The sequence below is a fragment of the Algoriphagus antarcticus genome (genome assembly GCF_002150685.1).
Classification (GTDB): Bacteria; Bacteroidota; Bacteroidia; order Cytophagales; family Cyclobacteriaceae; genus Algoriphagus; species Algoriphagus antarcticus.
Window position 1 is genome coordinate 57,672 of record NZ_MSSW01000003.1, and the last position, 57,671, is coordinate 115,342.

At 39.6% G+C, this 57,671-nt stretch carries 38 protein-coding genes and 2 CRISPR repeat arrays (2 of these 40 cut by a window edge); of the genes, 22 read left to right on the forward strand and 16 right to left on the reverse strand.

Annotation, left to right across the window (positions count from 1 at the left end; all coding sequences use genetic code 11):
- Positions 1-242 carry the 5' portion of an ADP-forming succinate--CoA ligase subunit beta gene (gene sucC, locus BVH04_RS02445; protein WP_086539741.1) on the reverse strand. It extends 973 nt beyond the left edge of the window, so 242 of the gene's 1,215 nt are visible here — the first part of the coding sequence; it begins with the start codon at positions 240-242; its stop codon lies beyond the left edge, outside the window.
- A gap of 141 nt (positions 243-383) precedes the next feature.
- Here sucC and BVH04_RS02450 point away from each other — a divergent pair, with 141 nt between their 5' ends.
- Positions 384-1,034 (forward strand): ABC transporter ATP-binding protein, encoded by a 651-nt coding sequence (locus BVH04_RS02450; RefSeq protein ID WP_086539742.1) that lies wholly within the window; start codon positions 384-386, stop codon positions 1,032-1,034.
- Between the two features lie 291 nt (positions 1,035-1,325).
- Here BVH04_RS02450 and BVH04_RS02455 read toward each other — a convergent pair whose 3' ends face one another.
- A complete protein-coding gene (locus tag BVH04_RS02455; RefSeq protein ID WP_086539743.1) occupies positions 1,326-1,775 on the reverse strand; it encodes a peroxiredoxin in 450 nt (149 codons plus the stop codon).
- 408 nt (positions 1,776-2,183) lie between these two features.
- Between BVH04_RS02455 and BVH04_RS02460 the strand changes: the two genes are divergently transcribed.
- The 3 genes from BVH04_RS02460 (at position 2,184) to BVH04_RS02470 (ending at position 5,201) form a co-directional block, all read left to right on the forward strand.
- Positions 2,184-3,050, forward strand: coding sequence for a carboxypeptidase-like regulatory domain-containing protein (locus BVH04_RS02460; protein ID WP_086539744.1), 867 nt, complete (start codon positions 2,184-2,186; stop codon positions 3,048-3,050).
- Between the two features lie 6 nt (positions 3,051-3,056).
- Positions 3,057-4,049, forward strand: coding sequence for a hypothetical protein (locus BVH04_RS02465; RefSeq protein ID WP_086539745.1), 993 nt, complete (start codon positions 3,057-3,059; stop codon positions 4,047-4,049).
- Positions 4,050-4,163: 114 nt separating this feature from the next.
- The gene (locus BVH04_RS02470; RefSeq protein WP_086539746.1) at positions 4,164-5,201 is read left to right on the forward strand and encodes an IPT/TIG domain-containing protein; all 1,038 of its coding nucleotides are present in this window, start codon (positions 4,164-4,166) and stop codon (positions 5,199-5,201) included.
- Between the two features lies 1 nt (position 5,202).
- Here BVH04_RS02470 and BVH04_RS02475 read toward each other — a convergent pair whose 3' ends face one another.
- Positions 5,203-6,150, reverse strand: a complete 948-nt coding sequence (locus BVH04_RS02475; RefSeq protein ID WP_086539747.1) for a transporter family protein — start codon at positions 6,148-6,150, stop codon at positions 5,203-5,205.
- Between the two features lie 780 nt (positions 6,151-6,930).
- Between BVH04_RS02475 and BVH04_RS02480 the strand changes: the two genes are divergently transcribed.
- The 5 genes from BVH04_RS02480 to BVH04_RS02500 all read left to right on the forward strand — a co-directional run bounded on the left by BVH04_RS02480 (position 6,931) and on the right by BVH04_RS02500 (position 11,389).
- A complete protein-coding gene (locus tag BVH04_RS02480) occupies positions 6,931-7,743 on the forward strand; it encodes a DMT family transporter (RefSeq protein ID WP_086539748.1) in 813 nt (270 codons plus the stop codon).
- A gap of 55 nt (positions 7,744-7,798) precedes the next feature.
- Positions 7,799-9,295, forward strand: coding sequence for a nicotinate phosphoribosyltransferase (locus BVH04_RS02485; RefSeq protein WP_086539749.1), 1,497 nt, complete (start codon positions 7,799-7,801; stop codon positions 9,293-9,295).
- A complete protein-coding gene (pncA, locus tag BVH04_RS02490) occupies positions 9,273-9,908 on the forward strand; it encodes a bifunctional nicotinamidase/pyrazinamidase (protein WP_086539750.1) in 636 nt (211 codons plus the stop codon). Before BVH04_RS02485 ends, pncA begins: the two co-directional genes overlap by 23 nt.
- 2 nt (positions 9,909-9,910) lie before the next feature.
- Complete coding sequence (locus BVH04_RS02495; protein ID WP_086539751.1) at positions 9,911-10,426, forward strand: acyl-CoA thioesterase; 516 nt, start codon at positions 9,911-9,913, stop codon at positions 10,424-10,426.
- Positions 10,427-10,801: 375 nt separating this feature from the next.
- The gene (locus BVH04_RS02500; RefSeq protein ID WP_086539752.1) at positions 10,802-11,389 is read left to right on the forward strand and encodes a hypothetical protein; all 588 of its coding nucleotides are present in this window, start codon (positions 10,802-10,804) and stop codon (positions 11,387-11,389) included.
- Between the two features lie 567 nt (positions 11,390-11,956).
- On the opposite strand, the gene BVH04_RS02505 is transcribed toward BVH04_RS02500, so the two are convergent.
- Both BVH04_RS02505 and BVH04_RS02510 read right to left on the reverse strand, forming a co-directional pair.
- Complete coding sequence (locus BVH04_RS02505) at positions 11,957-13,201, reverse strand: ADP-ribosylglycohydrolase family protein (RefSeq protein WP_086539753.1); 1,245 nt, start codon at positions 13,199-13,201, stop codon at positions 11,957-11,959.
- Positions 13,198-14,163 (reverse strand): phosphotransferase, encoded by a 966-nt coding sequence (locus BVH04_RS02510; RefSeq protein ID WP_086539754.1) that lies wholly within the window; start codon positions 14,161-14,163, stop codon positions 13,198-13,200. The genes BVH04_RS02505 and BVH04_RS02510 overlap by 4 nt, the downstream gene beginning before the upstream one ends.
- Before the next feature lie 171 nt (positions 14,164-14,334).
- Here BVH04_RS02510 and BVH04_RS02515 point away from each other — a divergent pair, with 171 nt between their 5' ends.
- The 8 genes from BVH04_RS02515 to BVH04_RS02570 all read left to right on the forward strand — a co-directional run bounded on the left by BVH04_RS02515 (position 14,335) and on the right by BVH04_RS02570 (position 30,727).
- On the forward strand, positions 14,335-15,492 hold the full coding sequence (locus tag BVH04_RS02515; protein ID WP_086539755.1) for an acyl-CoA dehydrogenase family protein: 1,158 nt from the start codon (positions 14,335-14,337) through the stop codon (positions 15,490-15,492).
- 76 nt (positions 15,493-15,568) lie between these two features.
- On the forward strand, positions 15,569-17,251 hold the full coding sequence (locus BVH04_RS02520) for an AMP-binding protein (protein WP_086539756.1): 1,683 nt from the start codon (positions 15,569-15,571) through the stop codon (positions 17,249-17,251).
- A 284-nt stretch (positions 17,252-17,535) separates the two neighbouring features.
- On the forward strand, positions 17,536-21,825 hold the full coding sequence (cas9, locus tag BVH04_RS02525; RefSeq protein WP_086539757.1) for a type II CRISPR RNA-guided endonuclease Cas9: 4,290 nt from the start codon (positions 17,536-17,538) through the stop codon (positions 21,823-21,825).
- A 16-nt stretch (positions 21,826-21,841) separates the two neighbouring features.
- Positions 21,842-22,441 carry a transposase gene (locus BVH04_RS02530; protein ID WP_086539758.1) on the forward strand — a complete coding sequence of 200 codons (600 nt, stop codon included), beginning with the start codon at positions 21,842-21,844 and terminating at the stop codon, positions 22,439-22,441.
- A gap of 63 nt (positions 22,442-22,504) precedes the next feature.
- The gene (gene cas1 / locus BVH04_RS02535; RefSeq protein ID WP_086539759.1) at positions 22,505-23,398 is read left to right on the forward strand and encodes a type II CRISPR-associated endonuclease Cas1; all 894 of its coding nucleotides are present in this window, start codon (positions 22,505-22,507) and stop codon (positions 23,396-23,398) included.
- A gap of 34 nt (positions 23,399-23,432) precedes the next feature.
- A complete protein-coding gene (cas2, locus tag BVH04_RS02540; RefSeq protein WP_240510809.1) occupies positions 23,433-23,738 on the forward strand; it encodes a CRISPR-associated endonuclease Cas2 in 306 nt (101 codons plus the stop codon).
- 147 nt (positions 23,739-23,885) lie between these two features.
- Positions 23,886-27,875: a CRISPR direct-repeat array (repeat unit 46 nt; unit sequence GCTGTGATTTCCACTGGAAAGATACATTTTGAAAGCAATTCACAAC).
- Positions 27,876-27,969: 94 nt separating this feature from the next.
- Positions 27,970-29,136, forward strand: coding sequence for a hypothetical protein (locus BVH04_RS02565; RefSeq protein WP_140160505.1), 1,167 nt, complete (start codon positions 27,970-27,972; stop codon positions 29,134-29,136).
- Between the two features lies 1 nt (position 29,137).
- Positions 29,138-30,727 carry a toll/interleukin-1 receptor domain-containing protein gene (locus tag BVH04_RS02570; RefSeq protein WP_169714343.1) on the forward strand — a complete coding sequence of 530 codons (1,590 nt, stop codon included), beginning with the start codon at positions 29,138-29,140 and terminating at the stop codon, positions 30,725-30,727.
- 205 nt (positions 30,728-30,932) lie between these two features.
- On the opposite strand, the gene BVH04_RS02575 is transcribed toward BVH04_RS02570, so the two are convergent.
- Together BVH04_RS02575 and BVH04_RS02580 are read right to left on the reverse strand one after the other, a co-directional pair.
- Positions 30,933-31,160, reverse strand: coding sequence for a hypothetical protein (locus tag BVH04_RS02575; RefSeq protein WP_240510810.1), 228 nt, complete (start codon positions 31,158-31,160; stop codon positions 30,933-30,935).
- A 94-nt stretch (positions 31,161-31,254) separates the two neighbouring features.
- A CRISPR array of direct repeats spans positions 31,255-32,362; the repeat unit is 46 nt; unit sequence GCTGTGATTTCCACTGGAAAGATACATTTTGAAAGCAATTCACAAC.
- A gap of 230 nt (positions 32,363-32,592) precedes the next feature.
- Complete coding sequence (locus tag BVH04_RS02580; protein ID WP_240510811.1) at positions 32,593-33,903, reverse strand: APC family permease; 1,311 nt, start codon at positions 33,901-33,903, stop codon at positions 32,593-32,595.
- 369 nt (positions 33,904-34,272) lie between these two features.
- On the opposite strand from BVH04_RS02580, the gene BVH04_RS02585 reads away from it, so the two are divergent.
- The 4 genes from BVH04_RS02585 (at position 34,273) to BVH04_RS02600 (ending at position 40,486) form a co-directional block, all read left to right on the forward strand.
- Positions 34,273-35,841 (forward strand): sulfatase, encoded by a 1,569-nt coding sequence (locus BVH04_RS02585; protein WP_086539768.1) that lies wholly within the window; start codon positions 34,273-34,275, stop codon positions 35,839-35,841.
- A gap of 275 nt (positions 35,842-36,116) precedes the next feature.
- Positions 36,117-38,120, forward strand: coding sequence for a tetratricopeptide repeat-containing sensor histidine kinase (locus BVH04_RS02590; protein WP_086539769.1), 2,004 nt, complete (start codon positions 36,117-36,119; stop codon positions 38,118-38,120).
- 2 nt (positions 38,121-38,122) lie between these two features.
- Positions 38,123-38,875 carry a LytR/AlgR family response regulator transcription factor gene (locus tag BVH04_RS02595; RefSeq protein ID WP_086539770.1) on the forward strand — a complete coding sequence of 251 codons (753 nt, stop codon included), beginning with the start codon at positions 38,123-38,125 and terminating at the stop codon, positions 38,873-38,875.
- A gap of 414 nt (positions 38,876-39,289) precedes the next feature.
- A complete protein-coding gene (locus BVH04_RS02600; protein ID WP_086539771.1) occupies positions 39,290-40,486 on the forward strand; it encodes a hypothetical protein in 1,197 nt (398 codons plus the stop codon).
- A gap of 303 nt (positions 40,487-40,789) precedes the next feature.
- Here BVH04_RS02600 and BVH04_RS02605 read toward each other — a convergent pair whose 3' ends face one another.
- The 5 genes from BVH04_RS02605 to uxaC form a co-directional block, all read right to left on the reverse strand.
- Positions 40,790-41,722: a UDP-glucuronic acid decarboxylase family protein gene (locus BVH04_RS02605; protein WP_086539772.1), complete on the reverse strand. Its 933-nt coding sequence runs from the start codon at positions 41,720-41,722 to the stop codon at positions 40,790-40,792.
- Positions 41,723-41,822: 100 nt separating this feature from the next.
- Complete coding sequence (locus tag BVH04_RS02610; protein ID WP_086539773.1) at positions 41,823-42,377, reverse strand: sugar O-acetyltransferase; 555 nt, start codon at positions 42,375-42,377, stop codon at positions 41,823-41,825.
- Positions 42,374-43,549 (reverse strand): mannonate dehydratase, encoded by a 1,176-nt coding sequence (uxuA, locus tag BVH04_RS02615; protein WP_086539774.1) that lies wholly within the window; start codon positions 43,547-43,549, stop codon positions 42,374-42,376. The genes BVH04_RS02610 and uxuA overlap by 4 nt, the downstream gene beginning before the upstream one ends.
- Before the next feature lie 727 nt (positions 43,550-44,276).
- Entirely contained in the window at positions 44,277-45,095 is an 819-nt protein-coding gene (locus BVH04_RS02620) for an SDR family oxidoreductase (RefSeq protein ID WP_086539775.1), read from the reverse strand.
- A gap of 2 nt (positions 45,096-45,097) precedes the next feature.
- Positions 45,098-46,537, reverse strand: a complete 1,440-nt coding sequence (uxaC, locus tag BVH04_RS02625) for a glucuronate isomerase (RefSeq protein ID WP_086539776.1) — start codon at positions 46,535-46,537, stop codon at positions 45,098-45,100.
- Between the two features lie 176 nt (positions 46,538-46,713).
- On the opposite strand from uxaC, the gene BVH04_RS02630 reads away from it, so the two are divergent.
- Positions 46,714-47,736 carry a LacI family DNA-binding transcriptional regulator gene (locus BVH04_RS02630; protein ID WP_086539777.1) on the forward strand — a complete coding sequence of 341 codons (1,023 nt, stop codon included), beginning with the start codon at positions 46,714-46,716 and terminating at the stop codon, positions 47,734-47,736.
- A 174-nt stretch (positions 47,737-47,910) separates the two neighbouring features.
- Here BVH04_RS02630 and BVH04_RS02635 read toward each other — a convergent pair whose 3' ends face one another.
- The 4 genes from BVH04_RS02635 to BVH04_RS02650 form a co-directional block, all read right to left on the reverse strand.
- On the reverse strand, positions 47,911-49,746 hold the full coding sequence (locus BVH04_RS02635; RefSeq protein ID WP_086539778.1) for a RagB/SusD family nutrient uptake outer membrane protein: 1,836 nt from the start codon (positions 49,744-49,746) through the stop codon (positions 47,911-47,913).
- Positions 49,747-49,764: 18 nt separating this feature from the next.
- Positions 49,765-52,836 (reverse strand): SusC/RagA family TonB-linked outer membrane protein, encoded by a 3,072-nt coding sequence (locus BVH04_RS02640; RefSeq protein WP_086539779.1) that lies wholly within the window; start codon positions 52,834-52,836, stop codon positions 49,765-49,767.
- A gap of 367 nt (positions 52,837-53,203) precedes the next feature.
- Positions 53,204-54,877 carry a RagB/SusD family nutrient uptake outer membrane protein gene (locus BVH04_RS02645; protein ID WP_086539780.1) on the reverse strand — a complete coding sequence of 558 codons (1,674 nt, stop codon included), beginning with the start codon at positions 54,875-54,877 and terminating at the stop codon, positions 53,204-53,206.
- 19 nt (positions 54,878-54,896) lie between these two features.
- Positions 54,897-57,671 carry the 3' portion of a SusC/RagA family TonB-linked outer membrane protein gene (locus BVH04_RS02650; RefSeq protein ID WP_086539781.1) on the reverse strand. 246 nt of this gene lie beyond the right edge of the window, so 2,775 of the gene's 3,021 nt are visible here — the last part of the coding sequence; its start codon lies beyond the right edge, outside the window; its stop codon occupies positions 54,897-54,899.

Genomic DNA, 57,671 nt, shown 5'->3' on the forward strand with positions numbered 1-57,671 from the left:
GCGACGTCTTCTAATTTCTTAGCAAGTACAACTCCATTAGAACCAGTTTCATTGACTTTGCCTTTTCCACGACCGCCTGCGTGAATCTGAGCTTTGATCACAAACCAGCTCGTACCGGTTTGCTCCTTCAACTTAACGGCTGCTTCATGAGCTGCTTCAGGTGTTTCGGCGACTATACCTTCCTGAATACGGACTCCGTAACCTTTTAATACTTCTTTAGCCTGATATTCGTGAATATTCATCCTTTGGAAATTTTTGCCCGAAGTTAAGCCCTAAGACTCGATAAATCAAACGCGGCTTTTTCCTTTTTCAGCAAAAAAAGCCGTTAATTCCCGACCGGGATAAGCAATTGTCCTATTTTTGAATCAATAAAAAATGTTAGCATGCTGAAAGCCAATGGAATCCATAAATCCTATGGAAGCCTACAAGTATTAAAAGGAGTAGATCTCGAAATTTTAACTTCTGAAATTGTTTCCATAGTCGGTTCCTCAGGAGCAGGAAAAAGTACACTTCTACATATTCTTGGGACTTTGGATCATCCGGACCAAGGCACTCTCGAGATGGATGGGAAAATGCTCCTCAATCTAAAAGGGGAGGAGTTGGCAAAATTCAGAAATGAACGAATTGGCTTTATTTTTCAATTTCATAATCTTCTTCCGGAGTTCACAGCCCAGGAAAATATTATCATTCCGGGACTGATCGGCCAAACTTCTCCCGCGAAATTGAATAAGAAATCAGGAGAACTAGCCGAATTGCTTGGTATCTCTCATCGGTTGGATCACAAGCCATCTACACTTTCGGGCGGAGAGCAGCAGCGAGTGGCCGTGGCTCGAGCTTTAATAAACAGCCCTGCGGTGGTGTTTGCAGATGAGCCAAGCGGCAACTTGGACACTCAAAATGCCAAAGGACTGCATGAGTTGTTTTTCAAGCTCCGCAAAGAACTCGGCCAAGCTTTCGTGATCGTCACGCATAACGAAGAGCTGGCCGCGATGGCAGATCGAAAGGTTGTGATGCAGGATGGGTTGATTCTTTGAGAATAAATGCCCGATGCCTGATGACGGATGAGCGAATCCTAGGTTGCTTTAAACATTCGTAACTACACGATTCTAGAAGAGAGATTGCGGATTTGGAGACACCTTCTTAATTAAAAAAAAACGCTTCATTAAATATAATTGCACCTTTGCGCCCTACCGGGAGAACAAATATTCTTTCTGATTTGTAAAATTTATTGACTTTAGAAGGTAAAAACCGCTGAGGTCAAAAAAAGACCTCAACCGTTAAAAACGTTGCGCCGGCGCGCCGTGGCGAGAGATTTTTTTGCAATCTTATTTCTGCAGACTCTTCAACATACTCTGGATATGTCCCTTCGACTCGAACATGTCTGAAAACACAGCTTCTACTTTATATTCTTTATTTATTAGATAGGTAACCCGCTTTGGCATTTTGATCAGTGGAATGAGCGCATCGTAGGACTTGCAAACTTCCCCACTTGGATCGGAAAGCAAATCAAAAGGAAGCCTATGTTCTTTTTTGAATCGCTCGTGAGAAGTGATCGTATCTTTACTGATCCCAAAAACAGGGATATCCAAATTTCGAAAAGCTTCAAACTGATCTCTGAATTCACAGGCTTCTGCAGTGCATCCTTTCGTGAAGTCTTTAGGATAAAAATAAAGTATAAATGCTTTTCCCTTGAGATCTTTTGATGAATCAACTGATTTAGCTCCTGTGGATTTCAGAATAAATTGCGGTGCAATACTTCCTTTTTTCAATGCCATAAATTGTAAAACCCAAGTTGGAAAGAATGGTTCGGATGTTTGTGAAATTGTCTATTGCTAATCAAAGCAATAGCTAAAATTGCCTGTTCAAAAACTCGGGTAAAACCAACTTTGGTCATTTGACCGGGTTCAAAGGCAGATTATCCTCGTCTCGAAAGTTTAATTAAGTATGCCCAGAAAAATCCGGAGATTTTAAAATACTCTAATTAAGTGCAACTATTTAGTTATGAATAGATTGAAACTTTTATTATGTATATTGTGATGAATAAGTCAAGGCGCTCAATCGTGAGATGACTATTTATTTGAGATTCAAATTTTTTTAAGCGAATCAATAAAATAGCTTTTTTTTAGGCATAGTCCAAGTACAATCCTTTACAGTTAATTAAGACTCAACTTTAGGCAAGCCATATGAAGTCAGATGATCAAAATCAAAAAATGACTGTAAGTCAGAAGAGGTGGATAACAGTAAGCGCAATAGCATTTTTTATTTCGCTCTCAGCATCTTTTTTATTGATCGTATTCGGAAACAGGTTAAGCGATTTTGGAATTACAAACAAAATCTATTTCTTAATATTAATTCCATTAGGTTTTAGTTCTGCTGCTTTTTTATCAGGTGCGATGAAATCCTACGCGTCTTATACATCAGATGGAAAAGGATTACCGGGAAAACTTGAATTAACCGGACCAATCGTTATTTTTTTGCTTGTGGTCATTGGAGGATTTTATATTCCCAAATTAATGGAGGAAAGTCAAACTTTTGATTTAAAGGTAAGGATTCTAAGCGAAGATCAGGAAACAAGCCAGTTTGACGATGGGAGCATGCGATTGTACTTGGATGATAAAACCTATACTGGAAATATCAGGGAAGGAGAGGTTGTCTTTTCGACGATTCCCAATGAATTTCAAAATAAAAATGTTAGGATAGAATTACTGGTGGAAGGTTACCAATTGGTCAGTCCAGAGGGCATAAGAATTTCTAAGGACAAGCGAGCTCTTGACCTTCAGGTGAAAAAGAAGGAAGCTTACAAGTCAACTGTGGTTAGGGGTAGCGTAACCGATGAAAAAGGGTATCCTATACCCAATGCGATATTGAATTTCAGCTCAGGTCTAGCCACGGGTTCCACCAATGAAATTGGAGACTTTAATATCCAAGTGCCTATCGAACAGGGAAGGAAAATACCTCTTAAGATTTTATTGCAAGGTAAAATCGTGTTCAATGAAAATGTGACTTTAGATTCGCAGTCACCACTGAGCTTTAAAATTGTGGCAAATTGAAGAGCTATGAAAGTATATATAACAAATTCGTTTCTCTTTTTATTGGTATTCATGCAGTCAATATTATGTTTGGCTCAGCAAACCCAAATATTTCGAGGAAGGTTAGTGCATATAAATGGGTTGGACTCGCTTGTTCAAAATATTCAAATTAGGCTTTTAGATTTAGGGACAGGTACATCTGGTACAGACGGTGTTTTTGCGATTGCAATACCTAAGGATATTAATGAAGTTACTGTAGAATTGGTGAATAACGAGTCAACTATTATTTATCCCAGAGAAGGGAAGATAAGTGTTCCTAAGAATGTGGATATATTGGTAGAAGTTATCATTGGGGAGTCCACTATGAATATTCTAACAAAGGCAATAGCAAGAAGTAACAACGAAATAAAGGCGAATTTAGAGCAAATTGGAATAAATCAAGGAGATATAGAAGAGACTTTAAATGCTTTCAGGAATGATATACAATCCTTAACAGATATTAAAATATCAGATTTAAAAAAGGAAATAGATCTAGAAGATAAACAATCTTCATTTTATCAAGAAATGTCCATTACCTTATTAAATTATATTAATGAAGCAAAAGATATCAAAGATGCCTTCAAGTTTGTAAGCAGACATGCTTTTGATGACCAACAAGCATTGTTGTTACTCACAGATGCGGTTAATAATTATAATGTTGCATATGAAGAGTTGAATAAAGAGCATAGTACCTATGAAGTAGAGATACAGAAACTTTGGCAAAGTGAGAGAAGGACTTCAGAAGCCCGAGAAGTTTTTAACTATGCATTGGGTGAGCTTCATAGCTCTAATATTTTTGTATTAAATTTGAAATTGGAAGATATAAATAATTACTTTCATGGTAAAATTAAAAGTTCGGAGAAAAAACAAATTAAAGAATCTATACTAAGAGAAATAGATCAAACCGAATTTCAATTGGATAGAAGATTAGCTGAGTTGGATAAAAGAGCGCTGGTTTTATTAGCCAACTTAAGGAACTGAATATGGTTTAAATTAATTGTAATAATAGTTAATTTGTTTATTCATTTATAATAGTAATTATATGAAAGACTCTCTCATAAACCAAAGAACTTGATATAATAAATTTTTAAAGACATGATGATGAAACTATTTTCCCTTATCGAGATCGGCCAAAAACTCATATTGAGTTTGTTCGTCGTAATTGTAATAGTGGGTTGTGAATCAAAAGAGGTTCCTGTTCCCATTCTTGACTCTATATCACCTTCAAAAGGGTATATAGGAGACCCAGTGCTTTTAACTGGCCAGAATTTAAATAATCCAAGCAAAATTTTATTCAACCAGACGGAGTCTGAATATGCATTAGGTACTAAAAATAGTATCACAATTGTGGTCCCTCCTGGAGCAGATCTGGGTGTTAACTCTATTACTCTTGTAAACAAGGGGGGTAATTCCAATATCATGACCTTTGAAGTACTAGAAGATACTAGAGTGGTGGATTCTGGGCCGCCTAAACTCGTGAGTTTGTATCCTTCTAATAATTTCATAAAGTATCCTTTATTGATTTATGGTGAGAATTTGTCAGCTTCACGGGTCACTTTCAATGGCGTTCCTTCTCCAGTATATACAAATAATAGAAATGTGGTGACAACTACCATCCCTGATGGCTTACCTTCTGGAATAGTTAAATTAAAAATAATAACACCAAAAGGCGAATCAAATACATTTGATTTTACAGTATCTGGCCCTCCTCCAGCTGGAGTGCCTGTGGTTAACTTTTCCATAGTTGCAGTTCCTCCTCCAGCCTACGTTCCCACTATTTCTAATAACTGGTCATGTGGTTTATTTAACATAAAGACTGTTAATCAAACTGTAGTAAATGGCACAATTGAAATAAAAGGAACATTTGACGATCTTAACCTAATCGATGCTAATGGAAATTCATTTATAGAAGGATATTACGAGTTTAGCTATGATAAGGGGAAGAAATATAACTCCTTAAACTATGTGCAAATTAAAAACAAAAATACTGGCGAAATCTGGGCAGGTCAATTTTCATCAGAATATGTTAACCCATGTATTCTCAAAATGATACTAGTATCATCAGTTTCAGGGGAGGTTTTCGAATGTGATTTCGATAGGAGAGTCAATGGGGTGGATAATTGTGATAACTGATTTAATCTATTAACACTCTTATACTTAAAGAAATGTTGTCATAAGAGTAATAGTTTTTACCTCCAACTTCTTTTGCATAATAAACGTTGAGTGCATAATTCTTAGAATGCTGATATTGCGTGCCAAGGCCAAGTTGAGTTGTTCCTGCATTCTTGAAAATACTCTCATTTGATCGGATTTGCACGTGATTGCCAAACCCGAAGAAAATTACTTTTTGAGTTGCCAGATAACTTAGAAAAAGCGAAAATGGGAATATGTAAATATTGGAGCTTTTCTTATTATTAATCCCATATTGCATACCGATCTGAGAAAACAAGAATAGTTTTTTGGTGATTGGTTGATTATAAAATATTTGAGCATTAGCGTAGACTTGTTCCAACCCAAACAGATAACTATAGTCAGATTTTCCATAGGTAGGAAACCAAGTGCTCACTTGTATGACAAGATTATAATTCTTCAGGAAAGGCCTCCATCTCATTCTTGGGCCAATAGAAGTAACAGTTAAGCCAGTGGAAATGTCAGGGTACTCTTTTTTGCGGAAAATAGAAGATGGAAAATTATTTGCATTGTTGTCTATATCAACCAATCCTGTATTAATATCTAATCCAAGATTCAGTCGATCACTTTTAATTCCATAAGTGGCTTGAAGGCCATTTTGTAAATACGTTTGTAGAAAAGGTAAATCATCATTATTCCCAAGGTCATTTCTAAAGCTGCCAGCATATGCCAGTGAACTAAAGAAAACAATTTCGATTTCGCCACTATTAATTACAATCGAAGAAACAGCAGGGATTAGTTGTCTATATTTGGCTATGGAATCTTTTAATACGCTGTATTTTTGTTCAATCTTATCGGAATCCTTTGCGGAATCCAATAAGATTTTATCCTGACCAAAACTAGTAAGGATAATGAAACAATAAATGATGGACAATAGACCTAAATGTTTCATAAAATAATGAATAAAAATTTCTATTTGGTTAGACTTATTAAGCTCATGATTTAGTATATTCAGAAAAGTACTTAGTTTTCATTCAGCTAAAGTTCATTCATTTTGATGCAATTTTGGGGACTAACTAGTATTGAACTTTAGCTCATATTCCCTACCAACAATTTTATTATTTAAAGGATTATGTGTGCCATAAAGAATTGATACTAAAGGCGTAAGTACTTGAAAGTCAAAGCATTTTTATCGGCCGAACCAACTAACGGCTAACCAAAACAACTATTCTCTAACAAAGAGTAATACTGACTGATTTAATGTTAAGAAATTTACTGATATGAATTTAATTTTTTTTACTGAAAAAAGTATATTCATATTCGGATATCTTCAAATAATCAAATGGAAATAATGGTTCAAATGGTTTGTGAAGTTGGCATACTTAAGTATTAGAGACCTATACCATGAGATTGTGGAGCTTTTGCTCAAGTTTTTCTTTAGAATTTATCTGCGAGATTAGCTATAACTATACCTGAAGAAGATCTGCATAGATCTAAAAACTGCAAGAATTTTACTAAACCCTATGAATTTATTGAAAGAGTTTAGGTGAGTCTTCGTCCTACTCCACTAAGTTGTTATGATTTATTCTTTAAGTCGAGGTGCTTATCCAATATGATATTTGGTGAAAGTGAGATCAATTTGTTAGAATTTTTGAACTATTGCTCCGACAAATTCCTTAAAAAAGGATCACTCTGAAAAGCTACTATTTTGAAGATTAACAGTGTCCAGTCCATGCTTTTGGCTGGAATTTTTTTCGCTCTGATGAATGTCTCTGTCAAGTACATTCCGCATATTCCCGCCATAGAAATTATAGTTTTCAGATCTATTTTCTCATTGGTTTTTAGCTATTTGGTTTTGAAAAAGCAAAAGGTGAATGTCTTTGGCAACAATAAGAAATGGCTGATTATCCGTGGGGTTGTAGGATCTATAGGTCTGATTTCATTCTTCTACACGCTTCAAAATATTCCTCTGGCAAGTGCGGTCACTATTCAATATTTGTCTCCGGTCTTTACCACTATCTTCGGAATTTACATTCTGAAGGAAAAAGTAAAGCCTATTCAATTCTTATTCTTTGCTATTTCCTTTGTAGGTGTGATCGTCATTCAGGGGGTTGATGCTCGGGTAGATACATTCTGGGCAGTAGTTGGGATTATCTCCGCGATCTTCTCTGGCTTGGCCTATAATGTCATCCGCAAGCTTAAGAACACAGAGCATCCTTTGGTCATCATTTTCTATTTCCCTCTTGTGACGCTCCCATTTGCATTAATTGTCTCAGCTTTTGGTTGGGTGAATCCAGTCGGATGGGATTGGGGGATTTTGCTTTTTATAGGTATTTGCACCCAGACTGCGCAGTATTTCTTGACTATTGCCTATCAGAATGCCAACGTTTCAAAGGTGGCAAGTCTTACCTATATAGGAATAGTGTACGCGTTGATATTTGGGTTCTTCTTTTTCGGAGAGACGTTCAATGCCTTAGCTTATGTGGGAATGGGGCTTGTTTTGTTGGGGATTCTACTGAATATGCGGGTGAAGCAAGTTTCGTAAATGAATTGGACAGGAAATTAAAGGAGGTTATTTTTGAGTTAAGCTAAAACGAAAAATGAAAATCACGAAAGATCTATATCAAGGCTCACTTGCGCTTCTGACAGATTTTTATCAGCTGACCATGGCTTATGCTTATTGGAAGTCAGGAAAAGCTGAGCAGGAAGCTGTGTTCAATCTTTTCTTTCGAAAGCATCCTTTTCACGGCGGATTTACCATTGCTGCTGGGTTGGATTATATAGTGGACTATTGCAAAAATTTCCAATTTAGCGAGGAAGATTTGAGTTATCTGGCTACGATGAAAGGCAAGGGTGATCAGGTGTTATTTGAAAGTGGATTTTTGGATTACCTCCGGGAAATGAAATTCAGCTGTGATATCGATGCAGTGGAAGAAGGAACGGTTGTATTTCCCAATTCACCTTTGGTGCGCGTGAAAGGCCCACTGATCCAATGTCAATTACTAGAAACGCCACTTTTGAACATTATCAATTTCCAAACTTTGATCGCCACCAAGGCTGCAAGAATTAATCTGGCTGCGCAAGGAGAACCAGTTTTGGAATTTGGTCTACGCCGTGCTCAAGGAATTGACGGTGGTTTGGCTGCTTCGAGAGCAGCGTATATAGGCGGTTGTACTTCCACGAGTAATGTGATGGCAGGAAAGCTTTTTGGAATACCGGTATCCGGTACGCATGCACATAGCTGGATCATGTCTTTCGAAACCGAAATGGAAGCATTTGAAGCCTATGCTGATGCTTTTCCAGATCAATCTATTTTCCTAGTCGATACCTATGACACAGTAAATGGAATCAAGAATGCCATCAAAGTTGGAAATGCTTTGCGAAGCAAAGGCAAAGAAATGGTCGGTATCCGGATCGATTCCGGTGACTTGGCCTATTTCAGTAACGTGGCAAGAGAAATGCTCGATGAAGCAGGTTTTCCTGAGGCGAAAATAGTCGCTTCCAATGATCTCGACGAAAGTATCATTACTTCTCTGAAAGGACAGGAAGCTTCTATCAATGTATGGGGAGTAGGGACGAAATTGGTGACCGCTTTTGATCAGCCAGCATTGGGTGGAGTTTATAAATTGTCTGCGATCAAAGATAAAAATGGTACTTGGGTTCCCAAAATCAAGCTTTCGCAGCAATCGATAAAAATCAATATTCCCGGATTACATACGGTAAAGCGTTTTTTTTCCAAGGGAAAAGCAGTTGCAGATATGATCTATCTGGAGTCTCAGGAACTTGACCCGCAGGCAGCTTTAATTATTGATCCAAATGATCCTACGAAAAGAAAGCGAATGATGCCCGCCTATTATCAGGAGGAAATATTATTGAAGCCAATATTTACTAAAGGCAAGCTGATTTACAAGCTGCCGACAATCAATCAGATCAGAGATAGGGTTCAAGATCAGCTGAATTTTTTGGACAAGACACATAAGAGATTGGTAAACCCGCATTTGTATCCGATCGGTTTAGAAGAAAATCTGCATCAATTGCGTATGGATTTGGTATTGAAAGCAAAACAAATTGATAATGGCAATGAATCTGAAAAATAGCGTACTACTGATTGTGGATGTACAAAATGACTTTTTGCCGGGAGGCAAATTGGCAGTTAATAGTGGAGGTGAGGTCGTTCCAGTCATCAATGCACTGCAGGAGCAATTCGATTTCATAGTCGCCACACAGGATTTCCATCCGGCAAATCATGGAAGCTTTGCTGCAAATCATATGGGTAAAAGCGAGGGAGAGCTGATCGACTTAAATGGTTTACCGCAGATTCTCTGGCCAGTTCACTGCGTGCAGGGAACTGAAGGAGCCGAGTTTCATGAGGAGTTGAACCCAATCAAGTGGAAGGCTATTTTCCAAAAAGGCAAAAATCCCGAAGTTGATTCTTACTCAGGATTCTTTGACAATGCCCAAAGAGAAGATACCGGACTTGGGGATTTTCTGCAAAACGAAGGAATAATGACTGTTTTTGTGACGGGACTTGCACAGGATTATTGCGTGAAATTCACTGCGTTGGATTCAGTCAGTTTGGGATTCAAAACTTATCTGATCACAGATGCGACCAGAGCAGTAAACCTCTCACCTGAAGATGGAGGTAAGGCTTTGGATGAAATGAAAAAAGCAGGAGTGAAACTTATCGATAGTACAGCCATACTAGATTAATCATGTTTGAATATAACTCAGAGAAGCATTATCCAAAGGAGACAGAAAGCAGAGTTCTGATTAGATTCCAGGATTGTGACCCGCTTAGACATTTGAATAACGCCAAGTATTTCGATTACTTTTTCAATGCACGGGAAGATCAAGTGCCAAAGCTTTACGGCGTGGAGATGATGGATTTCATCAAAAAATATCAGGCTGCCTGGGTGATATATAATCACAATATTTCCTATGTAAAGCCAGCTATGGTGGGTGAGTGGGTACGGATTAAGAGTCGCATTATCTGGCATAATCATAATACGGTGGTTTTAGAATATTTCATGACGGATGATAGCGAGACTCAATTGAAAACCCTATTGTGGACAACGATGCGCTACGTGACACTGGCGGAAGGGAAATCTACAGATCACGCTGGAGCAGTGAATGAATTCCTGACGGCGACATCAATGAAAGTCGATATTTCGGGAATTCAGATAAAAGATAGGGTGAAATCACTTTCACAGGAGCTTAGAAAGAGTTGACATAAATCAAATTTATGTATCTACGCGAACAAGACCTGTACACGAGCGTACAGGTTTTTATTTTTTAAATCATTTAATTTCAGGCACTTATAATTTTTTAAAAAATTAATATTTACTATTAGTTACAATAGAGTGTAACCTGCATTTTTTCCGAATCAGTAGTAAACTGTGCGGGTGCAATACAATTTCAAGGTAAAGCGATCATTTTTAGAACAGTTATCAGTAAGGAATTGAAGTATTAGCCAAATTATATATTGTGCCAAATACAATTTCAATAAAAAGAAGCCCTTCTGAAAATGGCTTTGAAAGGCCCTTCTGACACAGTTGGTACATGGTTCGCAACAGGGACAAGCATATCTCTAAACCAACAATGTTATGAAAACTCTAATCACATTCGCTCTCGCTGGACTTTTAGCTACCAGTACTTTTGCCTCCAATGATCTGGAAGATTTGAAAGCAAATTCATCCGTTTACACGAACTATAAGAAGATTTCAGTTCTTCTCAGTGGAGGTGTCGGTAAAGCAAAAATTGCCATTTATGATATGAGCGGCATCAAACTTCATCAAAGATCTGTCAAAGCAAATGAGGATCTACGTGTTCCGTACGATTTGAACGGCCTTCCTTGTGCAGAATATCAAGTAGTGATCACTACAGATGAGGAGGAAGTGATCTACACCGTAAAAACTGTCGAGAAAGAGGTGGAAACGCCGACTGTTTACCCGCTCATGGCTTATGGTAAAAAAGTAAATGATTATACGATTAATCTATTAGTCATAGGATTAGAAGAAGCTGGAGTAGATGTCAAAATCAAGAGGGTTTCAGATGATAGACTACTTCATGAGGAAATGGTAGATCAGCCAGAAGGATTCCGAAAAGACTACAGATTAAATGGAGTTCATGCTGAGGATGTCTATATCGAAGTTACTGACGCAAAAGGCAGAACCCGCACAATACATATTTGAATTCTAATCCAGCCTCTTGTGTCCAAACCCTGAATCGTGAGATTTGGGGTTTTTTCTTTTAGTTTTTTTAACCGAAGACTGCACGAAGGTTTGCGCAGAGAGGGCCAATGCAAAATGGTTTAACCACAAAGGACACTAAGATTCCGCAAAGGGAACAATCTAATATTAACCTAACTCCTTGATCATTGAGTTTGTAAACCGATCATGAAATACTTTTTTCCATACAATGCGGAAGGGGCAAAAAATCTTTCGCCGTTACCCATTGGAAGCAGTCTGAGGACTGCATTTCAATTGGTCCAAGTCAGGAGACTTAAACCAGAATCTATGTTTTTCTATGTGACTATGTGGTCCAAGATAAAAAGGTTGGTGAGTATACGGAATCTTGCCAGTAGAAAATTTATAGGATCAAAAATTCATAGACACCTTGAATTCTGGTTTTCTTCGGTCATCGGTCTTCCAACGCATTGACCAAAGAGAATTCGCTTACAGGAAGAAAAGCGTACATACAGAAAAAGGTTTAACCTAGACTGTTTTTACGCTTTTCTTTGTGGGCTTTGTGGCCGGATTTTATTTGCCCAACATATGAGCTGTCAACTCATTCGCGATTTGCTCTAGATCTGTTCCCAGCATCTCTTTGTTCACTTGCAACACTTTTTCTCTTTCAAGTTTTGGTAATTGTTCAAAGCCATAAAAAGCTCCTAAAATCCCACCGGCTACTGCGGCTGTAGTGTCATTATCTCTGCCGTAATTTACGAGAAAAGTGAGTGTTCCCATAAACTCAAAATCTGAATAAATCATAGCTGTGAGTGTCTGAAGCCATATTTCACCTGCATGAAAAGGCATATCCTGCAGTCTCTCATCTAGCTGCGCAAAAGCAAATTGGAGCGCTTTGCTATCTGGGTGAAGTAGATTTCCCAAAGTGTCTTGCTGTGCCGCTTCGGAAGAAATCAAGAGCGCATTTTTCAAAATGCTATAAGCTGTTCTACCTACCAACCTGCTTTCAAAGTAATTGGCTGGATCCAAACGTAAGGATGCGAGTAAATCTTCCTTCGTGGCATTGAGCTTCATTCCAGCTGCTGTCATGGCTGCGGATTGTGCTGAGATGTCTTTGGCATAGCCCAAATCATAAAAAGAAAGTTTGTAAGCTTCCTGGTATGCCTTTTCTGGATTTCCTGGAAAGAAAGAACCTAAGGTAGGAGAGTACAACAACCCCGCACAAACCATTTCACCTCCGTAAAATTTTCCCAGTGAATCAGCATATCCAACCAGATTGTCATCAATAAAAGGCTTACTTACCTTTGCCCATTCTTGCAACCACCCTAGTTTTAATGAAGCTGATTCAAATGGCTCGGGATCAGTGCTTTTTATCTCCTTAAATTCTTTAGCATAAGACTCATAAGTAGTAAGTATTTGCTTCGCAAAATCCTTCGCATTCAACTCATCATGCTTTTGCGTAAGCAGATATGTAGAAGTCAATACCTTCCAGCGCGTATCGTCAGTGGTGCCACCAGCAGGCAGATTGGCTATCCAAATTCCTTCTGAAGACACTTGACGAATCATGGAGTCAAGGCTTTCTACAAATCCATATTCCAAGTTGATAGCGTCTCGTGACCACATCTCGGTAGGAGCTCCCATCGCGTCCCCAATGGCTGATCCCACCAGCATTCCCAGTATTTTGTCATGCAATTGTTTCTCTGTTAGTCCCATCTCTGGTACTTGTTCATCAGAAAACTGGATAGGAATATTGGATGTCTTTTTGCCGCAGGCGGTCAATAGGATAAACAGAAGAAAGACGATGTTCAGGTTTTTCATTGGGACAAAATAAAGGTTCTGGCTTTTTCTAAAAGTTTTTTCTTCTCATCTAAGGAAAGTGACAAGGGAAGTTGTGCTATGCCTATGAGTCTTCTCATGATCTCCATACCTCGGTATGCATTCACCAAGTTTTCAGCATAGCTATGCTCATAACTTTTTAAAAAATCCTCCTGAAAACTGGCATCCATTCTAGCCAAATCAAAATGTGCGAAAAGAACCCCAAGATCAAATTCGCTGTCGCCCATATACGCAAACTCAGTGTCGATGATTTTGACTCCGTTCTCAGTTTTGAGCCAGGAAGCTGGGTAGAAATCCCCATGCAATAAAGTGGTGCCGTGCGATAAATACCGCTTTCCAAGAGTTTCTAAGGCAGATTTCAACTCAGTGTCTTTTTTATACTTCAAACTGATCACCTGTAAACCCGGCTGAATAGTATCTAAATCAAATCCATTTTCCTCCATAAAAGGAAAGTGAAAAAGGTGCTCATGGTTTAGCTTTCTCATTTCCAGATTATCGGGAAAATTGCTCACTTCCAGTTCATGCAAAGCATTCAAATACTTGCTGATAGAATGAAAATCTTTCGTTTTCCAGGTATAGCCTTGAGCATAAATGTCATTGAAGTCCATTCCATCTCCCAGATCTTCAATGAGTAGTATGTGATGTTCGGCATTGTAGAGAATGACTTTTGGGCTGTAGCCACTGAGTACTTCATCATCCTCTATGAGCTGGTAGTAGCAAAGTTCAATCTCAATTCTATCTATCGGAGCTGGGATCTGTGGGAATTTCCGAACAAAGGGTTTAGACTGCTTTAGGATAACTGATCTCAAGTTTGTTTTTATACGCAATACCAGATTCATGTTGCTTTCTCCCGCGGGGGCAGCTGAAAGGAGCTTTTCATTTTCTTTCCAGAGTGGGAGAGAGTGGAGCGTATGAAGACTGGATTGTTCCTTTAGATCGATCATTGTACTGGATTTATGTAATAAGTAGCGAAACTATAAATAAGTTTAGTTAGACTGACACGATTTTGTATAAGTTGCACACGGATAGGCAAAAGGTCTTTTCAAAGACAAAACAACGTGTAAGGAGTTAATTTCTTAATTTCGAACTGAATTAAACCCTAAAATTTAGAGACCATGTTTGGACTACCCCGAACCCTTTTCACTGAAGAACACGATCTTTTCAGAGTCAGTGTAAGAGATTTTATCGCACAGGAAATAACCCCATATAATTCCCAATGGGAGAAAGATAAGATGGTGTCGCGAGAAAGTTGGCTCAAGCTTGGAGAAAATGGTTTTTTGGGAATACAAGCCCCAGAGCATCTTGGAGGTAATAATGTGCAGGATTTTCGCTACAACGCCATTTTCATAGAAGAACTTGGCTTGAGTGGATGCTCTGCTCCAGCAATTGGATACCCGCTTCATAATGATATCGTGATGCCTTACATTTTGCGCTTTGGAACTGAGCAAGCTTTGGAAAAGTATATTCCTAAGATGATTTCAGGTGAATACATAGGAGCAGTGGCAATGACTGAGCCGGGAGCTGGTAGTGATCTGCAGGGTATCCGCACAAGCGCAATAGACCATGGGGATTATTATTTGGTGAATGGCAGTAAGACTTTTATTACAAATGGATATCTATCTGATGTAGTGGTGGTCGCGGTGAAAACAGACCCCCAGAAAGGTGCAAAAGGAATCAGCCTGCTTTTACTGGATAATTCCATGGAAGGCTTTACAAAAGGTCTCCCTTTTGATAAAGTAGGTCTGCATGCACAAGATACCTGCGAGTTGTTTTTTGAAGATGTCAAAGTCACCAAGGAAAATTTGCTGGGTAAAGAAGGAGAAGGATTCACATACCTGATGACCGAACTGGCGCAGGAGCGTTTGGTGGTGGCGTTGGCAGCGGTAGCATTGGGTGAATACATGCTTCAGGAGACAATTAAGTATGTGAAAGAGCGAAAGGCTTTTAATCAGGCGATTTCCGAATTCCAGAACACCCGCTTCAAATTGGCAGAGATGTGTGCAGCGCTAGAGCAGGGAAGGATTTACTGCGATTACCTCGTTCTGCTTCACAATGATGGCAAATTGGATTCTGCCATGGCCTCAGCGGCAAAATACAATATGACTGAGTTGCAATGTAAAGTAGCTGATGAATGTGTACAGCTGCATGGTGGCTATGGATATATGTGGGATTATGGCGTGGCTAGAGCTTATGCTGATGCCAGGGTGCAGCGGATCTATGCCGGAACTAATGAGATAATGAAGGAACTGATAGCGAGAAAAATCTTGAAATAGTTAAAAATCCTTTTGACCAGAGCCAAGTTTTCGATTAATTCAACAAAAATAGATTCACCCAATATTAACTCATACTATGAAGGATTTTTCCTGGTTTAACCATTATCCGCATTCTGTGCCTAAGGAAGTAGATTGTACAGCCTATTCCAGTATCGCAGAGCTTTTTGATGAAAGTGTAAGGAAGTTCGGAGATTCTGTGGCTTATGAATGCATGGGCAAAACAATGTCCTTCAATGAGTTAAATAAGCTCAGTGAGGATTTTGCTTCGTATCTTACTCAGGTTTTACGACTGAAAAAAGACACCAGAGTAGCTATTCAGATGCCAAATACCCTTCAGTATCCAGTGGCGATGTTTGGTGCGCTTCGAGCTGGTATGATCGTGGTGAATACCAATCCCCTTTACACTTCCTCAGAAATGAAGCATCAATTCCATGACTCTGGAGCTGAATTGATCATCATCATGGCCAATTTTGCCACTAATCTGGAGAAAATTCTGCCCGAGATTCCAGCCAAGCATGTCATAGTAACTGAGATAGGTGATATGCTGGGAGGCTTCAAAGGAACGATAGTCAATCTGGTAGTGAAGTACGTCAAGAAGATGGTGCCAGCTTACTCTATCCCTAAGGCTGTTTCTTTCAAATCAGCATTGGCACAAGGTGCAAATCATAAATTTAAGCCAGTAGAACTTGCTCTGCAGGATACTGCTTTTCTTCAATACACAGGCGGTACCACTGGTGTGTCCAAAGGAGCCGAATTGTCGCATGGAAATATTGTAGCAAACATGCAGCAGATTTCTGCCTGGATGAAGCCGAAGTTGAAGGAGCAGGAGGAAATTGTCGTGACAGCGCTTCCGTTATATCATATTTTTGCCCTGACGGTAAATTGCCTTGCCATGCTCAAAATCGGTGCACATAATCTTTTGATTACCAATCCTAGAGACATGCCTGCTTTTATCAAAGAACTTTCAAAAAAGAAGTTTACAGTCTTTACAGGCGTCAATACTTTATTTAATGGATTGCTTAACCAAGAAGACTTCAGGTCTCTTGATTTCAGTAGTTTGAAAATAGCTGTAGGAGGAGGAATGGCGGTGCAAAAAGCAACTGCTGAAAAGTGGCTAGCCTTGACAGGAACTCCGGTGGCAGAAGGCTACGGGCTAACAGAAACCTCCCCGGTAGCTTCCTGCAATCCCATCGACGGAACAGAGAGGAATGGCACGATCGGCCTTCCCCTTCCCAATACTGAAATGATGGTCATAGACGAGGAAGGCAATATCCTTCCGGTGGGTGAGCGTGGTGAGATATGCATCAAAGGGCCACAGGTGATGAAGGGCTACTGGCACAAACCGAAAGATACTGCCGAGGTAATGATGGGAGAATGGTTCAAATCAGGCGACATCGGAGTCATGGACAAAGACGGTTTTACCAAGATTGTGGATAGGAAAAAGGAGATGATTCTGGTTTCCGGTTTCAATGTATATCCAAATGAAGTCGAGAACGTGATCGCTTCCTATCCGGGAGTTTTGGAAGTCGGCGTGATCGGTATTCCAGATGATAGATCCACCGAGCGGGTTGTCGCTTATGTGGTGGGAAAAGACAAGTCAATCACCAAGGAGCAAATCATAGCACATTGCCATGAATCCCTCACGAATTACAAATGTCCGAAAGAGGTTCATTTCACAGATGAACTACCGAAGTCAAATGTAGGCAAGATCCTGAGAAGAATGATCAAGGAAGCACATATGGAGAAGATAGGGAAATAGTGGTCAGATGGCAGTTATTGCAGAGAGCAATTGGCAGTCACAGGGTGAGGTGAGGAACTGAACGCTGACTATATTTATCAATCACCTAGATTTTTAAAAAAAATACCCTGTATAGGGTATTTTTTTTCGGCATGCTTACAGTATTTTGTGCAGCGAAGCAAAGACAAAAAAATGCCCCGCAGAAAGGCGAGGCGCTTAATGTTTTCACAACGGAATAATCCTTATTGTGAATTGCTTTCAAAATGTTCTGAAATATAGGCTTAAACTTTAATTTTTAAAACAATATGAAAAATATTCTTGGCCTTGATTTAGGCACGACTTCAATTGGCTTTGCTCATGTGATTGAAAGTGAAGACTCTTTAAAATCAATAATTAAACAAATAGGAGTTAGGGTTAATCCGCTTACAACGGATGAGCAAACGAATTTCGAAAAAGGTAAGCCAATAACAATAAATGCGGATCGTACACTGAAACGCGGAGCTAGAAGAAATTTGGATCGATATCAAGATAGAAGAGCTAATCTGATTCATGCTTTATTCAAAGCCAATATCATTACAAGAGAAACAAAACTGGCGGAGGATGGTAAAAGTACTACCCATTCGACTTGGAGATTGAGATCTCAATCTGCTACAGAGAAAATTGAAAAGGATGATTTGGCAAGAGTACTTTTGGCGATCAATAAAAAGAGAGGCTACAAAAGCAGTCGTAAAGCTAAAAATGAAGACGAGGGGCAAGCGATTGATGGAATGGAAGTGGCTAAAAGACTTTATGAGGAAAAGCTTACACCCGGTCAATTTGCTTATAAGATGCTGCAAGAAGGCAAAAAGCATATCCCGGATTTTTATCGTTCAGATTTACAAGAAGAATTGGATAAGGTATGGGCTTTCCAAAAGAAGTATTATCCGGGGATTTTAACCGACGAATTCAAGAAAGAATTGGAAGGAAAAGGGCTGAGGGCTACTTCAGCTATTTTTTGGGTTAAATACCAATTTAATACAGCTGAAAATAAAGGAACTAGAGAGGAGAAGAAAGTTCAAGCCTATAAGTGGCGAAGCGAAGCTTTTTCTCAACAATTAGAAAAAGAGGAAGTGGCTTATGTAATAACAGAGATCAATAACAACCTCAATAATTCTAGCGGATATCTAGGTGCAATTTCAGATAGAAGCAAAGAGCTTTATTTCAACAAAGAGACTGTTGGACAATATCTGTTCAAGCAATTGCTCAAAAACCCGCATACACAGCTGAAAAATCAAGTTTTTTACCGTCAAGATTATTTGGATGAGTTTGAAGTAATATGGAGCGAACAAAAAAATCATCATCCAGAATTGACCGATGAGCTAAAAATAGAAATTCGAGACATTGTAATTTTTTACCAGCGAAAGCTGAAGTCCCAAAAAGGATTGGTTAGTTTCTGTGAGTTTGAAAGTAAAGAAATTGAAATAGAAACTGGTAAAAAGAAAACAATTGGGCTTAAAGTAGTACCAAAGTCTTCGCCATTGTTTCAAGAATTTAAGATTTGGCAGGTGCTTCAGAATGTTCTAATCAAGAAAAAAGGGAGTAAAAAGCGAAAGACAAAAAATGAGCAACAAGGCAGTCTATTTGAAGAAGCGAAGGAAATATTTGCATTCGATTTAGAAGCAAAAAAGCATCTCTTTGAGGAATTGAACTTAAAGGGGAATTTGTCTGCCAAGACGGTACTTGAATTATTGGGATACAAAAATCAAGATTGGGAAATTAATTATTCGGTTTTGGAAGGTAATCGAACTAATAAAGCTTTGTATGAAGCCTACCTGAAAATACTCGATATCGAAGGATATGATGTCAAGGATTTATTGCAAGTAAAATCAAATAAAGACGAAGTTGAGTTGGATGATATGCAGATCGCTGCATCTGAGATTCAAAATATGATCAAACAGATTTTCGAAACCTTAAAAATCGATACAGCAATCTTGGACTTTGATCCTGAGCTAGATGGTAAAGCATTTGAACAGCAACTATCTTATCAACTTTGGCATCTTCTGTATTCTTATGAGGGAGATGAATCGGCTAGCGGAAATGAAAAGTTATACGAGTTGTTAGAAAAGAAATTCGGATTTAAAAGGGCCCATAGCCAAGTATTGGCTAATGTGTCTTTGTCTGATGATTACGGGAACTTGAGTAGTAAAGCTATTCGAAAGATATATCCTTTCATCCAAGAGAATGATTATAGTACTGCTTGTGAATTAGCAGGATACCGGCATTCTGCATCTTCATTGACAAAAGAAGAGATTGCTAATCGTCCTCACAAGGACAAATTAGAAATACTTAAAAAGAATAGCCTTCGTAACCCTGTAGTTGAAAAAATCCTAAATCAAGTGGTCAATGTGGTAAATGCATTGATCGAGAAGAATAGCAAAAGGAATGAAAATGGGAATATTGTTGAGTATTTCAAATTCGACGAAATACGGATTGAACTTGCTCGTGACTTGAAGAAAAATGCTAAAGAGCGCGCCGAGATGACTTCGAGCATCAATGCGGCAAAAACCAATCATGATAAAATATTCAAACTCTTACAAAATGAATTCGGAGTAAAAAACCCTAGTCGAAATGACATCATCAGGTATCGCTTATATGAGGAGTTAAAGAGCAATGGATATAAGGACTTATATACCGACACGTACATCCCCAGGGAAATACTATTTAGTAAACAAATTGATATTGAACACATTATTCCACAATCAAAATTATTCGACGATAGCTTTTCTAATAAGACAGTTGTGTTTCGAAAGGATAATCTTGATAAAGGGAATAAAACTGCTTACGACTACTTGGAAAGCAAATTTGGAGAAAAAGGTCTTGAAGATTTTGAATCCAGAATATCAAGTCTTTTTGATTTGAACAAAAGAAATAAGGATGAAGGTATTTCTAGGGCTAAATATCAAAAATTGCTTAAGAAGGACACGGAAATAGGTGATGGATTTATCGAACGCGATTTACGGGATAGTCAGTATATCGCTAAAAAAGCAAAGAACATGCTTTATGAGATTAGTCGTTCTGTATTGACCACCACAGGTAGTGTAACTAATAAGCTACGTGAGGATTGGGACTTGATTAATATTATGCAAGAATTGAATTTTGAAAAGTTCAAAAAGCTTGGATTGACTGAAATGGTCGAGAAGAAGGATGGAACTTTCAAAGAACGTATCAAGGGTTGGAGTAAAAGAAATGATCATCGGCATCACGCAATGGATGCTTTGACAGTTGCCTTTACAAAACACAACCATATTCAATATTTGAATAACCTCAATGCCCGAAAGAACGAATCCAAAAAACTGCATAAAAATATTATTGGGATTGAGTCTAAGGAAACACACATATCAATTGATGACAGGGGAAATAAAAAGCGAATATTCAATTTGCCAATCCCAAATTTTAGGGAACAAGCAAAAGAACATCTAGAAAATGTGTTAGTGTCACATAAGGCCAAAAATAAGGTCGTTACCAAAAATAAGAATAGAACAAAAACAGACAAAGGAGAAAAAGTTAAAGTTGAACTCACACCTAGGGGGCAATTGCATAAAGAAACGGTTTATGGGAAGTATCAATACTACACTGGCAAAGTGGAAAAAGTTGGGGCAAAGTTTGATTTGGCGATAATTGGAAGAGTCGCCAATCCAACACATAAGCAAGCTCTTTTGCAAAGACTTTCCGAAAACGGGAACGATTCATTGAAAGCATTTAGTGGGAAGAATTCACCAAGCAAAAAGCCTATCTACCTAAATACTGAAAAAACAGAAATACTTCCTGAAAAAATAAAGTTGGTTTGGCTAGAAGAGGATTTTTCTATCCGTAAGGATGTAACCCCTGAGAACTTCAAGGATGAAAAATCAATTGAGAAAGTAATAGACATTGGCACTAAAAGAATTCTATTAAGTCGTTTGTTAGAATTTGGAGGCGATTCTAAAAAAGCTTTTTCTGACTTAGACAAAAATCCAATTTGGCTGAACAAGGATAAAGGGATTTCCATTCGGAGGATTGCCATAAGCGGCGTCAAAAATGCAGAACCTTTACACTATAAAAAGGATCATTTTGGAAATAATATCTTAGATAAGAAAGGAAGTCAGGTACCAGTTGATTTTGTGAGCACTGGAAATAACCATCATGTAGCTATATACAAGGATGGGGATGGAGTCCTTCAGGAGAAGGTTGTTTCCTTTTTCGAAGCACTAGAAAGGGTGAATCAAAGGTTGCCAGTTATTGATAGAGTGTTCAATGATCACATGGGTTGGCAGTTTTTATTTACGATGAAGCAAAATGAATGCTTCGTATTTCCGAATGCAAATACTTGCTTTGACCCAAATGAAGTTGATCTATTAGAACCCCAAAATGTTAAAGTCATTAGTCCCAATTTGTTTAGGGTGCAAAAATTCACTTTAAAGGATTATTTTTTTAGACATCACCTTGAAACTAATGTTGAAGATAATTCAAAATTGAAAGGCGCTACTTGGAAGCGTGAAGGACTATCTGGAATAAATGGAATTGTTAAAGTTCGCTTGAACCATTTGGGAGAAATTGTAAAAGTTGGAGAGTATTAATTTTCAGTTATAAAAAATGGAATCAGGCCAATCCTACCATATTTACAATCACGCAAATGGCTCGGAGAATATTTTTCGAGAGGAGGAAAACTATCGATTTTTTCTTCAACAATACGATAAGTATTTGGGTGGTGTAGTTGATACTTATGCCTATTGCTTGATTCCTAATCATTTTCACTTGTTGGTGGGAGTCAAGGATTCGTTAGACCTGCCAGGTTTTCAAAACCTGGCAGGTCTGGATAAATCAATTGCCAAAGCTTCAGAATTTCCCATAACAAAAGCATTCAGCAATTTTTTCAACAGTTATACCAAAGCGTTCAATAAAAGATACCAAAGAAAAGGAAGCCTATTCATTAAAAACTTTAAGCGAAAACCAATTTTAACAGAAAGCCAATGGCAGGATACGTTTTTATATATCCATTTGAATCCAATTAAACATGATTTTGCGAAGGAGTTGAAAGATTGGAAATGGTCGAGTTGGAAGGCTTATCAGACAATGGAAAAAAGGTCTTTACTGAATAGAGATTTTTACTTTAACTTCTTTGACGGTTTGGATCATCAAAACGAGATGATAGAATTGAAGAAAGAAAGCCTAATCAATAAGAATTTTGAATAGAAACTGCGAGACCTGCCGGGTTTTCAAAACCCGGCAGGTCTTTTCTAATTAACGAAATTATCTATGATCAAACGAACACTTTTTTTCGGTAACCCTGCTTACCTGAGCACAAAAAATGAGCAGATTTTAATTTCATTCCCAGATGATAAACCAGATCGGATTGTACCTATCGAAGACATTGGAATGCTTGTGTTAGAGCACCAGCAAATTACAATTACGAATGGGCTGCTCTGCAAACTTATAGATAGAAAGGTAGCTGTCGTTACCTGCAATGCTCAGCATCTTCCTGATGGGCTTTTACTCCCTATGCATGGACATACCGAACAAGTGGAGCGAGTTGGACATCAATTGAATGCTAGCCTACCACTTAAAAAGAACCTTTGGCAACAAACTGTAACTGCTAAAATTGAAAATCAACATGGGTTACTAAAGGAAAAAGGGAAACCAAGTAAGCGAATGGAGTATCTGTCAAAAAATGTGAATTCGGGAGATACAGGAAATCATGAGGCTCAGGCCGCAGCTATTTATTGGCAGAGCTTATTTGATATTCCGGATTTCAACAGGGGTCAATCAGGCATTCCTCCAAACAATTTGTTGAATTATGGTTATGCAATTTTGCGGGGCATTATTGCAAGGGCGCTCGTTTCTTCAGGTTTACTGCCAAACGTGGGGATTTGGCATCACAACAAGTACAATGCGTATTGTCTAGCGGATGATATTATGGAGCCATATCGTCCCTATGTGGATTTGGTAGTTTCACATATCGTAGAGACTGAAGATTGCTATGACGAATTGACTGTGGAGCTTAAAAGAGAATTGCTGACAATTCCAGCTTTGGATGTGGTAATTGACGGACAGAAAAGCCCGTTGATGGTAGCTGCCAGTCGAACGAGCAATTCACTTTATGAGTGTTTTGCAGGGATCAGTCGAAAGATTATTTATCCGGAATATGCATGAGAATTATTATTCAAGGCTTAATCAATATCGAAGTTTGTGGGTCTTAGTATTTTTTGATCTGCCCACCGAGACGAAAAAAGATAGAAAAATCGCTTCATCTTTTCGTAAGAAATTACTTGATGATGGATTTGCAATGTTTCAGTTTTCGATCTATATGCGATTCTGTGCCAGTCGAGAAAATGCCGAAGTGCATACACGCAGGGTAAGGATAAATCTCCCACCAAAGGGGAAGGTGGGTATTATGCAGATTACAGATCGACAGTTTGGGATGATGGAATTATTTCATGGGAAAACTATTGCAGAGAAGGAACAACCCGTTCAGCAGTTAGAACTTTTTTAGATTGTCTGTAAACTTTTCTAATCCACCTCGGAGGATTGGAAAAGATAATGCCGGGTTAGCACAGGTATAGAGCACCAAAAGACCCAATTTTTATTTTCCTAAAAACGAGCATAAAAAACAGCATACCAGCCACTTAGCGTGGGGTATGCTGTGATTTCCACTGGAAAGATACATTTTGAAAGCAATTCACAACGGTCTTTGCTTCCAACATGTAAGCCTTTGCGCTGTGATTTCCACTGGAAAGATACATTTTGAAAGCAATTCACAACAAGTCGCCGAAAGTTGGCCTAAAACTTTCGCTGTGATTTCCACTGGAAAGATACATTTTGAAAGCAATTCACAACTGGATCCCTGCATCCTCACGATGGATATGGGCTGTGATTTCCACTGGAAAGATACATTTTGAAAGCAATTCACAACCGGGTGGCTATTCACGATCAACCCTTCGAAGCTGTGATTTCCACTGGAAAGATACATTTTGAAAGCAATTCACAACATTCTACATGAACAAGACAATAGGAGAAGGCTGTGATTTCCACTGGAAAGATACATTTTGAAAGCAATTCACAACTAAGGAGGGGAAACCAATTTGCCAAAGCCAGCTGTGATTTCCACTGGAAAGATACATTTTGAAAGCAATTCACAACACGCTATTTATTATCTGTTTTTTTTTTATGCTGTGATTTCCACTGGAAAGATACATTTTGAAAGCAATTCACAACACCTTCTTTGACAGCTAGGCGCATACGTGAGCTGTGATTTCCACTGGAAAGATACATTTTGAAAGCAATTCACAACTACTGATGTCTACGAAGATGATCAAACAGCGCTGTGATTTCCACTGGAAAGATACATTTTGAAAGCAATTCACAACGGATCGGATCTTGAGCTTTACAGAATGCCAGCTGTGATTTCCACTGGAAAGATACATTTTGAAAGCAATTCACAACTGTACTTAAGAACATTGTCTCCACGAATATGCTGTGATTTCCACTGGAAAGATACATTTTGAAAGCAATTCACAACAAAGGCGAACTTCAACCCCTAAAACAAAGGGCTGTGATTTCCACTGGAAAGATACATTTTGAAAGCAATTCACAACTCTTCAATTCGGCATTTACGAGAACATGGGGCTGTGATTTCCACTGGAAAGATACATTTTGAAAGCAATTCACAACAATGATCCGTACCGAGGCAAATCTAGGGGCGCTGTGATTTCCACTGGAAAGATACATTTTGAAAGCAATTCACAACCCTGGTCAAGCGTTGGAATATTCTTTGTTGGCTGTGATTTCCACTGGAAAGATACATTTTGAAAGCAATTCACAACTAAGGACAAAACGGTTTTCATTTTATGAAAGCTGTGATTTCCACTGGAAAGATACATTTTGAAAGCAATTCACAACGGTTGAAAAGACACACTCCATTTTTTAAAAGCTGTGATTTCCACTGGAAAGATACATTTTGAAAGCAATTCACAACTCTATCAACTAAAGATCTGGATGGAAGATAGCTGTGATTTCCACTGGAAAGATACATTTTGAAAGCAATTCACAACCCTGCCATGATTGAAAATACTTCTGTTCAGCTGTGATTTCCACTGGAAAGATACATTTTGAAAGCAATTCACAACTGGTTTGGCTTCTCGGTCGCTCTGTCGCTGGCTGTGATTTCCACTGGAAAGATACATTTTGAAAGCAATTCACAACTAGAGAATGAAGGGGCTAAAGGATTCATTAGCTGTGATTTCCACTGGAAAGATACATTTTGAAAGCAATTCACAACACCTTAAACCACACGCTGAAAAGGATTTCTGCTGTGATTTCCACTGGAAAGATACATTTTGAAAGCAATTCACAACAAGATTCGGTTGATTATGAAAGCAGTCAGGGCTGTGATTTCCACTGGAAAGATACATTTTGAAAGCAATTCACAACCCTTACTACAATAACAACCGCAGGGGCGATGCTGTGATTTCCACTGGAAAGATACATTTTGAAAGCAATTCACAACGAACGGTCTTACAGGCCATTTCATCCGTGAGCTGTGATTTCCACTGGAAAGATACATTTTGAAAGCAATTCACAACCATTGGACAATTCCTTTGCGTATTTAATGGCTGTGATTTCCACTGGAAAGATACATTTTGAAAGCAATTCACAACTTACCGTGTTGCCTGAATCCTGCTGAAGCTGCTGTGATTTCCACTGGAAAGATACATTTTGAAAGCAATTCACAACTGAGGCGACCAAAGTGCCAGCAACTGCAAAGCTGTGATTTCCACTGGAAAGATACATTTTGAAAGCAATTCACAACGATAACTCATTGATGCAGAGCAGGCCGTTGCTGTGATTTCCACTGGAAAGATACATTTTGAAAGCAATTCACAACGCAATTTTATTTTCATCTTTCAAGAACCCTGCTGTGATTTCCACTGGAAAGATACATTTTGAAAGCAATTCACAACAAGAAAGACCCACAAGATTTGGGCAGAGTAGCTGTGATTTCCACTGGAAAGATACATTTTGAAAGCAATTCACAACATATAAACGTGTTAGGTGCAATGCCAGCGGGCTGTGATTTCCACTGGAAAGATACATTTTGAAAGCAATTCACAACAGCTGTCTATTCTTTCCAACACCGTTATTTGCTGTGATTTCCACTGGAAAGATACATTTTGAAAGCAATTCACAACTACAGATGTGCGCTCAGCACCTTCCATAAAGCTGTGATTTCCACTGGAAAGATACATTTTGAAAGCAATTCACAACGTAAAGACCCTATTCCTAGTAAGTCGTTCCGCTGTGATTTCCACTGGAAAGATACATTTTGAAAGCAATTCACAACACGGAACACACCTCGATGCATCAGCCATGCGCTGTGATTTCCACTGGAAAGATACATTTTGAAAGCAATTCACAACGGATAAAAACTTTAAATACTTCTTGAGATTGCTGTGATTTCCACTGGAAAGATACATTTTGAAAGCAATTCACAACAACAATAATGTTCTATAACACCCCATAGAAGCTGTGATTTCCACTGGAAAGATACATTTTGAAAGCAATTCACAACAAGGTGCTCGCGCGGATGCAATAGGTCAGCGCTGTGATTTCCACTGGAAAGATACATTTTGAAAGCAATTCACAACGAGATGTGCAGCAGTCCGGAGAAGCGCAGCGCTGTGATTTCCACTGGAAAGATACATTTTGAAAGCAATTCACAACTATGAATATGTACGTACGTTCTACCATGTTGCTGTGATTTCCACTGGAAAGATACATTTTGAAAGCAATTCACAACTGATATAACCTTTTTCCTTCAATCGCTTCAGCTGTGATTTCCACTGGAAAGATACATTTTGAAAGCAATTCACAACCACTTTTTTACAGTTCTTTTTTTGCTTTTTGCTGTGATTTCCACTGGAAAGATACATTTTGAAAGCAATTCACAACGCGTGCTGGTGTCTATCGTGGTTCAAGTGGGCTGTGATTTCCACTGGAAAGATACATTTTGAAAGCAATTCACAACCGAAAGTTTTGACGCGATCCATCTGATAGTGCTGTGATTTCCACTGGAAAGATACATTTTGAAAGCAATTCACAACGGCTTCTTATTCAATACCGATAATCCAAACGCTGTGATTTCCACTGGAAAGATACATTTTGAAAGCAATTCACAACTTTGACTGCCAAGCTGGGAACGGATAGTACGCTGTGATTTCCACTGGAAAGATACATTTTGAAAGCAATTCACAACCTGCCTCTTCTATTGCTTATCCCCTATTTGGCTGTGATTTCCACTGGAAAGATACATTTTGAAAGCAATTCACAACATACTAGTATTATTGGGTAAAGATTCTTTAGCTGTGATTTCCACTGGAAAGATACATTTTGAAAGCAATTCACAACCTGTGGTAGTAGAATGTTTTGGTTTAACAGCTGTGATTTCCACTGGAAAGATACATTTTGAAAGCAATTCACAACTAGCGACAGGAAAGTATGAAAGTTATTTTCGCTGTGATTTCCACTGGAAAGATACATTTTGAAAGCAATTCACAACATAGAACATTCGAATCGTTTTGCGTACCTGCTGTGATTTCCATTGGAAAGATATATTTTGAAAGCAATTCACAACTGCTCGCCATTATTTTATTGAAAAGATCTGAATTTTTAAAACCAATTTTTTACTATCTTCAGTTTCTAATCCATTAAAAATGAAACTCTTGGCTATGACATTACAGCAACTAATCAGACCCCTTTTCAAATTCCTACTTTTTAATTTTGTTACATTTTTCACGCTATCTGCCAACGCCCAATTTCAAATTGTAGGGATGCAATTTAATGGGAATTCTGCAGATGCTGTCAATTTAACAATCATTGCCCCAAACGGAACGCCATTTACGGGCATTGTTCCTTATGATCAAAGTAAACCTTACAATTCAGGAACAACATTCAAAACTCCAGCTAACACGTCAATCGCTATTCTTTATAAAGGGCAGACGCAAATCATGGACCCCAATTCTGTGCTAAAAGTAAGTATCGTCAAAAACGGTGTGGTGGCGCAGACGTTGACGGGCCGGGTGAAGCACGTGCTTAAGGATGTCAAGTCAAAACTTGGTTTTTATAAAGCGGGCAATGGCTATACTTGGGCGCATGCTGAAGGCACAGAGTTTTATGTAGAAGCTTTTCAAAAGAGTAAAAAAGCAAAATTCACGACAGAAGAAGGTACAATTGCCATCATTCAAGAAGTTCCTATTAGTATCAATGAGGCTGCAAAAAATGAAAAGACACGAGGGAACAGAGGTGAAGGGCGTGAACTCACAACCACCAAAAAAATCTACAGCAGTGCAGGAGAAGAATATATTGCTGGTAATGTTGACTCTATAAGTTACAGAACCTACGAAGAGGCATTGCAGGCTTTTGAACAAGAAATCAATCAAAAGGAGGGGCAAGGTAATTTCTTTATGGAAGAGATGGCGGACGACTTTACCCTCTTGGGCGAATTATACCTTGATAATGGACAGTATGATCAGGCCATAGAACCACTGCGTAAAGCGGTTTATTACAATTCTGAAGCTAATCCTGAGGATTTGATGTTTTTGGAATCTTATTTATATCTCGCTGAAGCCCTGAGATATTCTTCTAACGAGGAAGATTTTAATGAAGGGGTCAATTTTGCACAGAAAATTATTCAAACATTAACTGAAGTGTTAGATGAATATACTGAAGAATACAACTATGCTTTGGAGCTGGAAGATTATGATTATGCTTGGGACTTGTGCTATGAACTGGTTGACATCAACGAATATTTAGGCTGGTCTTATGACCTTTTGGACCAAACCTCACAAGCCGATCATTATTACCAAGCGTCAGACGATTACCATAGCCACCTCTAACATGAAATTCATTACGTTTAAACGTCTCGCTATTTATTTGATCACATTTTTTGTGCTTCTCGGTCTGTCCTTGACGCTTACCAGTTTTTGGAAACAGTGGGATGCTTCATTATATGGAGCATTGTACATTGATGCTGATGCCTATGAGAGCAATCTTTCAGATCAAATTGCGGTAGTCAATATTGAAAAGCCCGATCTCGACAGTAAAGATGCTTCCTTAAAACAATTTAGAGACAAAATCATTGCGTTTCTCAATACCGTAAACGCGCACCACGCCAATAATGAAAATCCAAAAGCCATTCTCTTGGATATTTCCTTTTCCAAAGATACCGTTCAACTGCAGGCTTTAAAAGAAGCTGTGCAACAATTAACCAGCAAGAATGAAAAGGTCTATGCGGTCTATAGTCTAAAGGATTATTTTGATAAATTGCCCATATTTCAATCCAATGATGCTGGGCAGGCCAGAGTGTTGTATGACAGTGTCTTTACAGGAGGGCGCTTACAATCTGGTTTTATAGCTCACGATAATTTGATCACCTATCCTTCTGATATTTACTTGCAAACCGGATTTAGAGACTCTGTCCAAATTGAATCCATCATAAAACGCGTCAACTTAGATCGACAAGGGTCCAAGATAACCCCAGAATTTGAACAATTGGTTTCGCCTTTAGGTCCTATTGAAGCCATGGAGAAACAAACCTACAGCTTTGAGATTCCTGATGGCAGTGGTATGGAGGGAAGTTTTAGTCCAGCCCTGAATATCGATGATAAATTTATCTTGGTGGGCGATCTCAAAAATGATTACCAAGAAGATATTGAAACCCCCCGAACCTATTTTATGGCGTGGGCACTCAATGAGAAACTGGTGGATCAAAAAATGGTAAAACAGCCCATGAACAATTTGGCGATTATCATCGGTCAGACCTTGTTCTTTAGTTTGTTTATAGTCCTTGTTTTTTCATTGCTGTTCAAATATATTACTGCATTGAAAACCAAACCCAAAACATTGGCAGTGCTTGCCTTTATCATAAGTCTGATCTTTTTTGTGCTATATGGCATGCTCATTTATACTTTTGATAGAATCATCCCCATTGGCCTAACCTTATTAGGGATGTTGATTGCGGTACTATTGACCTGGCGTTTTGCTTATAAATTTCTGGTAACGGGCGTAGCGGAAGGTGCCGAAAAATACGATGTGTTTATCAGCTATTCCCATGGCAACAGCGCCTGGATCAAACAAAATGTTTATGAACCCTTAAAAACCTTCAAAAAAGAAAATGGCGAAAGCCTCAACATTTTTTTTGATGAAAAAAGCATTGGCGTTGGCGAAGCCTTTACCTCCAAATATATGTGGGGCATTGTAGACTCCAAAGTCTTCATTCCGGTAATTTCTGAAGAATATTACGGAAAAAACCACTGCAAAAACGAAATGGATTTGGCCTATAAACGTTCCGTTGAAAAACTGCTAAAAATTATACCGATTGCCTTCTCCTATAATTGTGTGCCACAAATCTACACGCACATCAATTTTTTGGACATTACGGTAAATCCTAAATTTATGGAAGCTATTAGGGAGAGCTTATTGAAATAGGAGGGCCTTGTTCTGCTTGGGCACTTTCTGGCAATCATTTATAATAGTCTAGTAATAATACTTTTTCTTGCAGTAAGGATATTACAAAACCCTATTTTTTTCAATTCCCAAGTGTTTTATTGTGAAAGACTGGAAGATTTTTATGCCAATGTATTCCAAAAAAAAAACCGCCATTGAAAGACGGTTTTTGTACACAAAATATTTTTTAACCTATAATAAAGATACCACCTATGGCAAGTACCTCATCCATTGTTAATGGTTCGTCAAACGCTTCTGTAAGCGCATCGTCTCCTCCAAAATTAGCAAACATTCCTGCTAAATTAACGCCACCCTGAACTTTGTCTGATTCAGGCGTTGCGCCTCCATAAACAGCTGCAAATGCTGCTGGTAATGTGTTTTCAGATTGCGTAATCCACCCTTTTTCATCACGCATCCGTCTTACCTGAGCCGCATGTCTCGCTTCTACAGAATGAATTTGCAAAGCATACTGCAATAAGGCATTGTCATTGGCTAAAGCACCAGCTTGTGCTGTGATTTCCACTGGAAAGATACATTTTGAAAGCAATTCACAACCTTATACTCTGTATTAATTCGGTTATGCTGCTGTGATTTCCACTGGAAAGATACATTTTGAAAGCAATTCACAACGTTGCCCGTGAAAGTGAAGACCTGTGCGGTGCTGTGATTTCCACTGGAAAGATACATTTTGAAAGCAATTCACAACTTTGGTTACATACATAGAGTTAATCACATCGCTGTGATTTCCACTGGAAAGATACATTTTGAAAGCAATTCACAACCGGTATCTGTTTTATTGATCTTTTTAGTTAGCTGTGATTTCCACTGGAAAGATACATTTTGAAAGCAATTCACAACTGGAAGCCTTCGCTTGATAGGGCTGGGAATGCTGTGATTTCCACTGGAAAGATACATTTTGAAAGCAATTCACAACCCTGGGGGAAATGACAGCTTTGACGGATTGGCTGTGATTTCCACTGGAAAGATACATTTTGAAAGCAATTCACAACTATTTACAGAACGATTTAAACATAACCCCTGCTGTGATTTCCACTGGAAAGATACATTTTGAAAGCAATTCACAACTTGGATAGGTTGATTCGGAAAGGCTTAAGTGCTGTGATTTCCACTGGAAAGATACATTTTGAAAGCAATTCACAACCGTTCTCTATTTCCTTAAGGCGCCGGGTTAGCTGTGATTTCCACTGGAAAGATACATTTTGAAAGCAATTCACAACGATTTAACAATCCAGCCGCAAAAAGAGCATGCTGTGATTTCCACTGGAAAGATACATTTTGAAAGCAATTCACAACCCAATAGGGAAACGTCTCCACATCCTCCATGCTGTGATTTCCACTGGAAAGATACATTTTGAAAGCAATTCACAACTACTGTATCTTTGCAATCTTTTTTGGTGTCGCTGTGATTTCCACTGGAAAGATACATTTTGAAAGCAATTCACAACTCCTGCCGAGTGGATGTGGACTCCCTTCTGGCTGTGATTTCCACTGGAAAGATACATTTTGAAAGCAATTCACAACACCATAGCACGCGCGACACGCGCGCGCTATCTGTGATTTCCACTGGAAAGATACATTTTGAAAGCAATTCACAATTGACTAGACCTGACTAGTTTGTTTCGTACCTACCAAAGACTCCACGATTTCCTTCAATCGCACCTTATCGGAATTGAAACCAAGGAACGCTATGATAGACTACACTGAGAAAGGGACTTTCTTTCTTAGCCTCCGAAATTACCTAGCATACCAACATCAACCATGTGATTATCAAATATCTGTTCGGATCGCAAGCCTAACTGGGAATGGGGCGAAATAGGATTAGCTGGTTAGGGATGGGTTCGCTTCTGATATTTTCCCAACCAATACAAGCCTGTTCCAATCCCAATCAAAACCGCAGTGAGCCAAATGGAGGTCCAACTCACCTGAAGCATCAGCCAAAGGCAAGCTGAAATCCCCAGTATTGGAATGAGGTAGCCGCCTTTGAGTATGAAGTAGCCCTGGTCACGAAATCTTGGTCTCAGAACCGGAATCGCTGCACAGGTCATAATAAAAAGAAATAATCGGGACAATACTGTCATGGCGGCCAAGAAGGTAAAGGAGCCCATCGCAGCCAAGACAAAAGCGGCTATTCCAAAGAAGAAAACAGAATTGGCTGGAGTTAAAAACTTGCTGCTTACCTCTCCAAACCACGCAGGAAGGGATTTTTCCAAAGCCAAAGCATAGGTGATTCTCGAGGCGGAAAACATCGAGCTTATGAGGTTTGCCAAGACAGAAGTGGCTACGCCAATCATCAGAATTACAGCTCCTGTGCTGCCAAAAAGTGCTGACGAAGCGTCGAGAAGTGGGCTGCTGCTTTCTGCCAAAGTGGGCACGGCAGCCTGCGACACCAATTGGATCAGCATGTAGATCGTGGTAACGACGACCAAGCCAAGAATTAATCCCAAAGGCATATCTCGCTTCGGGTGCTTGGCTTCACCCGCAGGCACGATCGCTCCCTCAAATCCTACAAAAGCATAGATCAAAAGCAACGTAGCTGCACCCAAGTCCGAGCCAGCAGGCAAAGGGCTATCAAATCGAGGAATGACATCAGGACCGATCAGTAAGAATCCTCCGAATATCAATCCGATCAAAACAGAAAATTTGATAATAGTAAAGAGCGTCATGTATCGAATGGACTCAGACGAGCCTAGGATATTGATCAGGCTGAGAAGCCCGCAGGTCAAGGCCAATGAAATCAGTCGACCAATCCCTTCGCCCATGATAGGAAAAAAATAGGCGATGCTGTCTGTAAGCAAGACGGTATTCGCAGCAAACGAAATCAATCGAGCTAGGTAGTACAGCCAACCTCCCTGAAAACCCACAAATGAACCAAAAGCCAGTTTGCCATATCGGATAGGTCCGCCTGTACCCCGGAAGTAACTGCCGATCTCAGCAAAACTCAAAATCACAGGCAGCATCAAGAGCGCGCAGAAAACATAGATCAACACACTGTATTCACCGGCAAGTCTGGCTGCTCCCGAAGGCAATCCAAATATCCCGGCACCAATCAATCCATTGACTACTAGCATCCATACCCCCCAAAGGCCTAGATTTCTGGGTAGTTTTTCTTGAGCTTCTTCGCTTGGTTTATCTTGCACGTGTAGGTGGTTTTTGAAAAAGATTTTTGGCAAGATAATTCGAAAATTGATTTTGGGGGGATTACCAATGTTCAAATATGTTATCGAGATGCTAGTTAGTATTCGACGCTATATCACATTTTGAAATGTCCTACTCATTTCGGTTTAGATTTGTTACTTGGTTTGGAGCAAAACATGTCAGTTTTCCAAGAAGGTTGCGTGAGCTGTGATTTCCACTGGAAAAGCACATTTTGAAAGCAATTCGCCATTGGAAATAGACACATGATGCATGGAGGTTCATATAAAATTCCCCCCTGCCTATCACATTCCTTTTTTGATTTTCATCGATCTTGCCCATCTTAGTTTTTCTATCCAACAATAAACCTCCTTATGCTGAAGAAATTTATTCCAATAGCTGGGCTTATGCTCGGGTTTTTTCAGGCTTACGCCCAATCTCCTGACAAACCCAATATAGTTTTCATCCTTGTGGATGACTTGGGGTATCATGATCTGAGTGTGACGGGAAGTTCCTTTTACGAGACTCCGCATATTGATGAATTGGCATCCAAGTCCTATCAGTTTTCTCAAGGATATACAGCTTCACCTGTATGCAGCCCTGCACGAGCAAGTATCATGACCGGAGTCACACCTGCTGTTCATCATATTACCGATTGGATCGGAGCTCCTGAGGGTGAAGCCTGGAGGAAATATGGTCGGCATACGAAACTTTTGCCTCCCAACTATGAGCATTCATTAAAGTCATCCTTTGTGACACTTCCGGAAGCTTTGAGAGATTCAGGTTACGAGACTTTTTTTGCAGGAAAATGGCATCTGGGAGGAGAGGGTTCGTATCCAGAAGATCATGGTTTTGATATCAATAAGGGTGGATATTCAGCAGGAAGCCCCATGGGAGGATATTTTGCTCCCTATGAAAACCCAAAACTTGAGCAAGGCCCTGATGGTGAAAATCTAAGTATGCGATTGGCCAATGAAACGGCGAAATTCATAGAAGGGACACATCAAAAGCCATTTTTTGCGATGCTATCCTTTTACGCAGTGCATGGCCCCATTCAGACTACGGAGGAGAAATGGTCAAAATACAGAGCGAAAGCAGCAGCAAATGGCCTAGCTGATCATGCCTTTACTATGGAGCGAAGACTTCCAATCCGGCAAGTTCAAGACAATCCCGTATATGCGGGATTAGTGGAGGCGATGGATGATGCAGTTGGAGTTGTGTTGGAAACATTGAAAAAGCAGGGATTGGAAGAAAATACGATTGTGGTATTTACTTCAGATCATGGAGGGGTAGCTTCCGGGGATGCTTATTCTACTTCTAATCTACCACTAAGAGGAGGTAAGGGCTATCAATGGGAGGGTGGCTTGCGCGTTCCCTACTTTATCAAAATACCGGGACAGAAAGAGTTGATTAGACTCGATACACCAGCTAGTGGCATTGATTTATACCCTACGCTTTTAGAGTTGGCAGGAGTAGAGATGCCTCAAAATGCAAATATGGAGGGCCTAAGTTTGGCACCGGCGATGATGGGTAAGAAAATGGCTGATCGGGCGCTATATTGGCATTATCCGCACTATGGCAACCAAGGTGGTGATCCTAGCTCTATCATCAGGGAAGGCGATTGGAAACTGATCTACTACTGGGAGGATAAAAGTGCAGAGCTTTATAACCTCGCAACTGATCCAAGCGAGCAGAGCAATCTTGCTTCAGAGAATCACAAAGAGGTGCAAAGGCTTTCAGGAAAATTGATGAAGTGGCTTGCTGAAACCGATGCCAACCAGCCTACTTTGGATCCTGAGTATGATGAGGAGCTACACCAAGCGGTATTGGACAAAAACAAAAGCGAAAGAATGCCAGCATTGGAAGCAGAGCGGGTAAAGATGCTTGCACCAGATTGGCAGCCCAATGCGGATTGGTGGGGGAGTAAGGTGACCAAGGATTGAAGTGAAAGTTTAGCTACTGGATTTTTGCGATTAGTATCTCATTTTTTTGCAAATCAGGTAGTTTGTGTCACTTCCAGTAAAAATAGCAATGTCACCGGATTGTTGATTGGAAGTATAACTATTTTGTAATAGTTAATTTTTTGAAGTTTGAATTTTATGAGAGATTTATTTCCCTAATTATCAATAAGATAAGATCTCATGACGAAATTAGTATTCTTGGAAGACACTCTTATTTATGAGCCAAGAATTCTAGTATAACTTAGACTTTTAAGGTTATGAAAAACTCAATAAAAAAGAAACTGCTTTGTTTCTTAATTCTCATTTCATCCATTTTCACTGAAGCATATGCTCAGGGATCTGATAAAATTGACAGCCTCAGAAAGGCATTATTTGAAACTAAATTTGATACAAATAGAGTCAAAATCTATCATCTTCTGAGCAAGCACCTGAGCAGGAATGACAATCAACCACTCTTGGCAAGACCATATGCAGATAGTGCTTATGCTTTATCCAAGAAAATAGGATATATAGATGGGGTAGGGCTTAGCTACTTGAGGTATGGGAATATTGAAAAAGTCAGCGGTAATCATCAATTAGCACTTCAGTACCTGGATTCAGCGCTGACTTATTTTACGCCTCTGGGAGATTCATCACATGTAGCTGATGCATTGTATGATTTGGCGGCTATAAACAGAAACATGGGTAATTATGAGAAATGCTTGCCGTATTACTTTAGGGTGCTCAAAATCAGTGAAATGGAGAATAACCAACTTTCTACAGCCAGCACTTTGACGAGTATAGGGATAGTATATAGGCTGCTGAAACAATATGATTCATCTATTGAAAATTACAAAAGGGCACTTGTGATTTTAGATAGTTTGGGGAATTTGACCCGAATGGCCACATGTCTAAATGGTTTAGGCGGTGTATACGGCGATATGAAGGATTATAATCAATCCAAACAATATTTTATAAGAGCACTTAGAATCAATCAAGAATTGGGAAATGATAGAGAATCCGCCTTTCAATTAGCAAATCTAGGACATATTGAAAATGATCTGGGTAACTATCAACAAGCTTTGGATTATCAGTTGAAGACATTGGCAATTAGAGAGAAAATACCCAGAAAGGACGATTTGGCAAAAAGTTACAGAAATGTCGGAGAAGCCTATTTCAAAGTAAATATGCCATCTAAAGCACGACAATATTTATTGAAAGGACTGGATTTGTCTAAAGAGATCAACTCAATGCCAATTTCGAGAGATATCTATGCGATTCTCAAGGATATCAGTGCGGCGGAAAATGATTTCAAGACAGCATATAACTATCAGACGCTTTTCATGCAGGCAAAGGACAGTGTAATGAATGAGGAATCTATAAAACATATAGATGAACTCCAGGCTCAGTATGAAAGTGAAAAGAAAGATCAAGCAATAGTGTTGTTGGCACAGGAAAAAGCATTGAATCAACAGGAAGTTCAGCGTCAGATTACCATTAAAAGAGCTTTTCTTGGTGGATTTATATTGGTAAGTTTAGTAGCATTTTTGGTAATTTATATTTTGAGAAACCGTCTCAAAAATCAGGAACGTTTGGCTTCCAAAAATAAAGAGATTCAGGAAATCGACTTTAAGCGTCAATTGACTGAACTGGAGATGAAAGCTCTCCAAGCTCAGATCAACCCGCATTTTATTTTCAATTGCTTAAATTCCATCAACCAATTGATACTAGACGGAGATAAAAAAAATGCATCTAGGTATCTTACAAAATTCAGCAGACTTATTAGAATGATCCTGGAAAATGCAGAGTCTTCGGAGGTTTCCCTTAAAAATGAGCTTCAATTACTAGAATCATATATCCAGTTAGAATCCCTTCGATTTGGTGGTAAGATTAAATATCAGCTTAATTTGATGAATGATATTGACCTTGATAATACATACCTGCCTTGCATGTTGCTTCAGCCATTTATCGAAAATGCGATTTGGCATGGGTTAATGAACAGGCAATCCAATGCGGAGGGACTGATTTCTATTTCACTGAAGCAAAAGGTGGATCAATTAATTTGCCAAATTGAAGATAATGGAGTTGGCAGACAGAAAGCATTTGAACTCAAAAAGTCTTCAGTCTGGAAAAGTAAATCACTCGGTCTCCAACTCACCGAAGAGAGGTTAAGACTAATGAGTAAGGAATTTAAAAAACAACTTATAAAAATTTCTGATCTAAAAGATAAAGCCGGCGAGGCCCTTGGTACTAGAGTCACTGTAATAATTCCAATCAGCTAAAAATGATACAGGCAATAGTCATAGATGATGAGGAGAAGGGTAGAGAATCCTTAGTTTATTCTATAGAGAAATATTGTCCGGAAGTAGAAATCATAGCTGTGTGTAGAGGTCCTGAAGAAGGAATTCAGATGATTGAATCATTGAAACCATCTCTTGTTTTTTTGGATATTCAGATGCCTGTATTATCTGGATTTGATGTATTGAGCAGACTTTCACCAATTGATTTTGAAGTGATCTTCGTGACTTCTTATGATAAATATGCGATTAAGGCCATTAGATTCAGTGCACTTGATTATCTGTTAAAGCCCATAGATGTCGATGAGTTGATTCAAGCTGTACGCAGAGCCAAAGAGAATAGTAGTAATCGGGAAGAGTCTGGACATAGATATGAATCAGTACTTCATAATATCAATCGTACACAGGGAAAAATAGAAAGACTGGCAATACCCACGCTGGATGGGATAGACTTTTTCCAGGTAGAGGAGATAATTTATTTACAGGCCAGTGGAAGTTATACTTCTATTTTTCTTTCTGGAAAAAGAAATCAGCTGGTTTCTAAAAATTTGAAAGACTTCGAAGTGATGCTCATCAATCAAGGATTCTGTCGAGTTCATAATTCCTATCTGATCAATATGAAACATGTGCTCAAATACATTAAAGGAGAAGGCGGCTATGTGATTTTGACAGATGATCACCATGTGGATATTTCTCGCAGGAGAAAAGATATTTTTTTGAATTTGCTGAATAGAATTTAATATGATTATACGGAATCTTGCCAGTAGAAAATTTATAGAATCAAAAATTCAAAGACACCTTGAATTCTGGTTTACTCCGGTCTTCGGTCATCGGTCTTCCAACCCATTGACCAAAGAGAATTCGCTTACTGCCAGAAAAGCGTGCATACATATAATTTAATCTATAATCTGCTTGCTCGTTTTTTTTGGTTTGAGGGAGAGCGCCGGTTGTTTGTTTTTTCCTGCCAATTCTGAACTGACACCGACCATAGGTAAAGTCCGCTTAGCTTTAATACAAGAGCCAGCCTAATTTTATTTCATCTTAACCAGTTGCAAAATTATTTTTTGCCACTGCAGATAAGCATGACGGCTAATCCATGGATCAGCATATACATGCTTTTAAATCAAATATTTTTATCCTAAACTATCAAGAAGATGAAAGTTAAAATCACGTTGGAAAAACTCCTTGTCACAGACAACGGTGATCCATCACATGAACCAAACGGGGAACTGTATTACAGTTTTAAAGTAAACGGTGCCGAGCTGGCTAGCCGGGAAAAAAATAATCCCGAAGACGTAAAAGATGGCGCAACTGTTCAATTGGGAAAAATCAAAGAGTTGGATGTCAGTAGCACTGCGACAATAAATATCAGTGGCTTTGTGGGCGATGTAGATAAGGGATTTAATGGTGACGATGAATTCGATGATTTTTCGTTAGATCTAAATACATCCAATAATTGGAAGCAAGGAAGTAACACAGTACACCTTGTAGATGGAAGGCTAAATGTCACCCTTTACTACAAGGTGGAAGCTGAAGGAGAAACAACAGGCGAAAGTCTGAATACTCCAAAGAAGACAGCTTCTTTGACTCTTGTTTCGTTTTTAGACAATGATTTCTATAAACTTATCCAGAATGCAGCTATCAATTATGGGGCGTGTTTTGAGGGATACGATAAGAGTGTGTTGATGAAAAAGACTTATAACACTTCGCCAAAACCCACTATTCACTCCAGGGATACTTCGAAAAAAGCTTTTCTTGATTTGATGAGGGATTTGGCTGATGATGGCTACTCAATCGATTTGTTTATCTGTAGTCATGGTACCAAAGAATGTATCACTCTTGACGATGGGCAAGAGATCTCCAATGCGGACATTAATAGTCTGGGAACAGGGAAATATGCAGGAGGAAAATTTCCTCTGAGGATGGCTTATCAAGTAAATTGTCACGCCTCTACTCTGAACAACAACTTTATCTCAATTGGTGCTAAGGCGGTAATGGGGCGTAAAGAAATTAATTTCTACCCTAACCAAATTACCAAATTTGTAAATCATTGGAATGAAGGAGATAGATTTGACCAGGCACTGAATGAATCAGATACCGCATCTTCCAGAACAGTGATGCAATTACTTATAGTGGCAGATTCTAAAGTCAAGAAGTTTTCACCAAGGTGTCCACTGGTGGAAAATGTATTGAACAAAAATGACGGGGCTGAAGCTTACTTTACAAAGTATTGGCTGTCTAAAAGTGAGTACAATAGTAGTGCTAGTGGGAAGGATAATATGAATGACTCATCCAAGCAAGTTATTGCCGGTGATCCAGGCCTTAGAAAAGCAGATAGACCATCTTGGTGATAAGCAGTAGTATTAAAATCAAATGCCTTTCGGATCTTCTGGAAGGCATTTTTTAATGTTATTTCTTTTGAGAATTCTGATTTGACAGCCGAATACTGACTTATTCTCAATTAATCCCTAAGAGACACCGAACCTTATTTTTAAGCTGGATAAATTGAAAGCAGACTTTGAATCCCCCAACTCCAAGGAGTAAAAAATCCTGAGTATGATGCTGTCTATAAAAAAGAGTCCATAGAAAAAGCAATGTAATAAACACAAAAGCCATCGTGTGATGGCTCTTGTGTTAATGACTTATGGCTGGAATCAGATTACAGATTCGAAGTAGGCTATAGTTTTAATCAACCCTTCTCTGAGATTTACAGTAGGTTCCCAGTCCAATTCTTTTTTCGCCAGATCAATCAAAGGTCTCCTTTGCATAGGATCATCTTGAGGCAATGGCAAAAAGACCATTTTACTATTGCTATTGGTGAGATCGATGATTTGCTGTGCAAGTTGCAGCATCGTGAATTCATCCGGGTTGCCAATATTCACTGGGCCAGTGAATCCATCCCGGCTATTCATTAGCCTGTACATGCCTTCGATATTATCGTCCACATAGCAGAAAGAACGTGTTTGCTTTCCGTCTCCATACATGGTAATGTTTTCGCCTTTTAGCGCTTGTACTATAAAGTTACTCACAACCCGACCATCGTTCGGGTGCATTCTTGGGCCATAGGTATTGAAAATCCGCATGACTTTGATTGCTACTTTATGTTGTCTGTAGTAATCGAAAAAGAGCGTTTCTGCACATCTCTTTCCTTCATCGTAGCAGGCTCTTGGACCAAGAGTATTTACACTTCCTTTGTAAGATTCTGGCTGAGGGTGAACTTCCGGATCTCCATAAATCTCTGAAGTACTTGCCTGTAAAATTTTGATTTTTAATCTTTTAGCAAGTCCAAGCATATTCATAGCTCCAATGACAGACGTTTTGGTAGTCTGAACTGGGTCAAATTGATAATGAATAGGAGAGGCAGGACAAGCCAAATTATAGATTTCATCTACTTCTACATAAAGTGGATGCGTGACATCGTGACGAAGTAATTCAAAATTCTTGTTGTCAAGAAGGTGGTGGATGTTTCTTCTGTTGCCAGTGAAAAAATTATCTACACAAAGAACTTCATTTCCTTCAGATAGAAGGCGATCACAAAGGTGGCTGCCAAGAAATCCGCCGCCACCACTTACTAAAACTCGTTTCATTCAATTAAAACAAAAAGTTCAAAAACACTTGTGGCCAAAAATAAGCAATTGTTTCTCAAAATAAGGAAATACAATTGGGCAATCGGTATATCAATGCGACTTACACCAGATACTTAATCACTTTGGCTGGATTTCCGGCTATTACTACATCTGATGGGAAATCTTTAGTCACCACAGCCCCTGCGGCAATAACTGTTCGCTCCCCGATAGTCACTCCGGGACAGATCACTGCTGATCCACCTATCCATACATCCGAGCCAATGGTAATGGGTTTGCCATATTCCCACATTTCTCCTCTTTTGACAGGATCGAGTGGGTGAGTGGCTGGGTAAAACTGGACATTTGGCGCCACAAATACGCGATCGCCAAGGGTGACTTTGCAGACGTCTAGTACTACGCAATTGAAGTTGAAGAACACATCGTCTCCAACTTCAATATTTGATCCGTAGTCGCAATAGAATGGAGGCTCTACCCAGAAATTCTTCCCAGCTTTTCCAAAAATTTTTCTTACCAGAGAAATTCTCAAATCGGTATTTTCCGGATCCGAGTCATTGAAGGTTTTTACCAGTTTTCTCACCTCTAAGCGCTCTGTTACCAATTCAGGATCATTGGCTTGGTAGAGTTCGCCTGCTAGCATTTTCTCCTTTTCTGTCATTTTTTTTGACTGTATAATAATCCTGCTTCTACACCTCTGATTTCTGCCAAACCTTTTAATCTGCCGATTGCTGAATAGCCAGGGTTGGTTTTTTTGCTCAGGTCATCCAGCATCAGATGGCCATGGTCAGGTCGCATAGGTAGGCTTTTGCCTCGCTTCTGCTGCACCTGAATGATCTCATCGATCACTGCCACCATCGGTACATTTCCTTCCAGGTGATTGTCTTCAAAGAAGTTGCCAGCCTCATCTCTTTTGGTGCTTCGCAAATGGATGAAATGGATGTGATCACCAAATTCTCTCACCATAGCAGGCAGATCATTGTCCGCACGTACTCCAAAAGAACCGGTACAGAAAGTCAACCCATTGGATGGGCTTGGCTGATCTCGCAGAATCCTTCTTGCATCATCTGCTGTGCTCATGATTCTGGGAAGACCGAATAATGGAAATGGAGGATCATCCGGGTGGATTGCTACACAAACTCCGTTTTCTTCAGCGACAGGGACGATAGCATCCAGAAAAAGTCTCAAGTGCTCAGCTAGCTTAGCTGCATCGATTCCATCGTATGTTGCCAGCATGGTTTTAAATTCTTCTAATGTATAGCCGATCTCCGAACCTGGAAGCCCTTTCAGCATATTATCGAAGATCATCTGATGCTTGGCAGGGGTCAGCGCTTCGTAGTAAACTTTTACTTTATCATATTCTTGCTGAGAATATTCAGCTTCTGCACCTTCTCTTTCCAGGATAAAAAGGTCAAATGCCTGAACAGCTTTTTTCTCGTAAAGCAAGGCTTTCGCACCGTTTGGAAGCTCATATTCCAGGTCTGTTCTCGTCCAGTCAAGGATCGGCATGAAATTATAACAAACAGTGAAGATGCCTTCTGCAGCAAGATTTCGAAGGGTTTCTTTATAGTTTTCGATTACCTCAAGGTAATTTCCCGAGCGTGTTTTGATGACTTCATGAACGGGAACCGACTCTACTACTGACCAAGTCAAACCGGCAGCTTCAATGATGTTTTTACGTTTTTTTATTTCTTCTCGCGACCATGTTTCGCCATTGGGAATATGGTGTAGAGCCGTTACAATTCCGGTTGCTCCTGACTGGAGAATATCTCTTAAACTAACAGGGTCATTTGGTCCATACCAGCGCATGGTTTGCTCCATTTTATAGGTCATTGTTTTATGAGTTAGTTGTTTTAAAATAGGATTACGAGCAATGTTGCCAATAGCCAAATATTCTGATCTTAATTAATTTCCTTCATTTCTCTCAAAAAGGAGATTCGAAGTATTGAAATAATTCATCACCCTCGGGGAAGCCGGGGGCAAAGAAAATGTTAGATAAACAAGCCCTGAAGGGGTGCAACTTTCAGGTCTCGCCCTTTCAGGGCTCTTGAAAGCTTAGGTATTCATTTGCCCTGCACTTCGTACAGGGTTATGAATGGTTCGGCTCCTTCGGAGCTATTCCAAAATTTATATAATTTAATATGAGTATCCGTAATCCTGCACGTTGCCAAATATAATACTGATTTGCTTCCTCAAATCCCTCCCGATATTCGGGGCAGGCTCTTACCCCCTTTGAGAAAGGGGGAATTTGATCCGATTTAGAATCAAGATTTAGCTTTTTTCCGGAACGTGCAACAAAGCGAACACTCATTTAATTTAATATGATTATACGGAATCTTGCCAGTAGAAAATTTATAGGATCGAAGATCCAAAGACACCTTGAATTCTGGTTTACTCCGGTCTTCCAACCCATTGACCAAAGAGAATTCGCTTACTGGCAGAAAAGCGTACGTACATAATTTAATTATAACAACACTGGCCTCCATATTATCTTATGTTTGGTTCTCTATACTAGAATGAAAGCGAAAGTGATTTATCAGAGATTTGAGATTTCAAATCGCTAAACTCCCGAGTAAGCACCGAATCCACCATCTACAGCTACGATAGTTCCTGTGACGAAAGCCGAAGCTTCAGCGCAAAGCCAATGCAAAGCTCCATTCAGATCTTCTGGCTTGCCAAATCTATGCATGGGCGTGTGGCTTATAATCTGATTGCCTCTGCCAGTCAAGTTCCCATCAGGTTCGGTGAGAAGTGCTCTGTTTTGCTCAGTCAGGAAAAATCCCGGAGCAATGGCATTTACTCTGTATTCTGGGCCGTGTTTGGTGCAAAGCTCCACGGATAGAAACTTGGTAAGGTTATCAATCGCCGCTTTGGCAGAAGCGTAACCCAGCACCCGTGTCATTGGCCTGGAAGCAGCCATAGAGCTGATGTTTATGATGTTTCCCTTGCCATTCTTCAGCATTAGTGGAAAAAGAATCTTGCAAGGGATGGCTGTTCCGAGGTAGTTCAGATCCATTACTTTTCGCAAGGCATCCAGCTCCAAATCCTGTAGCGTTTTGTCTGGAGTGATTACTGCTCCGGGCATATTTCCTCCGGCGGCATTGATCAGTATGTCAATGTAGCCATGCTCTTTTTCTATTTCTGAAAAGACTCTCTGAATGCTAGCTTCATCAGTGACATCGCAGATATAGCCAAATGCTTTGCCTCCGGAATCGGCTATTTGCTTTACCAGGTCTTTTACTTTATCAGGATTGCGACCCAAGATCAGGACTTCTGCTTCTTCACCGGCTAGGTATGAACTCATGGATTGACCAAGAACGCCAGTGGCACCCGAAAAGGCTATTTTTTTCCCGTGGAGGGAGAATAGAGAACTACTCATAATTAAACGTGAAAGTTTTTTGGACTAAAGTCAAAGTATTGTTTTGCGTTGTTGTAGCAGATATCAGAGATGATGCCGCCCAACCATTTTTCATCCCAAGGAAGTTCGCCATTGGCTACGTCTTGTCCAAAAAGATTGCATAGTACACGACGGAAATATTCATGACGTGGAAAAGAAAGGAAGCTGCGGGAATCTGTAAGCATCCCTATAAAACAGCTGATCAGCCCCATATTCGATAGGGTATTGATTTGCTTTTCCATACCATCCTTCTGATCCAGATACCACCAGCCAGAGCCGAACTGTATTTTTCCCTTGATTGAACCGTCGTTGAAATTACCTATCATCGTGGCAAAAATCTCATTGTCGCCAGGGTTGTTGTTATAGATGGCAGTTTTGGCAAGTTGATCATTCAAATTCAATCTATTGAAAAAGCCACCCATTGCTTTCGCTTGGGAAAAATCCCCAATAGAATCAAATCCAGTGTCAGGACCCAAGATCCGAAGTGAGCGCTCATTGGTATTTCGCAGAGCCCCTAGGTGAAATTGCTGTACCCAACCTTTTGCATGATACATTTTGCATAGGGCAAGGAGCGTAGTGTATTTGAAGAAATTCACTTCTTGTGTTGAGAGTACTTTTCCTGCCTGCACTTGTTTGAAAATGGTTTCGATGGAATAGTCATTTTCTCCAAAAAAGTATAATTGCTCCAGCCCATGATCAGATAGTCTGCAACCTCTTTCATGGAAATAATCAATTCGTTTGTTTAGCGCTTCCACTAATTTTTCGAAAGAGGTGATTTCAATGCCCGTGGTCCCGCCAAGTTGGTTAAGATAATTCAAATAGAAGGTTGGGTTCTCTACTGCATAGGCTTTATCAGGTCGGAAAGCTGGATACATACCAAGCTTATTTCCTTTTTTGTGGAAAGAAACATGCTGATCCAAGGAATCCAAAGGATCGTCTGTGGAGCACACGACTTCCACTTTCATTTGTGCCAAAAGCCCTTGAGTGGAATAAGTATCTTGCTCCAAGGCAGTATTACAATGCTTGTAAACTTCAGTGGCATTCGCTTCAGACAGTAATTCGTCAAACCCAAAATATCTTTTCAGCTCCAGATGAGACCAATGATAAAGTGGGTTTCTAAGTGTGTGAGGTAAGGTCTTTGCCCAATGCATGAATTTCTCTTCGTCTGACGCATCGCCAGTTATGAACTTTTCATTGATACCGAAGGTCCGCATTGCCCGCCATTTGTAATGGTCACCTGCAAGCCAGATTTGAGAAATATTTTCAAACTTTTTATTTGCATTGATTTCCGTAGGCGGAAGGTGATTGTGATAATCTATGATGGGAAGATCTTTGGCATATTGATGAAAAAGCGTTTTGGCAAAATCATTTTGCAATAGAAAATCGTCAGACAAGAATGACGCTTTCGTGGTGGTATAAGGCATTTGATATTTAGGCTTAAATTCTACAACTGATTATTAACTTAAAAATACCCTGAATCAACTTCATTTGAGGAATAAAATGCGGAAACGATTTCGAAATTATGCAGGCGGTATAGGTTTAATAACCCCAATGATTTGTAATTTGTACGCAATAATTAACCCAGTTTACCCTTAATATCATGATTTCAGGAATTAGTTTGAAAGAGTTGGCCGCTGAACTAAATCTCGCGCCTTCTACTGTTTCAAGAGCTTTAAACGATAGTTACGAAATTTCAGAAGCAACTAAGAAAAAGGTAATTAGCATGGCTGAGAAGCTAAATTACCATGCCAATCCCTTCGCAAGAAGTTTGCGCGAAAACAAGAGTAAAACCATTGCTGTAATTATCCCGGAGCGCATCAATAGCTTTTTTGCGCAGGTAATGGATGGCATAGAAGAAATTGCACAAGAACATGGATACCATCTCTTAGTTTATAATACACATGAGGATACGGAGCGGGAGCGAAAAATCGTGAATTTGCTCTTAAATGGAAGAGCAGATGCAATTGTCATGTCGGTTACCAGTCAAACAAGTGATATCTCGCATTTGCGAAAATTGCATGATAGGGGACTTCCCATCATATTTTTTGATAGAATAAGAGCAGAAATTCCTACCACAAAATTCATTACGAATGACTACGAAAGTGCCTATGAAGGAACCAAGCATCTGATTAAGCAAGGCTGCAAAAGAATTGCATTGTTTACGTTATGCAAAGATCTTTCGATTAGTCAAGAGAGACAACGAGGTTATAATGATGCTATCAAAAGCGAAGGCTGGGAATTGGATCCAGGGTTGACACTTTACTGTAGCCATAATGAAGAGATTAATGTGAAATTAATAGAAGAATTTTTGCAATCGCCTGATCGACCAGATGGTATTTTGTCATCCGTTGAGAAGTTGGCCTTTGCAACTTATCATGCAGTAAAAAGAACAAAATTGAGAATTCCTTCAGATTTGAAATTGATTAGTTTTTCCAATTCCTCGATTGCAGGTTTGCTAAACCCTTCACTTTCTACTATCACTCAGCCAGCTTTATCTATTGGAAATGAATGTGCAGAGTTGCTTATTAAGAAATTGACAAAGCCTCTGCATTATGATTTGATAGATCAGGTGGTCACTATTCCTTCTAAGATCACGATCAGAGAATCGACTTTGGGAGAATAGTGAGAAAAGAAATTAGCTTTGGGATGCTGTTGCGATAATCGTAACAGCTTTTTTTTGAGCCTTTAAAAATGGGATAAAAAAAACGGAGACCAATTTATTAAACTGGCCTCCGTAACAAAGCCTCTGCTGTGAAAATCACTCTTCAAAGCGTATAGCTAAGTATTTTAATCTTATTTATTCGTCCGTTTCGATAGTCGTGAGCGGAGGAATGTTGTTTTCAAAACCGTAGTACCCCTCATTTTGGTTTAGGTGACCTTTGGTATTTGAATTAATAGCATTCTGTGGAATTGGCCAAAGTACGTGGTAAGGACTTAGCGTATAAGTGTCTCCGTGTCTGGTAAATACGCCCTTATTGTAGTAATCAGTTACTTCCATAATTCTATCGTAATAGAAATTATTTTGAGAGAAGTCAGCCTCATTATAGCTCTTACCATTGTAAGGAGTTTTGCCAGTCATTGCAAAGATTCTTGCCATTCTAGTCAGTTCAGTTTTTCTAGGCTCTTCATAGTATAGTTCTCTAGCTCTTTCATCCAAAACAGTACCGATAGTAATATCAGCTGCAGTGTATGGAGCAGCACCCGCTCTAGTTCTTACAGCGTTAATATCCGCTGCAGCACCAGCAAGGTCGCCCAGCCAATATTTAGTTTCAGCTCTCAATAGATATGATTCAGCAAGTCGGAAAATATACCAGTCTGTATTTCCACCTTGTGGTTGAGGACGGTTCGGATCTGGTACATACAGTTTGTAATGCGGCCATGAGAACCAGCTTCTGATGGTATCTACTACTATTACTACCCCGGCATCATTTCTGAATTCAAGATTTTCACCGTAATAGGGGTCTGAACCGGAGATGCCAGGATTATTATACACAAGGTCTGACATATTCATCCAGTTGCCTGGAGCATGTCTTAAGTCATTTTCATCATCCCAAATCATGCTTTGGTGATACCATGTACCTCTCAATCTCCCTATACCTCTTCCAAATTCAGTCACTTGGTCGATTGAAATTCCTGCCCGATCCGAAGTTCCTTTGTTTCCAGCAGGAGTGTTGATATTTGATCCCCAAAAAGGCACGGCGTTTCTCATCGTAATAATACCACTTGAATTTCCATCCGTATCAATTCTATCCATCACAAGAAGGATAGACTCAGTGTTACGTACAGTGGATTTGTTTTCAGGTCTATGAAGATCCCAAATCACATTTTTAGTAGGGTCGCCTGCATCCACACCAAACCTCTCTGTCATGAGTGCATAAGGCCCACTATCAATTAATCTATTTGCTACATCTAATGCATCTTGGAATTCACCGAGAGCAAGATTGATTTTGATCAAAAGATGCTGGAGGGCTCCTTTAGGCACTCTTCCTCTATCCATCACTACCGGAATCCATTCCTCTCCCCACTCAAGATCTTCTTTCATTTTTTTTAGAATCACCGTACGCTCGGTAGAGTAGAAGTCAAGTTTTGGTTGGATGACTTCTTCTAAAATCAAGGGTATGTCACCAAATTGTTGAGTTAGTCTATAGTAACGCAGTGATCTATGGAAATAGGCAGTTGCAAGAATATGGTTCCTTTCACCTTCATTTTCATAATCCTGAGGTTCATCGATTCTGGAAACTACTGTATTTGCATACTTGATTCCTTTGTATCCCTCATACCAGTACCATCCGATTCTGTTTGTATTTGTACTGTTGAGATTTGCATCTGGTGTGATCAGAAGGTCCATATCCTGAGCAGGTCCGGATTTATCGGTCGTACCTTCGATAGCTACTTCGGAGAAAATGTGCTCCGTAAGAATAGGGGAGCCATCACCGGTATATTCATGGCGCATGTTTCTTTCACAGGCAACCAAGGCTGCCCATAATCCACTTGCTTCATTATAGGTATTCTCTGGAGAGTAGAAAGACAAAGGCTTAGGTTCCAACCAATCTTCATTACATCCAGAAGTCACTGCTATAATCAATCCTGTCAAAAGGATCTTTATTGAGTTTGTTTTACTTCTTATATTCATTTTAGTTTTTTTTTAGGCTTACAATGTAACGTCAATTCCAAGTGTGAAATATCTCGGGATAGGGCCAGAGTTTTCTGGATCCCAGAAGTCCCATTGAGGAGCATGGTATCCAACATTTCTGATGTTGCCATACACACGTAGATTTGCGATTTTAGCTTTCTCTACCAATTGCTTAGGGAAACTGTAACCCATAGAGATGTTCTCTAGGCGGATGAAGGATCTTTTGCGGTAAATATTATACCCACCAGCACTACCCTCGCTAGAGTTTAGCCTTGCCCATTCGTTACTAGGGTTTTCTTCTGTCCAATATGGAGTCACATAGGAGCTGGTTCTATCCAAGAAGCCATCTCTGTTTTTCATCTGGTTGAACGAACCTACATGTCCCCAGTAAGAATACATCATGAAAGAAACGTCTATGTTTTTGAATAAAGTAAACTCATTTCTCAAACTCCAACGGAAACGTGGTTCGGTATAGCCTTGGAATTGTCTGTCAGCATTTGTGAATTTACCATCACCATCTACATCTTGAACTTTGAAATCACCTGGCTTCACCCCGTATTCTCCAGCAGCTTCAGCTTCTTCAGTTTGCCAGATACCTAGGGTTTTATAATTCCAAATCTGGTCGATTGCGCGACCGATGAACCATCCATTGCTTGGATCGTCTAGTTCTACACCATTTTCGTCCAAATCACCATACAAGCTCACAATTTCGTTTCTGTTCAATTGAAAGTTTCCAGTTGTTCTCCAAATGAAGTTGCTTCTTTCAAAGTTGGTAGAATTCAATGTGAGTTCGAAACCCTTGTTATCCACTTGACCTAGATTGTCATATACGTAGTTGAAGCCTAGGAAATCAGGGAGACTTCTCTCTACCAGCAAATCAGAAGTGGACATTTTGTACATCTCCAAAGTACCGGTCAATCTGGTTTTGAGGATTGAGAAATCTAAACCTAGGTTGAAAGATTCAGTTCTTTCCCACTTAAGGTTGTTGTTTTGCATTCTGTTTACATAGAGCTGATTCACCAGATATAGCTCGCCGCTTGGTCTTTCGTAGAAATACTTACCCGTATTCAAATCGGAAAGTGCTACATATCTACCAATATCTCTGTTACCGTTGCTACCCCAAGAGAATCTCATTTTCCCGAAGTCCAGCCAGTCAATATTTATAAAGTCCTCATCGGAGAATATCCATCCAACTGCTGCTGAATAGAATAACGCTCTAGGGTTACTCTGACCAAACGCCGAATACCCATCTCTTCTTACCGATACTGTGGTGGAATATTTCCCATCGTAAGAATAGATCAATCGGCCCATTAGGGCATCGCCTGTACTGTATTCGTCATTACTGGAGATGATTGGGTTGATACCGCCACCAATGTTATGATATCCAAGACGATCATGAGGCTCAAAACCATTATTAGTCATGGTGTTATCCCAAGACTGGAATTTCTCTGCGTTTATTAAGAAAGTGGCATTGAAATCATGCTTCTCAGCGAAAGTTTTTTGCCAAGTCAATATGTTATCAATTTGCCAGTAATATTCCTTGCGCTGTCTTCTAGAAGCTATACCGCCTTGGGCGCCCCACACTTCGTGAGCAGCAGATTGGTGATTGAAGTATTCATAATACTCAAATCTTGGAGTGAAATTGGTTCTGAAGTTGAAGCCAAATGGAAGCTTAATAGCAGCATAAATAGTAGAGTTGATATTCACATCTCTATCAATTCTGTCTATGTAAGTTCTATCATAAAAAGGATGTGTTCCACCGCTTTGCTCATCATTTGGTCTCCATTTGTAAGTTCCGTCCTCGTTATACTCGGAGCCCCATGGAGATAGAGTTCTATACAAGTTCCAGTTAACAGTTACCTGACTTTGATCCTGAGTAGCAAATTGAACGTTCATTCCGACAGTAAGCCACTTGTTTACTTTGCCTTCTAGGTTGATTCTGGTTCGGATAGTCTCATATTCATCACCGATGATGATACCTTCGTTATTCAGATAGCCTACAGACCAGTAATAGTTGAAGTTTTCATTTCTGCCAGATAGGCTGACTGTGTAATCTTGTCTAAATCCTGTCTGAAAAATCTTATCTCTCCAATCCACAGAATTACCAGCTTGATAATTCTGGATTTCTTCAGGCTGCATATTCAATCTTTGGAGCCAAACGGTGACCGGGTCTCCAGCTGACCCATCATAAGCCAACCAATCTTCTAGTGAAATATTACTCGGTAGGGTTCTAGGATCCGAGAATTCATAAGGATCATAACCACCTGCGTTGATACTTTTGAATACATCTTCTCTCCAGCTTACAAATCCATCTGGGCCATATACCTCAGGAAAAGTAGCCATACTAGCCAGACCAGCATTCATGTTGAATTTGATAGTAGGCTTACCGAATGTTCCTTTTTTAGTCGTAATCAATATTACTCCATTGGCAGCTTTAGCTCCAAATACAGCTGCAGCACTTGCGTCCTTGAGTACTTCTAGGTTTTCAATATCATTTGGATTGATATCAGCTAGTTCACCATAGTAAATAGCGCCGTCCAAAACCAATAGGGGAGAATTTCCAGCATTTAGGGAAGTCTGCCCTCTTACCTGAAGTGATCCACCACCTTTGGCAGAGGTACTGATTCCTACATTCAGTCCAGCGGCATTACCTCTAAGGATATCCTGTACTGAATTCGGGTTTTCGTTTTCTAATTTGTTGGGATTGACTGAAGATACAGCGCCGGTAATATCCCGTTTTTTGGCGGTACCATATCCAATTACTACTACTTCCTCTAGATCGGAAGTATTTGGGTTCATCCGAATGTCTATTACGGATTGATTACCGATTTCCATTTCTATCGGATCATATCCGATAAATGAAAATACCAAAACACCATCTTGTGGTGCGCTTATGGAGTATTTTCCATCGAGATCGGTTGTCGTACCTGTAGTCGTGCCTTTAAGTAAGACCGTTACTCCAGGAAGAGCCATGTCTGTTTCATCTAAAACAGTACCTGTGATTTGTACTTCTTGTGCATGCGTCAATGTGACGCTCATACATAGGAAAAATACAAACAACCAGAGGTTTTTGTAAAATTTGTACCACATAAGTAGAGAGTTAATGGTTAATGAATAAATTGATTTAAATGTTAATTAATTTGTATTAAGAATTATTAACATTCCAATGTAAAATAAAATAGTTCTTCTGTCCTTATACCACCTCATTAATCTACGCAATCGATTTCGTGATCATTTTAGGGGGGTTTGGAGTATTTTAGCTATATTATAAGAAGCCCAATTTCATTGTTTATCTATGTAGTTAACCTAAGCTTGTATAGATAAAATATTGTTTAAAAAATGAAATATCCTTGCTAATGATTTCAATATTTAGTGATAGATATTACAAAATAAAAAGAGCTGTCCCGGATTTCGGGACAGCTCTTTAAGTATATTATTTTGTATATCTATGAATAACTTAATAGCCTGTGTTTTGCGGGAAACCGCTTGGTCCACCTTCAGCTCGGTCAATTTGATTCTGAGGAATTGGTCTTAAAACGTGGAAATCTTTAATGTTTGGAGCTGCTTGTGCGTTGTGGAGTTTCACTCGCTCCACCAAAACGCCCCAACGCTTCAAATCCAACCATCTGAATTGCTCCCCTGTAAGTTCACGAGCTCTTTCCTCCATGAGAAAGTCCATCGTCATTTGGGCGGCGGTGATTTCCATAGCATCGGCTTTGCCCGAGAATGCAGCTCTTCTTCTTACCACATTCAGGGTGGCTGTCGCTTCAGCAACTTTTCCTTGTTTCAACTGCGCTTCAGCTAGAGCTAGATAGGTTTCTCCCAATCGCATCGCGATAAAGTCACGTCCACCTTCAAATTGAGTCAAGTCAGCTCTTCCCGGGTCCAAATGCTTTTTCAACCCTGGAAATAATCTTTCGTCATATCTGCTTGGAACCAAAACCTGGTATTTTTTCTTTGCTCTATCCGCAAGAGACATTTCAAATCCTGGAATGAAAATAGAAGTATCTCCTTCTGCGTAAGTCACAGAAGGTTTGGAAAGATCAAAACTAGTATTGAATGTCCCTGGTCTGTTGGAGAAAAAGACATCAATAAATGAGGCTTTGTATCGACTGTCATTTACTCTTTCTCCGAAAACTGTATTCAGTGCAAAAGGGGTCAGTCTGAATCTTTTGAATGGTCGACCATTTTGAGTATCCCTACGCATTCCAGCTTGTGTATCGTATTCCATCAAGAAGAATACGTGAGAGTTGTTTCCTCCACCGTTGGTCAATGGATCTCTAGTATACTGAATAGACCAAATTACTTCATCATTCCGTTCATTGCCAAACTGATGGATCATGCTATACTGAGGCATAAGAGTAAATCCATAAGCCACTACACTTGTGAAAAGTGTTTCGGCTTTAGCGAAGTCATCCGTCTGTTTTGCTTCAGAAGTAGCTCTGGTAAGGTATACCTTACCTAACAGATTCTGAGCTGCGGCACGTGTAGCTCTGCCATACTGGACGGAAACTTTCGTCCCTTCCAAATCCGGTATAGCTTCTTCCAAATCTGCGATGATGGCCGAATAAACTTCTGATACAGTTGCCCTGCTCACTTTCCGAGTAGGAACAATAGTTTCGGCTAGTTGCAGATCAACTGCACCGAAAAGCTGCACCATAATAAAGTAATGATGTGCCCGGATAAATTTTGCCTCAGCCACTCGTATTTTCTTAGTCGCCTCAGGTATTCCAGTTACGTTTGGAGCTCGTTCAATTATCGCATTACACGTATTGATTCCGCTATAGAACTCATCCCAAAGCTGCCGGACTTGTCCGTTTTGCGAATCAAATTCATTGGTGTAAGTATTCATAAATTTCCAAGAGCCGTCTGCACCATTGGTGTAGATATCGGTTCCGAATTCAGTCATATTATGTCCCCTTTCGGTTCCGTACCACGCTCTTAAAGACGTATAGGCAGCATTTACACCATCTTCAAGTCCCTTTGATGTATTCATGTAATCATTCCCAATTCGGGAAATGACATCCTCCTGCAGTGCATCCTGACAGGAAGAAGCCAGAATAAGTGAAACGGCTAATGCTCCTGACGTAATCCAGGATTTCAATTGATATTGTTTAGATATTTTTTTCATGATTCTAGTTGCTTAGAAATTAGAACTTTACGTTAACTCCAAATGTGTACTGAACGACTGGAGGTGTGACATTTGCAGTGATTGCACCAGCTTCTACACCCTGCTCTCCATCCATAAAGGTCTCAGGATCAACTCCCTTGTGAACTGAACGGTAGTTTGAGAAAATAAATGGATTCTGAATACTACTGAACAATCTCAAACTGCTGAATCCGATTTTTTTCAAGGCAACATCATTGAAGGTGTAGCCTAAGTTTATATTTCGGACTTTGATGAAGCTACCATCAAAAAGGTTCAGGGAGGAGCTATACTTAGGGAATTCTTGATTTTCATTTGGTCTCGGATAAGCGTTTGTAGGATTGTTTAGAGTCCAGTAGTCCACATCCAAGTTATTGTATCGACCAAATAGGTTGTTATTACTAGTGTGAAAGAGTGATCTGATCATTGATCCCTGTCTTGTGAAGATGAAGAAAGAGAAATCAAAACCCTTAAAATTAAAACGGTTAGTCACACCCATAGAGAAATCAGCTACCGCAGAACCTAAAATTTGACGATCAAGGGAGTTGATTCTGTTATCTCCATTAACGTCTTCAATTTTAATTTCCCCAGGTTTGTCACCAAAACTTTCAGCAAGATCCTTTTCCGAAGTTTGCCAAATTCCAACCTTTTTCAGGTCAAAGAAAACGGTCAGTGGCTGTCCGATAAATCTTCCCGCTGCCAGATCATCTCCATTTGGTAGAGATATGATCTCTTCTCTGTTTCTGGTAAATATGATATCAGTAGACCAAGTGAAATCTCCTTTTTCAATATTTAGTGTTGACAAAGAAAGTTCAATGCCTCTGTTCTGAGTTTCACCGATATTGGTTAAAAATCCTCCAAAACCAGTGGAATTAGGAAGTGGCTGCGGAGCTAGCAAATCAGAAGTATTTGTTACATAATACTCCAAGCTACCCATAATCCTACCTTTGAAGAAAGAGAAATCCAACCCCGAATTAAATGTGGTAGAAGTTTCCCATCTCAAGTCAGGGTTACCGATTGAATTGGGTCTATATCCGAATGCAGCCGTATTGGTATCCCAAGCATAAGAAGTCCTTCCCAATAAAGCCTGAGTTTGATACGGGTCAATCGCTTGGTTACCAATAGAACCATAGCTCACTCTCAATTTTAACACATCTACATTTTTGGAGTTTTTCAGAAACTCCTCCTGATGCAAATTATAGCCTATTGCTGCTGAAGGAAAAAAACCAAATTTGTTGTTAGCGCCAAATCGTGAACTACCATCAGCTCGTACAGTACCAGTGACTATGAATTTTTCTTTAAAACTATAATTCACTCTAGCCATGTAAGAAAGCAAAGACCATTCGATCAAATCTGTATTCGCTCCTGTGATCTGCGAGGCATCGCCCAATCTATGGTAGAGCTGAGAAGCCGCAGGAATACCTAGTACACTCAATGTAGTACGCTCAAATCGATCCTGCTGAAAAGATTGGAGCGCCGTGATATTTATATTGTGGATAGAATTAATAGTCTTATTATACGTAAAGATATTTTCTAATGTGTAATTGAACTGGAATCGATCATCCACGCTGCCTGCAGCAGGTCCCCCACGTCTTGCATTGGTTTGAGAACCTGTAAAACGACCCGTCCGTCTGATGTTCAAGTCAGGACCAAAAACCACTCTATAGCTAAGTCCCTTTGCAATATCCCAACTACCGTAAAAACTAGTAAATGCACGATACCTTCTGGTTTCATCCACCTGAGCACCCGGAACGACCTCTGCGAAAGGATTGGTTCTTAAGCCGTCTGTAGTTGGAAGGAAAATCAGATTTCCTTCATCATCGAAAGGCTTGCCAAGTGGGTTCTCAGCTAATGCGCCTCCAAGCGGGTTGAAATTTTCCCCATTTCTATCACTGCGAGAGAATAAAGTCGATGTTCCGATCTTAATTTTACTGTTGATTTGGTGATCTAAATTAATACGGAAAGTATATCGTGTAAAGTCTTGATTCTGAATGACACCCACGTCTTTGAAATAGTTTGCCGATATGAAAAAGGTGGTTTTTTCACTTCCTCCACTTACTCCAATTTGGTGGCTTTGAATATTTCCAGTCTGCATTAATCCAGCTGGGTAGTCAGTGCTTCTCCCTAAAGCAATTCCTTCTAATTCAACGGGTTCAAAGATCTTTGCATCCGCTTCCGCCGTGGCAGGTCCCTCTGGATATCTTCCGGTAGCTCTTCTTGATTCTCTTTTGTACTCTGCAAATTCAGGACCGTCGAAGACTTCAATTCTCCCTAACTCCTGACTAACGCCATAATAAGAATCGACAGTCACGATCGTCTTTCCAACTGATCCTCTTTTAGTCGTAATCAATACCACACCATTGGCTCCTCTAGAGCCATAAATTGCAGTAGCTGAAGCGTCCTTGAGGACTTCCATAGAAGTAATATCCTGTGGATTGATATCATCAAGTCCACCTACGGTCGGAATTCCATCAACCACATATAGTGGTTCATTCGAAGCATTAAAAGATCGACGACCACGGATACGAACTTGAGGTGCAGAGCCGGGCTTCGAACCTGCCTGTGTCACATCGACACCAGCAGCTCGACCTTGAAGTGCTTGTCTTGCATCCGTTATCGGTAATTCTTGAATTTCCTTGGAGCCTACTGAAGATATCGCTCCAGTCAATTGACTCTTTTTGGCAGTACCGTATCCTACTACAACTACTTCTTCAAGATCCGATAGATCAGGAGATAAGTTGACATCAAGAACTGTTTGGTTTCCTACAACTTTTTCTAC

Bases quoted from the DNA above. Each gene is read 5' to 3' on its own strand.
- BVH04_RS02450 (WP_086539742.1), top strand. From the start codon at position 384: ATGCTGAAAGCCAATGGAATCCATAAATCCTATGGAAGCCTACAAGTA.
- BVH04_RS02455 (WP_086539743.1), bottom strand. From the start codon at position 1,775: ATGGCATTGAAAAAAGGAAGTATTGCACCGCAATTTATTCTGAAATCC.
- BVH04_RS02460 (WP_086539744.1), top strand. From the start codon at position 2,184: ATGAAGTCAGATGATCAAAATCAAAAAATGACTGTAAGTCAGAAGAGG.
- BVH04_RS02465 (WP_086539745.1), top strand. From the start codon at position 3,057: ATGAAAGTATATATAACAAATTCGTTTCTCTTTTTATTGGTATTCATG.
- BVH04_RS02470 (WP_086539746.1), top strand. From the start codon at position 4,164: ATGATGATGAAACTATTTTCCCTTATCGAGATCGGCCAAAAACTCATA.
- BVH04_RS02475 (WP_086539747.1), bottom strand. From the start codon at position 6,150: ATGAAACATTTAGGTCTATTGTCCATCATTTATTGTTTCATTATCCTT.
- BVH04_RS02480 (WP_086539748.1), top strand. From the start codon at position 6,931: ATGCTTTTGGCTGGAATTTTTTTCGCTCTGATGAATGTCTCTGTCAAG.
- BVH04_RS02485 (WP_086539749.1), top strand. From the start codon at position 7,799: ATGAAAATCACGAAAGATCTATATCAAGGCTCACTTGCGCTTCTGACA.
- pncA (WP_086539750.1), top strand. From the start codon at position 9,273: ATGGCAATGAATCTGAAAAATAGCGTACTACTGATTGTGGATGTACAA.
- BVH04_RS02495 (WP_086539751.1), top strand. From the start codon at position 9,911: ATGTTTGAATATAACTCAGAGAAGCATTATCCAAAGGAGACAGAAAGC.
- BVH04_RS02500 (WP_086539752.1), top strand. From the start codon at position 10,802: ATGAAAACTCTAATCACATTCGCTCTCGCTGGACTTTTAGCTACCAGT.
- BVH04_RS02505 (WP_086539753.1), bottom strand. From the start codon at position 13,201: ATGAAAAACCTGAACATCGTCTTTCTTCTGTTTATCCTATTGACCGCC.
- BVH04_RS02510 (WP_086539754.1), bottom strand. From the start codon at position 14,163: ATGATCGATCTAAAGGAACAATCCAGTCTTCATACGCTCCACTCTCTC.
- BVH04_RS02515 (WP_086539755.1), top strand. From the start codon at position 14,335: ATGTTTGGACTACCCCGAACCCTTTTCACTGAAGAACACGATCTTTTC.
- BVH04_RS02520 (WP_086539756.1), top strand. From the start codon at position 15,569: ATGAAGGATTTTTCCTGGTTTAACCATTATCCGCATTCTGTGCCTAAG.
- cas9 (WP_086539757.1), top strand. From the start codon at position 17,536: ATGAAAAATATTCTTGGCCTTGATTTAGGCACGACTTCAATTGGCTTT.
- BVH04_RS02530 (WP_086539758.1), top strand. From the start codon at position 21,842: ATGGAATCAGGCCAATCCTACCATATTTACAATCACGCAAATGGCTCG.
- cas1 (WP_086539759.1), top strand. From the start codon at position 22,505: ATGATCAAACGAACACTTTTTTTCGGTAACCCTGCTTACCTGAGCACA.
- BVH04_RS02565 (WP_140160505.1), top strand. From the start codon at position 27,970: ATGACATTACAGCAACTAATCAGACCCCTTTTCAAATTCCTACTTTTT.
- BVH04_RS02570 (WP_169714343.1), top strand. From the start codon at position 29,138: ATGAAATTCATTACGTTTAAACGTCTCGCTATTTATTTGATCACATTT.
- BVH04_RS02575 (WP_240510810.1), bottom strand. From the start codon at position 31,160: ATGCGTGATGAAAAAGGGTGGATTACGCAATCTGAAAACACATTACCA.
- BVH04_RS02585 (WP_086539768.1), top strand. From the start codon at position 34,273: ATGCTGAAGAAATTTATTCCAATAGCTGGGCTTATGCTCGGGTTTTTT.
- BVH04_RS02590 (WP_086539769.1), top strand. From the start codon at position 36,117: ATGAAAAACTCAATAAAAAAGAAACTGCTTTGTTTCTTAATTCTCATT.
- BVH04_RS02595 (WP_086539770.1), top strand. From the start codon at position 38,123: ATGATACAGGCAATAGTCATAGATGATGAGGAGAAGGGTAGAGAATCC.
- BVH04_RS02600 (WP_086539771.1), top strand. From the start codon at position 39,290: ATGAAAGTTAAAATCACGTTGGAAAAACTCCTTGTCACAGACAACGGT.
- BVH04_RS02605 (WP_086539772.1), bottom strand. From the start codon at position 41,722: ATGAAACGAGTTTTAGTAAGTGGTGGCGGCGGATTTCTTGGCAGCCAC.
- BVH04_RS02610 (WP_086539773.1), bottom strand. From the start codon at position 42,377: ATGACAGAAAAGGAGAAAATGCTAGCAGGCGAACTCTACCAAGCCAAT.
- uxuA (WP_086539774.1), bottom strand. From the start codon at position 43,549: ATGACCTATAAAATGGAGCAAACCATGCGCTGGTATGGACCAAATGAC.
- BVH04_RS02620 (WP_086539775.1), bottom strand. From the start codon at position 45,095: ATGAGTAGTTCTCTATTCTCCCTCCACGGGAAAAAAATAGCCTTTTCG.
- uxaC (WP_086539776.1), bottom strand. From the start codon at position 46,537: ATGCCTTATACCACCACGAAAGCGTCATTCTTGTCTGACGATTTTCTA.
- BVH04_RS02630 (WP_086539777.1), top strand. From the start codon at position 46,714: ATGATTTCAGGAATTAGTTTGAAAGAGTTGGCCGCTGAACTAAATCTC.
- BVH04_RS02635 (WP_086539778.1), bottom strand. From the start codon at position 49,746: ATGAATATAAGAAGTAAAACAAACTCAATAAAGATCCTTTTGACAGGA.
- BVH04_RS02640 (WP_086539779.1), bottom strand. From the start codon at position 52,836: ATGTGGTACAAATTTTACAAAAACCTCTGGTTGTTTGTATTTTTCCTA.
- BVH04_RS02645 (WP_086539780.1), bottom strand. From the start codon at position 54,877: ATGAAAAAAATATCTAAACAATATCAATTGAAATCCTGGATTACGTCA.